We start from the raw sequence: 56,116 nt of genomic DNA, 5'->3' as shown, positions 1-56,116 counted from the left end.
ATCTACTGGTTCGACGGCGCCCCCGACCGGGTCCCCCAGCCCGAGCACCGCCGGCTGCGCGTCATGCCGCGCGTCACCGTCCGGCTCGGCGCCCTGACCCGGAGCGACGGCCGCTGGGCCCAGAAGGGCGTGGACGCGGCCATGCACGCCGAACTCACCGAGCTCGCCCGCAACCGGGCCTGCTCCGACATCGTGCTCGTCACCGGCGACGGCGATCTGCTGCCCGGCCTGATGTCCGCCAAGGAACACGGCGTCGCCGTCCACCTGTGGGCCGTCCAGGCCGCCGACGGCGACTACAACCAGTCCGAGGACCTCGTCGCCGAGGCCGACGAGCGGCGGGTGCTCGACCGCACCTGGATCACCCGGGCGGTCCGGGCCAAGGAGCTCACCGGCCCCTGCGCACCGCAGCCGGCGCCCCGGCCCGAGATCGCGGCCATCCTCTCCGCCCCGCTCCCCGAGAGCGCGGCGGCCGCAGCCGCCGCGGCCGCCCGCAACGGGGACTCCGGCACCGACACGGGCAACGGCTCCCGGCCCGCGGCGGCCGCCGCGCTCCCCGGGAGCGCGGGGCCCGAGCGCACGGGCGACACGCCCGGCAGCCGCGGGGTGCCCACGCCGAAGGACCTCGCGAGCCTGGGCCGCGGCCCCGCGGCCCAGGCCAACGGGCAGCCGCCCGCGGTGAGCACCGGGGCCTCGCCCAACGCGACCCTGCGCTGGTCCTCCGACAAGGGCTGGGTCGAGCGGAGCGGCCCGGGCAACGGCCTGGGGGAGACCCCCGAGACCGCCTCCCTGCCCACGCTCGCCCAGCTCACCAGCGCGGAACAGCGCTGGGCCGACCGCGAGGAGGACATCACCACCGTCGGCGGCGACCCCTTCGAGGTCGGCCAGGTCTTCGCCCGCCGCTGGACCGAGCGCATCACGGACTCCGTCCACCTGCAGCACCTGTCGACCGAATACCCGCGGATTCCGCACCGCATCGACGGCGAGCTGCTGCGGTACGCGGCGCGGTTCGGGCTGCTGGCACACAAGGACGACCAGATCGACGAACACGACCGGTATGCGATTCGCGCCGGGTTCTGGCGCGAGATCGACGCGCGAACGGCGGCGGAGCATGCACCGGCTGGGGATTAGAGGTGCCCCGGTCCCACCCCTTCACCGTTTCCTGGGGGGCAAGCCCCCCAAGCCCCCCGGTCTCGGGGGCTCAGCCCCCGGATCCCCGGACTTGGGCTTGCGCCCCGAAGGGGCGCGGGGAACTGCGCGATCAGCCACAGACGGCCCGCACCGTCCCCGCAGCCGGGGCGCAGCCCCCATGGCGAGCCGCGCCGCCCGGGCGCGTACCCTCATAGCTCGTGAGAACGGTCGAAAGGGCGGCAAGCCCCCCGGTGTGCACCGTGCGCGGCCTCGTCAAGACCTACCCCGCCGCGCGCGGCCGCCGCGGCGCCCCCGGCACCGAGGCCGTGCAGGCCAGCGCCGGCATCGACCTCGACATCCGGTGCGGCGAGATCTTCGGGCTGCTCGGCCCGAACGGCGCCGGCAAGACCACGCTCGTCCGCCAGCTCACCGGCCTGCTGCGGCCCGACGCGGGCAGCGTCGAGCTGCTCGGCCACGACCTCGTCCGGCACCCCGAGCGCGCCGCCCGGCTCGTCGGCTACCTCGGCCAGCACTCCACCGCGCTCGACGAGCTGACCGTCTCCCTCGCCGCCGAGACCACCGGCCGGCTGCGCGGGCTGGACCTGCGCACCGCCCGCGCCGAGCGCGACGCCGTCCTGGAGGAGCTCGGGCTCACCGCGATCGCCTCGCGGCCGCTGAAGAAGCTCTCCGGCGGCCAGCGCCGCCTCGCCTGCTTCGCCGCCGCGCTGGTCGGCGACCGGCCCGTGCTGATCCTCGACGAGCCCACCACCGGCATGGACCCCGTGGCCCGCCGCGCCGTCTGGGCCGCCGTCGACCGGCGGCGCGCCGAGCGCGGCGCCACCGTGCTGCTCGTCACCCACAACGTCATCGAGGCGGAGACCGTCCTGGACCGGGTCGCCGTCCTGGAGAGCGGCCGGATCATCGCCTGCGACACCCCGGCCGGGCTCAAGCAGCTCGTCGGCGACGAGGTCCGGGTCGACCTCGTCTGGCGCACCGAGCCCCCGCTGGACGTCCCCGAGGTCGCCGCCCTGCGCGGCGCGGCGACCGAGGCCGGGCGCCGCTGGTCGCTGCGGCTCGGGCCCGCCGAGGCACGTGCCGCCGTCGCCGCCGTCACCGGCGGCCCCGCCTTCGCCGCGCTCGACGACTTCACGCTCGCCACGCCCAGCCTGGAGGACGTCTATCTGGCGCTGGGCGGTCGTACGGAGGGTTTGGTAAAGGGATGAGCGCTGTGACCACCGGGGTGGCGCCGGGGCAGAGCCGCGAGCGCGGCGACGCCCGGGCCCGGGCCGGGGACGGCGAGGCCGCCCCGCTCGGCCCGCGGGCCCGGCTGCTGCCCGCGCTGGCCGCGGTCTACCGCGCCCAGCTGTCGCGTGCCCGCGTGGCGCGGATACCGCTGCTGTTCGTGGCGACCTTCCAGTCCGTCGGCATCATGATCCTGATGCGCGGCGTCGTGGACGGCGGGGACGCGGCGCGGGCCGTCGTGTCCGGCTCCAGCGTGCTCGTCGTGGCGTTCGTCGCGCTCAATCTCCTGGCCCAGTACTTCGGACAGCTGCGCGCCGGAGGCGGGCTCGACCACTACGCGACGCTGCCGGTGCCGCCCGCCGCGGTGGTGCTCGGCGCGGCCGGGGCGTACGCGTCCTTCACCGTGCCCGGCACGGCCGTCACGGCCGTCGTGGGCAGCGTGCTGTTCAAGCTGCCGCTGGGGCACCTGTGGGTGCTGGCCGCGGTGATCCCGCTCGCCGGGGCCGCGCTCTCCGGGCTCGGCGCGGCGCTGGGACTGCTCGCGCCGCGCCAGGAACTGGCCACGCTGGCCGGCCAGTTGGGCATGTCCGCGGCGCTGCTGCTGGGCGTGCTGCCGGCCTCGCACATGCCGATGCCGGTCGCCCTCGCGCGCGATCTGCTGCCCTCCACCTACGGGGTGGAGGCGCTGGCCCGCAGCTTCGACGCGCACCCCGACTGGCTGCTGGTCGCCGCCGACCTCGGGGTCTGCGCGGCCGTCGGCGTGGTGTCGCTGGCCGCGGCCACCTGGGCCTTCCGCCGGGCGGCCGTGCGGTGACGCGCCGCACGGGACGTCCTGGGGCCGAGGAGGCCGCACCGGCCTGGCACGATGACGGGGTGACCGCATCGCTTTCCCCGCACGACCCGCCCGCCGTTCCCGAGGAACCGCAGCCCGCCGCCCCCGCGCACGACCTGCGCACCGAGGCGCGGCAGTCCGCCGTCGTCCTGGCGGCCGTGACGGTGTCCGGGCTGCTGCTGGGGCTGCTGTGGCTGTGGCTGGCGCCGCGGGTGCCGCTGATCTCGGACGGCAAGGCGGTGTACCTGCGCAACTCGGAGGGTGAGCAGGCCGTCGGCGCAGACGGCGTCTTCGCCTTCCTGGGGCTGGGGTTCGGCGCGGTGAGCGCGGCGCTGGTCTTCTGGTTCCGCCGCAGCGGCGGCATCGCCGTCGTGGTGGGCCTGGCGGTGGGCTCGCTGCTGGCCTCGCTGATCGGCTGGCGGCTGGGCGTCTGGCTGGGGCCGACGTCGGACGTGGCCGCGCACGCGCGGGCCGTGGGCAAGGGGGTCGTCTTCGACGGGCCGCTGAAGCTGGGGGCCAAGGGCACGCTGTTGGCGTGGCCCTTGGCCGCGATGGCGGTTCACCTGGGGCTGACGGCCCTGTTCGGACCGCGCGACCCGGAGCCGGCGCCGCACTGGCCGACGGCGGAGGCCTAGCGCCCCGTAAGGGGCGCGGGGCTGTTCACATATGCGGCTCCGCCGCGTGGGCGCGACCAGGCGCCCCAAAGGGGCGCGGGGAACTGCGCGACCAGCCCCCACCGGCCCGCAGGCGACGCGCTACCCCAGAGGTCCGGGGCGAAGCCCCGAGTACTTCGACTGCGGGCGCGTCGTGGCTGATCGCGCAGTTCCCCGCGCCCCTTTGGGGCGCGGCCACTCCCTAGGCCGGCCTACGGCCGTGATTCGCCCGGCCCTTCTTCAGGCGCCACCTCCGCTTGCGGGTCCGCTTGGACATGGGCATCCCCTCCTCTACCCCTCGGTGGTAGCCGAGCGCAGCGGAACCGTCCAGGGCTCACGCACGCGCAATCGGTGCGACCACCGCGCCCGTGAGCGCCGCCAGGTCTCCCGGTGCGAGCTCCACCTCCAGGCCCCGGCGGCCGGCCGACACGCAGATCGTGGGGTGCGCGCCCGCCGACGCGTCCAGCGCCGTGCGCAGCCGCTTGCGCTGCCCGAGCGGGGAGATGCCGCCCCGTACGTACCCCGTGGTGCGCTCCGCGAGGGCCGGGTCGGCCATCGCGGCCCGCTTGCCGCCGAGCGCAGCGGCCAGGGCCTTGAGGTCCAGCGAGCCGGACACCGGCACGACCGCGACCGTCAGGCTGCCGTCGACGTCCGCCACCAGGGTCTTGAAGACCCTGCCCGGCTCGACGCCCATCGCCTGCGCGGCCTCCTCGCCGTAGGACGCCACGGCGGGGTCGTGCTCGTAGGCGTGCACGGAGAACGCCGTACCGGCCTTCTCCAGGGCCACGATGGCGGGCGTCGAGCCCGCACCCTGCTTCTTCGTCTTCGCCAACGCGTCCGTCCCCTCGGTCAGTTGGGGCTGGTCGGCCGTCTGGTGAGCTCCACGGCCGGCAGCGACGGGAGCTTACCGATCAAGGCCGTCTCGGCACGCAGCAGCCTCAGCTCCTCCGCCAGCCGCGACGCGGTGTCCGGCGTCTGGAGCAGCCGCTGCTTGGCGGGGGTGTCCAGCACCGCCGCGGCCGCGACCAGATAGGACAGCACCGACGGCTCCCCGGGCAGATCCGCCTGCCCGGCCAGCGAGCGCTCGCTCGCCCCGGCCAGCCGCTTCTGGTACGCGCGGAACGCCCGCACCACACCCGAGGCCAGGGCGCCCGCCTCGTCGCCCTGCTGCTCCGGGATCTCCTCCACCTCGCCCGTCAGATAGGGGCCGGTGGCGTCGACCGACAGCAGCCGGAAGCGGGTGGTGCCGCTGGCGAGGACCTCGTACGTGCCGTCCGGACGCTCGCGGATGGTGGCCGCCTCGGCCGTGCAGCCCACGGAGTAGAAGGACGCGAGGGGGTCGGGGCCGAATCCGGACGCCGGCCCCGGCTCCGGGCGGGCCTGCTCGGGCAGGCCCGGCGCGCTGGGCGCGACCTCGCGGCCGTCGCGGATGGCGACGACGCCGAAGCGGCGCGGCATCTCCTCCGGCAGCGCCGACAGCTCGCGCATCATGGCGCGGTACCGCTGCTCGAAGACGTTGAGCGGGAGCACGAGCCCCGGGAAGAGCACCGAGTTCAGCGGGAAGATGGGAAGGCGAGCGCTGGTCACAGCCGGTAAGCCTAATGGCCGGAGCCGACAGGGTGCCGGGAGTTCACTGGCGGCGCAGCAGCCGGGAGGCCCCGGCGGCGACCGTCGTCGCCAGTACCCAGCCCAGCAGGATCAGTGCGGCCGACAGCCACTGCGCGAGGCCCGTGGTCTTCCAGGCCAGGCCCTGCCCCAGGTCGACGACCGGCAGCAGCAGGTCCAGGGTGTAGAGCTCGGGGTTCCAGGAGGGGCCCTCGTTCTCCTTGACCGGTTCGAAGTGCTGGTGGGAGAAGTAGAGCGTCCCCAGCGCCCACAGCACCGCCATCCACACCGCCGCCCGGCCCGGGCGGTAGCCGTAGGCCACGGTCCAGTCCTGCAGATATCCCCAGGCCCGGCCGGCCGGGGGCAGCGTCTCGCGTCGGCGCCGCTGCTTGGCCAGCAGCACCTCGCGCGCGTCCTCGTCCTCCCCGCCGTCGCGCAGGGCGGCGGCCAGCCGCTCGTAGGGTTCCGGCGCGTACTCCGGGGTGGCCGCGGCCACCCACTCCAGGCGCAGCGGGAGCGGGAAGCGGCCCAGGGGTATGAGGTTCTCGTAGAAGAAGCCGGCCATCGTCAGCCCGCCGGGGCCCGGCCAGCTGTCGTAGCGGTCCACCAGGTTGGTGACCCGGGCCCCCGACAGCACCACCCGGCCGCGCTCCGGCCGGTCCCCGAGGAAGCGCAGCTCGGGCGTCTGGACGCGGCGCAGCGACAGCTCCTGGTCCGGCTGCATCACGAAGAGCGCCTGGCTCAGGTCCACCGCGTCGCCGAACCGCCCGTCGTCCAGCCGCGCCCCGCCGTGGCACTCGAAGCGCTGCACCCGCGTGCCCCGCTCGGGCGTGCCGGGGGTGATGCCGTACGGGGGAGTGCCGCCGGGGAAGGCGGATCCGCTGATGCCGACCGCCGTGAGGTAGAGGGTGCGCTCCACGGTGAGCTGCGGGGCGTTGAGCGCGCGCCGGCCGTAGGGATTGTGCAGGGCCGAGCCGCGCAGGCTCAGCGAGGCGCCGACGGTGGCGCCGCGCAGGCTCAGCTCGCCGTAGGAGCGCATCAGCTCGGCCTGCAGGTCCTGCCCGACGGTCAGGCCGTCCGCGGCGACGGACACCCCGTGCCGGTCCCGGCGCACCACGGCCTGGTTGAGCAGCAGGTCCGTGCCGATGTGGGCGTCGGTCAGCCGGATGCCGTGCCGCACCACCGAGCGCGGCAGGTGCAGATCGCCCTCGGTGCGCAGCCGGGCGGCCTCCAGCCGGGGAATGGCGCAGCCGACCAGGCGCAGGGTGGTGAAGTGGCACTCGGGCAGCAGCAGCTGCTGGTCGAAGCGGCAGTTGTGCAGCTCGACGTAGGGGACGACGGTCCCGCCGGAGAGGTCGAGCCGGCCGGTGATCCGCACCCCGTTGAGCTTGAGCGCGGCCACCCGGCCGGGCAGCGCGGGCGGGCCGTCCAGGAGCAGCAGCGCGACGACCGTCGCGCGCACGCTGCGCTCGGGGCCCCAGGCGTGCGGGCCGTCCGGATCGTTGCGCTCGTGCTCGGCGGCCCGCAGGTCGTGGGTGCTGCCCTGGCGGAACGCCTGCCACATCCCCTGCTCGGCAGGGGTGAGATCCAGCCCGTGCGGAAGCCCGCCGTCCGTCTGCTCGGTCACCGCGCCCCCTTCCGTCACCCGTACGGTCGTGCTACGGATCCCCATTCCCCCTGTGGCGGGCCGGACACCGTCCGTGCCGACCGTTCCAGAGGGTGGTACGGAGAAACGTGCGACGGGACGGGTCTGAGACAATTGGCCGTGTGATTTCCCGAATCGATCTGCGCGGTGCTGCCTTCCCTGAGGGCGGTATCGACCGCGACCTGCTGCCCCGAGCCGAACTCGACGTTGCAGCCGCCCTGGAGAAGGTGCGGCCCATCTGCGAGGACGTGCATCATCGCGGCACCGCGGCCTTGATCGACTACGCGGAGAAATTCGACGGCGTCACGATCGACCGCGTGCGGGTCCCCGCCGAGGCGATCACCCGTGCCCTGGAGGAGCTCGACCCGGCCGTCCGCGCGGCCCTGGAGGAGTCCATCCGGCGCGCCCGCATCGTCCACCGCGAGCAGCGCCGCACCGACCACACCACCCAGGTCGTGCCCGGCGGCACCGTCACCGAGCGCTGGGTGCCGGTGGAGCGCGTCGGGCTGTACGTGCCCGGCGGCCGGTCCGTCTACCCCTCGTCCGTCGTCATGAACGTCGTCCCGGCCCAGGAGGCCGGCGTCGGCTCGATGGCCGTCTCCTCCCCGCCCCAGGCCGACTTCGGCGGTCTGCCGCACCCGACGATCCTGGCCGCCTGCGCGCTGCTGGGCGTCGACGAGGTCTACGCGGCCGGCGGCGCCCAGGCGATCGCCATGTTCGCCTACGGCACCGACGAATGCCGCCCGGTCACCATGGTCACCGGCCCCGGCAATATCTGGGTCGCCGCCGCCAAGCGGCTGCTCAAGGGCCGCATCGGCATCGACGCCGAGGCCGGACCCACCGAGATCGCCGTCCTCGCCGACGCCACCGCCGACCCGGTGCACGTCGCCGCGGACCTGATCAGCCAGGCCGAGCACGACCCGCTGGCCGCCTCCGTGCTCGTCACCGACTCCGAGGAGCTGGCGGCCGCGGTCGAGCAGGAGCTCAAGGTCCAGGTCGCCGCCACCAAGCACATCGAGGACCGGATCGTCCCGGCCCTCACCGGCCGCCAGTCCGGCATCGTCCTCGTCGACGGCATCGACCAGGGCCTCGCGGTCGTCGACGCCTACGCCGCCGAGCACCTGGAGATCCAGACCGCGGACGCCTCCGCCGTCGCCGCCCGGGTGCGCAACGCGGGAGCGATCTTCGTCGGCGCGTACGCGCCCGTCTCGCTCGGCGACTACGCCGCCGGCTCCAACCACGTGCTGCCCACCGGCGGCTGCGCCTGCCACTCCTCCGGGCTGTCCGTGCAGTCCTTCCTGCGCGGCATCCACGTCGTGGACTACACCCGCGAGGCGCTCGCCGAGGTCGCCGGGCACGTGGTGACGCTGGCCGAGGCCGAGGACCTGCCGGCGCACGGTGCCGCGGTCAAGGCGAGGTTCGACTGGAAGGTGCCGCAGAGCAAGTGACCGGTATCGACGATCTCCCCATCCGGGACGAACTGCGCGGAAAGTCCCCGTACGGCGCCCCCCAGCTCGACGTGCCCGTACGCCTGAACACTAACGAGAACCCCTACCCGCTGCCCGAGCCGCTCGTCGCCCGCATCGCCGAGCGCGTCGCCGAGGCGGCCCGCCACCTCAACCGCTACCCCGACCGGGACGCGGTCGAGCTGCGCACCGAGCTGGCCGCCTACCTCACCCGCACCACCGGGCACGAGGTCGGCCTGCGCAACGTCTGGGCCGCCAACGGCTCCAACGAGGTCCTCCAGCAGCTGCTGCAGACCTTCGGCGGACCCGGCCGCACGGCCCTCGGCTTCGAGCCCTCGTACTCGATGCACGCGCTCATCTCGCGCGGCACCGGCACCGGCTGGATCCCCGGCCCCCGCCACGAGGACTTCACCATCGACACCGACGCGGCCGTCGCAGCGATCGCCGAGCACAAGCCCGACGTGGTCTTCATCTGCTCGCCCAACAACCCGACGGGCACGGCGGTCACCGAGGAGACCGTGCTGCGGCTGTACGAGGCCGCGCAGGCGGCCAAGCCGTCGGTCGTCGTCGTGGACGAGGCCTACGGCGAGTTCAGCCACCGCCCCTCGCTGCTCCCGCTCCTCGCGGGCCGCCCGCACCTGGTCGTCTCGCGCACCATGTCCAAGGCCTTCGGCGCGGCCGGGCTGCGCCTGGGCTACCTCGCGGCGCACCCCGCCGTGGTCGACGCCGTGCAGCTGGTCCGCCTGCCGTACCACCTCTCGTCGGTCACCCAGGCCACGGCCCTGGCCGCCCTGGAGTTCACCGACACGCTGCTCGGCTACGTCGAGCAGCTCAAGGCCGAGCGCGACCGCATCGTCACCGAGCTGCGCGCCATGGGCTGCGAAGTGACCGAATCCGACGCCAACTTCGTGCAGTTCGGCCGCTTCCCCGACAGCCACACCGCCTGGCAGGCCATCCTCGACCAGGGCGTGCTGGTACGGGACAACGGCGTACCGGGCTGGCTCCGCGTCACCGCGGGCACCCCGGCCGAGAACGACGCGTTCCTCGAAGCGGTGCGCACCATTCGCAAGGAGAACCAATGAACCCCCGCGTGGGCCGCGTTGAGCGCACCACCAAGGAGACGTCCGTGCTCGTCGAGATAGACCTCGACGGCACCGGCCAGGTCGACGTGTCCACCGGCGTCGGCTTCTACGACCACATGCTCGACCAGCTCGGCCGCCACGGCCTCTTCGACCTCACGGTCAAGACCGACGGCGACCTGCACATCGACACCCACCACACCATCGAGGACACCGCCCTCGCGCTCGGCGCCGCCTTCAAGCAGGCCCTCGGCGACAAGACCGGCATCTACCGCTTCGGCAACTGCACGGTCCCGCTGGACGAGTCCCTCGCCCAGGTCACCGTCGACCTCTCCGGCCGCCCCTACCTGGTGCACAGCGAGCCCGAGAACATGGCGCCGATGATCGGTGCCTACGACACGACGATGACCCGGCACATCCTGGAATCCTTCGTCGCGCAGGCCCAGATCGCCCTGCACGTCCACGTGCCCTACGGGCGCAACGCGCACCACATCGTCGAGTGCCAGTTCAAGGCCCTTGCCCGCGCCCTGCGTTACGCCTGCGAGCGCGACCGGCGCGCCGCCGGGATCATCCCGTCGACGAAGGGCGCCCTGTGAACTCCCTTTCCACGCTGTTCATCCTGCTGGGGCTCTTCCTCCTCGGCGGCGTCTACTCCTTCTGGAAGCAGAAGATGTCCAAGAGCATCATCACGCTCCTGGCCATCGGCTCGGCCATGTCGCTCGCCGCGGGCATCCTGCGCATCGAGGGGCTGTGGTCATGAGCGGAAACGCGAAGAAGAAGGTCGTCGTCTTCGACTACGGCTTCGGCAACGTCCGTTCCGCCGAGCGCGCCCTCGCCCACGTCGGTGCGGACGTCGAGATCACCGGTGACTACGACAAGGCCATGAACGCCGACGGGCTGCTCGTCCCCGGCGTCGGCGCCTTCGCCGCCTGCATGCAGGGGCTGCGCGCCGCGCGCGGCGACTGGATCGTCGAGCGCCGGCTGTCCGGCGGGCGGCCCGTCATGGGCATCTGCGTCGGCATGCAGATCCTCTTCGCGCGCGGCATCGAGCACGGCGTCGAGACCGACGGCCTCGACGAGTGGCCCGGCATCGTCGAGCCGCTCAAGGCACCCGTCGTCCCGCACATGGGCTGGAACACCGTCACCCCGCCCGAGGACACCCGGCTCTTCGCCGGCCTCGGCCCCGACACCCGCTACTACTTCGTGCACTCCTACGCCGTGCGCGAGTGGAACTTCGAAGTCGGCAGCGACGTCATCCGCCCGCCGCAGGTCACCTGGGCCACGCACGGCGAGCCCTTCGTGGCCGCCGTCGAGAACGGGCCGCTGTGCGCCACGCAGTTCCACCCCGAGAAGTCCGGCGACGCCGGAGCCCGGCTGCTGACCAACTGGATCGAGACGCTCTGATGCCCACGCTTGAACTCCTCCCCGCCGTCGACGTCCGCGACGGCCAGGCCGTCCGCCTCGTCCACGGCGAGTCCGGCACGGAGACCTCCTACGGCGACCCGCTGACCGCCGCACAGGCCTGGCAGCGCGCCGGCGCCGAGTGGCTGCACCTGGTCGACCTCGACGCCGCCTTCGGCACCGGTGACAACCGCGCCCAGGTCGCCGAGGTCGTCCGCGCCATGGACATCAAGGTCGAGCTCTCCGGCGGCATCCGCGACGACGCCTCCCTCGCCGCGGCCCTCGCCACCGGCTGCACCCGCGTCAACCTCGGCACCGCCGCCCTGGAGAGCCCCGAGTGGGTCGCCAAGGTCATCGCCGAGCACGGCGACCGCATCGCCGTCGGCCTCGACGTCCGCGGCACCACCCTGCGCGGCCGCGGCTGGACCCGCGACGGCGGCGACCTCTACGAGACCCTGGCCCGCCTGGACTCCGAGGGCTGCGCCCGCTACGTCGTCACCGACATCGCCAAGGACGGCACCCTCCAGGGCCCCAACCTGGAGCTGCTGAAGAACGTCTGCGCCGCCACCGACCGGCCGGTCGTCGCCTCCGGCGGCGTCTCCTCCCTTGACGATCTGCGTGCGCTTGCCACCCTGGTACCGGAGGGTGTGGAAGGCGCCATCGTCGGCAAGGCTCTCTACGCCAAGGCGTTCACCTTGGAAGAGGCACTGGAGGCGGTGTCGGCATGACCGAATCCCCCGCATCACGGCGTGTGCAGTCGGACAGCTCCTGGGAGGAGACGATCGGATTCGCACGGGCCGTGGAGGCGGGGGACCGGGTCCTCGTCTCCGGCACGCTGCCCATCACCGGCGGCGTGATCCAGGGCGAGGGCGATCCCTACGAGCAGACGCTCGCGGCCTTCGGCAAGGCGCTGCACGCCCTGAAGGAGCTCGGACTCGGCACCGAGTCCGTCGTCCGCACCCGTATGTACCTGGCCCACGTGCGCGACGTGGACGCGGTCGGCCGCGCCCACAAGGAGCTCTTCGACGACGTCCGGCCGGCCTCGACCATGGTCGTGGTCTCCGGCTTCGTCGACTCCCGCGCGCTGGTCGAAGTAGAAGTAGAAGCCTTCCGAGGAGCAACGAGCACATGACCCTGGCGGTCCGAGTCATCCCCTGCCTGGACGTGGACAACGGCCGGGTCGTCAAGGGCGTCAACTTCCAGAACCTGCGCGACGCCGGCGACCCCGTCGAGATGGCCAGGGTCTACGGCGCCGAGGGCGCCGACGAGCTGACCTTCCTCGACATCACGGCCTCCTCCGGCAACCGCGAGACCACCTACGACGTCGTGCGCCGCACGGCCGAGCAGGTGTTCATCCCGCTGACGGTCGGCGGCGGCGTGCGCACCCCCGAGGACGTCGACAAGCTGCTCCGCGCCGGGGCCGACAAGGTCGGCATCAACACCGCCGCCATCGAGCGCCCCGACGTGATCCGCGAGATCGCCGAGCGGTTCGGCAGCCAGGTGCTCGTGCTGTCCGTGGACGCCCGGCGCACCGCGTCCGGCAGCTTCGAGGTCACCACGCACGGCGGCCGCCGCGGCACCGGCATCGACGCGGTCGAGTGGGCGCACCGCGCCGCCGAACTGGGCGCCGGCGAGATCCTGCTGAACTCCATGGACGCGGACGGCACGAAGGACGGCTACGACACCGAGATGATCCGCGCGGTGCGGAAGCACGTCACCGTGCCGGTGATCGCGAGTGGTGGTGCGGGGCGCCTTGAGCACTTTGCTCCGGCGGTGGAGGCGGGGGCCGATGCGGTGCTGGCCGCTTCGGTGTTCCACTTCGGCGATCTGCGGATCGGTGACGTCAAGGGTTCGCTGCGGGAGGCGGGGCACCCGGTGCGGTGAGCTGCGGGCCGGTCGACGGGGCGCGGTGGCGCGGGCGTCTCAGATGCCCAGCTTCGCCGCCCCCAGCTTGGCGACGGCCATGTCGTCGCCCTCCAGCTCGACCTCGGCGGCCTTCTGCCGGCCGAAGGCGAACAGGATCAGCTCGGTCGGCTCACCGGTCACCGTGACCACCGGAGCCCCCTTCCGGGCCACCGCCGTCCGTCCGTCGGGGCGCCGCAGCACCAGGCCGACCGGCGAGCGGCGGCCCAGCACCCGGGCCATCGCCTCCAGGCGGGTCCACAGGGCGTCCGCGAAGACCGGGTCCACGGACCGCGGCGTCCAGTCCGGCTGCGCCCTGCGCACGTCCTCCGTGTGCACGTAGAACTCCACCGTGTTCGCCGCCTCGTCGATCTGCTTGAGGGCGAACGGCGAGACCTTCGGCGGCCCGCTTCTGACGAGCTGCACCAGCTCCTCGTACGGCTTCGCCGCGAACTCCGCCTGCACCCGCTCCAGCCGGGCCGCCAGCGGCTTGAACAGCACGCCGGCCGCGGCGTCGGCGCGGCGCTCGCGCACCACCACGTGTGCGGCGAGATCACGGGCGTTCCAGCCCTCGCAGAGCGTCGGGGCGTCGGGGCCCGAGGTCTCCAACAGGTCGGCGAGGAGCAGGCGTTCGCGCTGCGCGTGGGTCGACATGGCGCCAGCCTACGGCGGCCGCGGCAGAATGGGGGGCATGACAGGCAATTCCTCCGCTCTCGACCCGGCTGTCGCCGCCCGCCTCAAGCGCAGCGCAGACGGTCTGGTCCCCGCCGTCGCCCAGCAGTACGACACCGGTGAGGTGCTCATGCTCGGCTGGATGGACGACGAGGCCCTCCACCGCACCCTCACCACCGGCCGCTGCACCTACTGGAGCCGCAGCCGGCAGGAGTACTGGGTCAAGGGCGACACGTCCGGCCACGTCCAGCACGTGAAGTCCGTGGCCCTGGACTGCGACGGCGACACCCTCCTGGTCAAGGTCGACCAGGTCGGGCCCGCGTGCCACACGGGCACGAGGACATGCTTCGACGGGGACGTCCTCTTGCCGTGAACCGGCGCGCCCCGTAAGGGGCGCGGGGAACTGCGCGACCAGCCACAACGAACCCGCAGTCGAACCCCGACGCCAAACAGAGCCGCTAGGCTCCCAGGGCATGGCTGCCAAGCAAGAGGGCATCAGCCCCGACGCCGAGACCTTCCGGATGCTCGCGAAGGACCGTCGCGTCATCCCGGTCACCCGCCGTTTCCTCGCCGACGGGGACACCCCCGTCGGCCTCTACCGCAAGCTCGCCGCCGAGCGCCCCGGCACGTTCCTGCTGGAGTCCGCCGAGAACGGCCGCACCTGGGCCCGATACTCCTTCATCGGCGTCCGCAGCTCCGCCACCCTCACCGTCCGCGACGGGCAGACCCACTGGCTCGGCACCCCGCCCGTCGGCGTCCCCGTCGACGGCGATCCGCTGGACGCGCTGCGGGCCACCGTCGAGGCCCTGCACACCCCGCGCGACCTGATAGAGGGTGCGGGACTGCCGCCGTTCACCGGCGGCATGGTGGGCTACCTCGGCTACGACATCGTCCGCCGCCTGGAGAAGATCGGCGAGCACGGCCGGGACGAACTGGGCCTGCCCGAGCTGACCATGCTGCTCACCTCGGACCTCGCCGTCCTGGACCACTGGAGCGGCAGCGTCCTGCTGATCGCCAACGCGATCAACCACAACGACCTGTCGACGGGCATCGACGAGGCCTACGCCGACGCCGTCGCCCGGCTCGACGCCATGGCCGCCGACCTGCACCGGCCCGAGCCCACGCAGCCCGTCGCCCTGCCCTCCTCCGAGCTGCCCGAGTACACCGCGCGCTGGGGCGGCCCCGACTACATGGCGGCCGTCGACGACATCAAGGAGCGCATCCGCGCGGGCGAGGCCTTCCAGGTCGTTCCCTCGCAGCGGTTCGAGACCCCGTGCACGGCCTCGGCCCTGGACGTCTACCGGGTGCTGCGGGCCACCAACCCGAGCCCTTACATGTACCTGTTCCGCTTCGAGGGTTTCGACGTGGTCGGGTCCAGCCCAGAGGCGCTGGTCAAGGTCGAGGACGGGCACGCCATGGTGCACCCCATCGCGGGGACGCGCCCGCGCGGCGCCACCCCGCAGGCGGACGCCGCGCTCGCCGAGGAGCTGATGGCCGACCCCAAGGAGCGCGCCGAGCACCTGATGCTCGTCGACCTCGGGCGCAACGACCTCGGCCGGGTCTGCGAGCCCGGCAGCGTCGAGGTCGTCGACTTCATGTCGGTCGAGCGCTACAGCCACGTGATGCACATCGTCTCCACCGTCACCGGCCGCCTGGCCCCCGGCCGCACCGCCTTCGACGTGCTGACCGCCTGCTTCCCCGCGGGCACCCTCTCCGGCGCCCCCAAGCCGCGGGCCATGCAGATCATCGAGGAGCTGGAGCCCACCCACCGGGGGCTGTACGGCGGCTGCGTCGGCTACCTGGACTTCGCCGGGGACTCCGACACCGCCATCGCCATCCGCACGGCCCTGCTGCGCGACGGCACCGCCTACGTCCAGGCCGGCGCCGGCGTGGTCGCCGACTCCGACCCGGCGGCCGAGGACGCCGAGTGCCGCAACAAGGCCGCCGCGGTGCTGCGCGCCGTGCACACCGCCAACCGGCTTGCGCCGTGAGCCCGGTGAGCGTGCCGGGCACCCCGGTCGCGCGGGCCGGAAAACGCCGGGGGATAGTGGAACCGTGAGCGCAGCAGTACCCCACCCCCGCCCCCAGGCCGAGTCCGCCACCCCCCGCGCGCGGCGCGGCGGCCGGCGCAGTGTCGCCGTCGCCCTGCTGTCCGGTGCCGCCGGTGCGGCGCTCGTGCTGCTCGCGGGCGGCCGCACCTGGGCCGAGGGCGCAGCGGCCGTCGCCCGCGGCACCCTGCCCCAGCAGGCCACCGGCCAGGACATCAGCGGCCTGCCCACGGCGCTGGCCGTCGTCGGGCTGGCCGCCCTGGTGGCCGTCTTCGCGGTGCGCGGGGCCGGGCGGCTGCTCGTCGCCGCGCTGCTCGCGCTGAGCGGCGCGGGCGTCGTCGCGGGCGCCGTCACGGGCGCCTCGGACACCGGGGCGCTGGACCAGAAGGCCGCCAAGGTCAACGGCCTGACCGAGGCGACCGTCCAGGGTGTCACCCACACCGCCTGGCCGTGGGTCGCCCTCGCGGGCGGTGCCCTGCTGCTCCTGGCCGGGCTGGTCGCCCTGCGGTACGGCCGCGACTGGCCCGCCATGTCCGGCCGCTACGAGCGCGACGGCGCCCCCCGCCCGCGGCGCACCGCCGCGGTACCCGACCCCGACCGCCCCGAGGACCTGTGGAAGGCCCTCGACCGCGGCGAGGACCCCACCGGCGGAGCCGGCCGGTGAGGCCGCCCGTGACGCGGCCGGGACACGCCCACCCCGGAGCGGACCGGCACGGCGCGTACGGAACAATGTCCCGGAGTGATCTCTGCGCCCGCAGGCGCGATACAGCAACGAGGAGTCAGTCTCATGTCGGGTAGCAGCCACGGACACACCCCGGCCGCGTGGACCGGTGTCATCATCGCCTTCATCGGCTTCTGCGTCTCCGGCGCGTTCGTCGTGATGGCCAAGCCGGTGGGCTTCTGGGCCGGACTGGTCATCGTCCTGCTCGGCGGTGTCGTCGGCATGATCATGCGCGCCATGGGCATGGGGCAGCCGAAGACCCAGGCGCAGACGCAGGGCTGACCCCCGGCCCGCTCCCTCCCTCCCGCAAAGGCGCGGCCCAGGACCGTACGGACGGCGACACCGCCCGTACGCCCGTCCTGAGCTGCGCCTTCGTGCTGTGCGGGGGAGACTCGGCAGCGTGCGGGAACTCGACTCCCCGCTGCGCCGCCTCGCCGCCCCGCTCGGTGTCGCCGCGGGGCTTGCGGCGGCCGTGGCGTACGTGGGCGCCGTGGACCCGGGCCGGCCGGGCCGGTACCCGGCCTGCCCGCTGCTGCACTGGACGGGCCTGTACTGCCCGGGCTGCGGCGGCCTGCGCGGCCTGCACGCCCTTGCGCACGGCGACCTCGCCGGCGCACTCGGCGCCAATGCGCTCGCCGTGGCCGCGTACGCCGCCTTCGCCGGGTTCTGGGCCGTGTGGTGCGCCCGGGCGCTGCGCGACGGGGGCGGCATGCGGGTGGCGCTGCGCCCGTGGGCCTGGTGGGCGCTCGGCGGGCTCGTCCTGGCGTTCACCGTCGTCCGGAACCTGCCCTTCGGGGCGGTGCTGGTTCCGGGAGGCCTTTAGCCTGTCCGGCGGATCTTGGTGACGCGGCACCGTGGCGCCCCGTAAGGGGCGCGGGGAACTGCGCGACCAGCCACGATGCGCCCGCAGTTGAAGTCCCGGGGCTTCGCCCCGGACCCCGGGCAGTGCGTCGGCTGCAGGCCGTCGGTGGCTGGTCGCGCAGTTCCCCGCGCCCCTTACGGGGCGCACCGCGTCAACCGGATGCGAATCCTTCGCCCTCCGGCAAGTACCATCGCAGTGCCTGGTGAGGTGAGCTTGTGCCGCACCAGCCCAGACCAGCCGAGTCCGGAAGGGGGCCGCTCGCGTGAGTGTGCTCGACGAGATCATCGACGGAGTCCGTGCCGACCTCGCGGAGCGGCAGGCGAGCGTCAGCCTCGACGAGCTCAAGGAGCGCGCGGCCAAGGCGCCACAGGCCAAGGACGGCGCCGCCGCGCTGCGAGGCGAGAACGTCAGCGTGATCTGCGAGGTCAAGCGCTCCAGCCCGTCCAAGGGCGCGCTGGCCGCGATCGCCGACCCCGCGGGCCTGGCCGCCGACTACGAGGCGGGCGGCGCCGCCGTCATCAGCGTGCTGACCGAACAGCGCCGCTTCGGCGGTTCGCTGGCCGACCTGGAGGCCGTCCGCGCCCGGGTCGACATCCCGGTCCTGCGCAAGGACTTCATCGTCACCGCCTACCAGCTGTGGGAGGCCCGTGCCTACGGCGCCGACCTGGCCCTGCTGATCGTCGCCGCGCTGGAGCAGGAGGCCCTGGTCTCCCTGATCGAGCGGGCCGAGTCGATCGGCCTCACCCCGCTCGTCGAGGTGCACGACGAGGAGGAGGCCCGGCGCGCGGTCGACGCCGGCGCCCGGGTGATCGGCGTCAACGCCCGCAACCTGAAGACCCTTGAGGTGGACCGGGACAACTTCGCCCGGGTCGCCCCCGAGATCCCGGACGGCATCATCAAGATCGCCGAGTCCGGCGTGCGCGGCCCGCACGACCTGATCGCCTACGCGAACGAGGGCGCCGACGCGGTGCTCGTCGGCGAGTCCCTGGTGACGGGGCGCGACCCGAAGGGCGCGGTCGCCGACCTCGTCGCGGCGGGCGCCCACCCGGCCCTGCGGCACGGCAGGAGCTGACCGGCGATGCGGGCGTACGCGCGACTGGCCCGGGGGTGCCGCCCCCGGGGCTGCCGTGCGCCCGCGCGGCGCGTGCTGGGACGGCGCGTGCGGTACCACATCGGCTGTGAGCCGGGGCAGATCAACGGGATGCGATGGCGTCGTTCAGCTGCGCTGTAGCTGATCCTTGCCATCCATCCCAGTACCCCAGGAGACAGCTGTGTCCTCCGAGTTCTTCATTCCCGATCCCCAAGGTCAAGTGCCCGACGCACAGGGCTACTTCGGGGCGTTCGGCGGAAAGTTCATCCCCGAGGCCCTCGTCGCCGCCGTCGACGAGGTGGCCGCCGAGTACGAGAAGGCCAAGGCCGACCCGGCCTTCGCCGCCGAGCTCAACGACCTGATGGTCAACTACACCGGGCGTCCCAGCGCCCTCACCGAGGTGCCGCGCTTCGCCGAACACGCGGGCGGCGCCCGGGTGTTCCTCAAGCGCGAGGACCTCAACCACACCGGCTCCCACAAGATCAACAACGTCCTCGGCCAGGCCCTGCTCACCAAGCGCATGGGCAAGACCCGCGTCATCGCCGAGACGGGCGCCGGCCAGCACGGCGTCGCCACCGCCACCGCCTGCGCGCTCTTCGGCCTCGAGTGCACCATCTACATGGGCGAGGTCGACACGAAGCGCCAGGCGCTGAACGTCGCCCGGATGCGGATGCTCGGCGCCGAGGTCATCGCGGTCAAGTCCGGCAGCCGCACGCTGAAGGACGCCATCAACGAGGCCTTCCGCGACTGGGTCGCCAACGTCGACCGCACGCACTACCTGTTCGGCACGGTCGCCGGGCCGCACCCCTTCCCGGCCCTGGTGCGCGACTTCCACCGCGTCATCGGCGTCGAGGCGCGCCGCCAGATCCTGGAGCGCGCCGGCCGGCTGCCTGACGCCGCCCTCGCCTGCGTCGGCGGCGGCTCCAACGCCATCGGCCTCTTCCACGCGTTCCTCCCCGACGCCGGAGTCCGCCTCGTCGGCTGCGAGCCGGGCGGCCACGGCGTGCCGACCGGCGAGCACGCGGCCACCCTCACCGCGGGAACTCCCGGCATCCTGCACGGCTCGCGGTCGTACGTCCTGCAGGACGAGGACGGCCAGATCACCGAGCCGTACTCGATCTCGGCGGGCCTGGACTACCCCGGCATCGGCCCGGAGCACTCGTACCTGAAGGACATCGGCCGCGCCGAGTACCGCGCCGTCACCGACGACGAGGCCATGCAGGCGCTGCGCCTGCTGTCCCGCACCGAGGGCATCATCCCGGCCATCGAGAGCGCGCACGCCCTCGCGGGCGCGCTCGAGGTCGGCCGTGAACTGGGCCCGGAGGGCCTGCTCCTGGTCAACCTCTCCGGGCGCGGCGACAAGGACATGGACACGGCGGCCCGTTACTTCGGGCTGTACGACAACGAGGGCGCCGAGGGGGCGAAGTGATGACCGGAAACCTGGAGTTGCTGAGCGGCGTCATCGCCCGGGCGAAGGCGGAGAACCGCGCCGCCCTCGTCGGCTACCTGCCCGCCGGCTTCCCGACCGTCGACGACGGCGTGCGCGCCGTCACCGCGATGATCGAGGGCGGCTGCGACATCGTCGAGGTCGGACTGCCACACAGTGATCCGGTCCTGGACGGCCCGGTCATCCAGACCGCGGACGACATCGCCCTGCGGGGCGGGGTGCGGATCAAGGACGTCATCGACACCGTCCGCCGGGCGCACGCGGCAACCGGCGCACCCGTCCTGTGCATGACGTACTGGAACCCGGTCGACCGCTACGGCACCGAGCGGTTCGCCGCGGACCTCGCCGCCGCCGGGGGAGCGGGCTGCATCCTGCCCGACCTCCCGGTCGAGGAGTCCGAGGTGTGGCGCAAGGCCGCCGAACAGCACGGCCTGGCCACGGTGTTCGTGGTCGCGCCGAGCAGCCGCGACGAACGCCTTGCCAAGATCACCGCGGCGGGCAGCGGCTTCGTCTACGCCGCCTCGCTCATGGGCGTCACCGGCACCCGGGAGTCCGTCGGCCGCGAGGCCGAGGACCTGGTGCGGCGCACCCGCGCCGTCACCGACCTGCCGGTCTGCGTCGGCCTGGGCGTCTCCAACGCCCGGCAGGCGGCGGAGGTGGCCCGGTTCGCGGACGGCGTGATCGTCGGCTCGGCGTTCGTCAAGCGCCTGCTGGACGCACCGGACCTGGAGTCGGGCCTGGCCGCGGTACGCACCCTCGCGGGTGAACTGGCGGAGGGCGTGCGCAAGCGCGCGTAACTCGTTCGAAGGAACCGGCGGCCGGGGGAGTCCTGAGGGGCTCCCCCGGTTCGTTGTAACCGGACGTGAGCCAGAAGAACAGCGACGGAAACGGAAAGCGCAGCGCCCGCGAGCGCCTGCAGGAACAGCGCCGGATCGAAGAGTCCCGCGCCAAGCGCAAGCGGACCCTGATCGCCGCTGTCGTGGTGGTGGCGGTCCTCGGCGCGGGCGCCGGCATCGCGGCCCTGGTGGCCAACTCCGGCAAGAAGAAGCAGGGCACCGGCACCTCCGGCCCGCTCGTCGCCCCCCAGAGCGCCATGGGCAAGGACAACCTGGCCATCCCGGTCGGCGAGCAGGAGGCCAAGGCCACGCTCACCGTCTACGAGGACTTCCGCTGCCCCGCGTGCGGCCAGTTCGAGAACGGCTACCGCGAGACGGTCAACGACCTGGAGAAAAAGGGCCAGCTGAAGGCCGAGTACCACATCGTCACACTCATCGACAAAAACCTCGGCGGCACGGGCTCGTTGAACGCCGCCAACGCGGCGGCCTGCGCCCAGGACGTGGGCATGTTCAAGCCGTACCACGACACGCTGTACATGAACCAGCCGCAGGAGACGGACGACCAGTTCGCGAAGAAGCCACGGCTTCTCGAACTGGCGGGCAAGGTCAAGGGTTTGAACACGGCGGAGTTCAAGAGCTGCGTGGAGGACGGGACGCACAACAGCTGGGTGAAGAAGTCCCAGCAGTCGTTCGGCGCATCGGCGTACAAGGCGACGCCGACGGTTCTGCTCAACGGCAAGAGCATTTACGCGGACCCGGCGAATCCGCTGACCCCGGCGAAGCTGCGGGAGATGGTGGCGGGGGCGCAGAAGGGGTGAGGCCGGAGGCCTGGGCAGGTTGCTTTTGCGCTTTTGCGTGTTTTCCGTTCCCGACCCGCCGGTGTTCTACCCGCGGTAGAATCGGGTCATGAGCAAGCCGACGAGCATCAAGACCAGCGAGGCGGTGCGTGATCGTCTGCGGGTTCTCGCGGACGAGCGAGGCACGACGATCACGGAACTGCTGGAGGAACTCGCCTCGCGTGAGCTCACCGAGGCCGAGCGGGAGCAGCGCGCCGTCCAGGCGGCGCGTGAGCTCGGCATCGAGTACACCGAGCCTGTCCAGCAGGCGGGCCAGGACGCCTGGGAGAAGATCCGCGCCCACCAGGGCAGCGTGGCCGCGTGAGCCTGACAGCCGTACTCGACCACACAGCCCTGGCGGCTCTGTACCGCGCGGATCCGTTCTTCACCGGCTTGTACATCGAGGCGTCGCGAGGCACGGGCCGTGTTCTGATCCCCTCCCTGTCCGTCCTTGCTGCCGAGCGTGGGGTACCCGGGGCAGGGGCGCACGCAGCTTCGCTGCGCTTCGCGGAGAGCGTTCCGTTCACGACAGTGCACGCTGTGGAGGCGATGGCATGGCAGAAGACGGATTGGTCGGTCGCACACGCGGCGGCCATTGCGTGGCAAGCTGCCAAGACGGGCGAGCCTGTCACCGTACTGTCGCTCGCCCCTGAGTCGTACGCAGAGACCGGGATCGCTCCGCTGAACCCAGCGTGAGTGCGGGCGGCAGCGATGCCCCTGCTCAGCCGGCCGACACCGTCTTCAGCGCCAACGCCCGCAGCGGTGCGATCCGTGTCCGTGCCGCGCCGAAGTAGACCGCGTTGGTGCAGATGACCAGGTAGCGGCCCGCCTCCGGGTGGAGGTAGAGGCTGGTGCCGGTGAAGCCGTGGTGGTAGGCGACTTGGCCGTGGCCGGTGAGGGCCCACGACAGGCCGCGTTCCAGGCCCGGTTCGATCTCGGCCTGGGGGACCAGACTTGCGTGCAGCCACTCGCCCAGCGCGGACGACCGGTGGCCGTGGGACGTCAGGAGCCGCTCCGCGTAGCTCGCGAGGTCGGCGGGGGTGGAGAAGACGCCCGCGTGGCCCGCGATGCCGCCCAGCAGGGCGGCGTTGTCGTCGTGGGCGGCGCCCCAGATGCGGGGTGCGCCGGGCAGGCGCTGTTCAGTCGGGGCGACGTGTGCGCTGCGCGAGACGGGGCCGTAGACCGTGGACGCCATGCCCAGCCCGTGCCACATCTCGGCCGCGAGCTCGTCGAGACGTCTCGCGTGGATGTGGGCGAGGGCCAGGCCCAGGAGGATGTAGCCGCGGTTGATGTAGCGGTGGGTGCCGGGGGCGTCTTCGAGCGGCTCGCGGCAAAGGAGCTCGTGCAGTGGGGCGTTGGCGCCCCGGTAGTGGTCCAGGCGCGTGGAGGCGCGCAGGCCCGACGTGTGGGCGAGCAACTGCCGGATCGTCGACTCGCCGCCGGGTGCCTCGCCGCTCATCGCGGGGAGCGCGTCGCGGACGGGCGCGTCGAGGTCGAGCAGCCCGGCGTCGACGGCGCGGCCGACGAGGAGCCAGGTGGCGACGACCTTGGTGAGGGAGGCGAGGTCGTAGACCGTGTGCTCGTCCGGAGCGGCGTCCCCGCACTCGGGGGCGACTACGCCCGCGGTGACGATGTGCCGGTTCCCGTCGGCGGTACCGGCGATGATGACGCCGCCGGGGGTGGCCCCGGCGGTGACCACGTCGGCCAGGGCCTCGCGGAGGCGGGTGATGTCGTCGGGGGTGAACGGTGCGGGCATGGGGGCCTCCGGGGGCGGTGGTGCGGGGGTGCTGTCTGCCCTCAGGGTGGCGAGTCCGGTAGCCGGACGGCCGGAGCCGCGCCGGTGGCGCTGCGTGCGGCCTTGCCGTTTGACCGGTCCCGCATCCGACGCTGAGTAAGTGCGGGTCGTCCTCGCTCTCTCCCCCTTCCACAACTGACAGATGACGCTTCGGACGGGGTCGCCTACCGAGCGCGACCGATACGTCTAGAGTTGCCGCTCATCCGGCAAGTCCTTTGATCCGAGTAATACGAGAGAGCGTGCGGTGACATCCGAACGACCCCTGCCCGACGACATCTGGGAGCGCTTCGCCCAGGACGACGAGCGCTCCATCCGTGAATCCGCCCCCAAGGAGCCGTCCGCGCGGGCCCGTATGGTCACCGAGCGGCTCCGGCGGGAGGACGAGAAGCGGCAGAAGGAGTCGCGCGGCCACAAGTGGCGCAAGGCTGCGGCCCCGCAGCAGCCCGACGGCTGGCGTAGCGGGCCCGCGTGGCAGGAGATGAACGGGCGGGCCGCGCGGAAGAAGCGGATTCTCGGCGGCATAGGCGTCGTGGCCGCCGCCGCGGTCACGGTGTTCGTCGTCAACCCCGGCATGGTCGCCTCCTGGCTTCCCGGCGGCTCTCACAAAAAGGCTGCCGCGCCTCTGCCCGCAGAGACCGCGCGCCCCACCGGGGCTCCCGGCGCGGCCTCCGGTGCCCCGACCCTCAGCCGGCCCTTCGCCGGGTCGCCGGCCGAGCAGTACGCCGACGGCGCGGCCGGCATCGTCGTGCCCGAGGCCGCGTCCGTGGGCACGATGTCCAAGGAGCAGGTCGCCTCGGCCCTTGCCGCGACCAAGGACTTCCTCGTCGCCGCCAACCTCGACCCCGCGACCGTCCGCGGTGGACGCCCGGAGGCGGCGATCGCTCTCGTCGATCCGCAACAGGGCGATGTGCTCGACAAGATGAACACCGCCCTGAGCAAACCCGACCGGAATCACGACCCGCTCCAGTTCTTCAGTCGGTTCGACCCCAACGAAGTGAAAATGGTGGGGGATATCGTCAAGACCCGGGGTCGGATGACATTCAAGGAAGGCCCGGAAGGCTCGGTGGCCGTGCACGCCGATTACACCTTCGTCTACCCGACGACGAAGAAGGCCGAGGGTTCCCGGGAAGTGGAGCGCACCATCGTGCGCCGGGTCGTTGACACCGAGGTTGTCGACCCCGGCCGTTTTCAGGTGACGCCGGGCAAACTGACTCTCACCTCTTTTCAGGTGGACTTCGCCAATTCCAAGTGCGCTGTCTATGACGGGTTCCTGCATCCGGAATTCGGTTCGGAGGGCCGTCAGGAGCCCGATGCCACCGGTTCCCCTGTCGACCCGTACGACCGCAGTCGTGAGCTGGAAAGCGGCGGGGGCCGGTGCGGGACCGTCACGCGTACGTGAACCAGCCGGGGGCCAGTGGCCCCCGCCCGACTGCCCGAGCTTCAGCTCGCAGTTCAGCCGTAGGCTTCGATCACGCGTATTCGTCTGCTGAACCACCGTGCTGGTCCTGCGGCCAGGCGATCCGGCAGTCGAGACACGTGAGCCTCCACTGATCGTCACCCGTGTCGGGGTGCTTGGCCTTGGTCAGAATCACGCCGGTGCCCTGGCACTTGACGCATCGGACAGGAGTGTTCTGCGGTTGGTACGGGCGGTACGCGTCAGCGCTCATGCGCGCAGTGTGGCACTTGCGTCACCCACTCCAAGTTCCTTGCTGCTGCGGGGATTTGGGATTGCGCTCGACAATTCGACCGGTCATTCGAGACGACCCCGCCTGGTCGTGACCGGTGGCAGCCGGACGCCACAGAACGCCCTGAGGTGGACGGGCAGCGGTGGGAACCGCCGACCACTGGCCTCACTCCGCCGCCCCGGTCGGCCGCACGGCAGTGATCTCCGCTCGCCACTCGAAGCCACCGCCGGGCGGCAGTAGCCACACGCAGGACGGCGACTCCTCGTAGCGGTACGGCTCCCCGAAGCCACGCACGATGCCTTCGCGATCTGTGGTGCTGTCGAGCACACGAACGCCGAGTCGAAGCCATGATGGCAGTGTCTCCGAGTGCCTACTGCTCACAGTCTGCTCACGTCCTTCTTCCGTCGTTGTGCAGCTCCGAACGGTGCACCACCAGTGCACTGCCTGAGTGGGCGTTGTGGGCTACCGGGTACCGGACGTTCAGGCGGACGTTTTCCTGCCGCAGCAGAAGCCAGGTCACTACGGTGTGAGGCAACGTGATCGTGGAAGGGGGGATACATGGCGGGCAAAGCCATGAACCCGCTGGTGCGGTTGCGGCAGACTGCCGGGTATACCCAAACGACCTTCGTGGCCGCGTTCGCCGAAGAAGCCGTGCGCCTCGGCATCGGCGCATCGGTGAGCGTGCGGCAGCTACGACGCTGGGAACGCGAGGCGCCCCCGCCGCTCCCTCACCCGAGCCAGCAGGTCGTGCTGGAGGCATTCTTCGGCGTGCCGCTGGCCGAGATGGGGTTCGACGTACCCCGGCATCGCATGACTGTCTCTGCGCCCATTGGCGGCTCTCGGGGAGTGAAGCGACGGACTTTCGTCGCCGATGCCGGGGCGCTCGCCGCGGCATCGCTTGTTCCTGTTCGACCGGGTCCACGGATCGGTGCGTCGGACATCGCCCGACTGCGTGAGAGGCTCGACGGCCTGTACCGGACGGATCACACGGCGGGCAGCCTGCCGGCCATGACTCAGGCGAATCGCATCGTGGACGAGATCACCGGCGCCCTAGGGACCGCTTCGTACACCGGCCGCATCGGACGCGAACTGCAGGCGATGCTCGCGGAATTGCATGGCCATCGTGCTTGGTACGGCTACGACGGCGGACGCATTGACCAAGGACGCGCCGCGTGCATGGAGGCTCTCGCGGCGGCACAGCTCGTCGACAGCCCGTTGCTGCAAGTCTCCGTGCTGGAGACGCTCGTGCTCCTTGCGGTCAAGGCGGAACGGGCATGGGAGGCTGCGAGCGCGGTCGAGCACGCTCACCGGCTCGCCACGCGCGCAGGGGCCGGGAACACGGTGCACTTGGTGATCGCCCTGCGAGAAGCCAACGTGGCCACCCATTCGGGAGACCTGGCCGGAGCGCGCCGTGCCCTGAGCCGGGCCATCAGCCATCAGGGGCGTGCTGACACGGATGTCGAAGTGCCGAACTGGGCGGGCTTCGCAGGCCCGTTCGAGGTCGATTACGCCACGGCGGACATGTACGTGCGGGCTGGGCAGCCCAAACGTGCCCTGCCGTTTCTCCGCGCTGCTGTTCTCGGCATCGGCAGCGATTTCGCGCGTAACAGCGCCTCGTACCGCGTGAGACTTGCAGGCGTGCTCCTCGACGCCGGGGAAGTCGATGAGGCCTGTACGGAAATGGATGCGGTTCTCGCGGCGTGCGGCGGCATCTCCTCCCCGCGCTTGTCGGGCAGGATTCGGGAGTTCGGGCGAGCCGTTACGGGCGTGGACAGCACCGCGGCCCGTGAATGCGGCGAGCGCATCCGCCAGGCAGTTCGAGGGAGCACGACGTGACGCAGCAAGAGCCCATCAATGTAGAGCGCATGGACGGAACGGCTGCTGCGCAGGCCGAGGATGCGTTCAGACTGATCTATGCCGACGCGTTCGCCGAACCGCCCTACAACGAGACCGCGGATGATGTTGCGGCCACCTTCAAGCGCTTCCGCTCCCAGACCCGCAAGGCCACCTTCCGCGCCACCCTGGCCCGCACCGAGAGCGGAGAGCCGGTCGGCATGGCTTACGGCTATCCGCTCGGTCCCAACACGGGCTGGTGGGACCAGCTGACCGAGCCCGTGCCCGCCGACATGCGGCGCGAGGACGGGCACCGCACCTTCGGGCTCATGGAGCTTGCCGTACGTGCTCCGTGGCGTGGACAGGGGATTGCGCGCCGCCTGCACAACACACTGCTCGACGGTGTCGAAGCCGAGCGGGTGTTGCTCAACGTCCACCCGGACAGCGAAGCAGCATCGGGCGCCTACCGGGCATGGGGCTATTGCAAAGTGGGTGATGCACGCCCTTGGGAGGGCGCGGACCTTCACGATGTGATGCTGCTCGATCTGGGCCGACCGGGTGCGTAGGAATGGTCATTTCGCCGAGAACCACGGATTCCCGCCCAGCGCCCACACCGACACATGCCGCACCCCCAGCCGCCCCAGCAACGCCAGCCGCGCGTCCATGGCCGCCCCGTCCATGGCGTCGTACAGCACCCCACCACCGCTCCAGCGGATCTCGCCCGAGCCCGAGTCGCGGCGTTGCCGTACCACCTCCGCGTCGTCCGACCAGCCCGGCCGCTTGCGGAGTTCGGACACCGGGACGCTGTCCTGGATCTTCTTCGTGTCGCACGGATCCGGTGCGCTGAAGCCGTACGAGGGGAGGCCGATGACGAGCTTGTCCTTGTCCAGCACCTGCTTCTGCGCGTACGCCACCGCCTCGCGTACCCACCCCTCCGGGGCGATCGCCCAGCAGTGTTCGCCGGCCGGGGTGGCGAAGACGCGGCCGTAGGTCATGACGGTCAGCTGGTCCACGCCTGTCCCCATCACCCTTGCGAAGCTGAACGGCGAGTCGCCGTCGTGCAATTCCGCCGGGGCGTCCACCTGGAGCTTCAGGCCTGCGGCGTGCAGGCTGCGGGCCAGCTCCGACAGGAACGTCTCGTAGGCGGCCTCGTCCTCCTCCGACCAGTTCCAGAAGTCCTCGAAGTCCACGTCCACGCCCGTGAAGCCGATGCGGCGGGCAAGGTCCGTCATTTTCCCGATCGCCGTGGCGCGGCGATCCGCATTTCCCACCAGTGCCGCCACCGTGCCGCGGTCCATCGCCGAGACCGTCGTGTACTGCTGCGCCGAATGCGCCTTCACATCGGCCGCGTTCGTCTCGCTGAAGCCGTTGCAGGGGGCGTCCCCGTCGGTGGTGTGGAGGGTCAGGGTGCCTTCCGGATCCACCTTCCAGTACTCGGGTTTGAGGACTCCCTCGCGCAGGCGCCCGTCCCGGTACTCGGTCGGAGCCTCGCATGTCGGCTCCCCTTGCGAGCCGGGGTAGATCCATGCCTCCAGGGCCGGTCTCGCGGCTTCGCCGTTCCGGGAGGGGACCGGTGACGCGCAGGACGCGAGGCCTGCGGTGAGGGCGATCGCTGCGGCCGTGCGCAGGGCTTGCTGTCGATGGGCTGTGAACATGTGTCTAGAGTTACCGCGCCCACCTGACAAGATCCCCCACAGGGACCTCGCAGAGAAAGAACAGCACCGTGACAGTCGAACCACCCGAGCCCGAGAGACCTCCCGTCCCCAACGGCTGGCGCACCGGCCCCGCGTGGCGGGAGATGAGCGGGAAGGCAGCACGCGACCGCTGGCTCGTTCGCGGTTTCGGCACCGCTGCCGGCCTCGCCGCGGCGGCGGTGATCACCTTCAACCCCGGCAACGTCCTCTCCCACCTCCCCGGACAGGGGGACAAGGTGGAGAAGACGACGGCGGCCGCGCTCCACCGCCCCATACCCACCCTCGGCCACCCCTTCGTCGGCTCGCCGGCCAAGGAGTACGCCGACGGGGACGCCGGGATCGTCCTGCCCGAGGCCACGGCCGTGGGCGGCCTGCCGAAGGAGCAGGTCGCCTCCGCCCTCGCCACGACCAAGAAGTTCCTCGTCGCCGCCAACCTCGACCCCGCGGTCATACGTGGCGAACGACCTGAAGCAGCCATCGACCTGGTCGAACCGCATCAGAAGAACACGATCGCGAACATGGCCGCCTCCTTGACCTCGCCCGACCAGAAGCACGACCCGCTGCTGTTCTTCAGCCGCTTCGATCCGCACGAACTGCGCCTGGCGGGCGGGACCGTCAAGACCCATGGGCGGATGACGTTCGAGGCGGGGCGGAAGAAGGGGTCCGTCCTCGTTCACTGCGACTACCTCTTCGTCTACCCGGTCATGAAGACGTCCGAGAAGCCGAAGCCGTCCGCCGAAGTGGCGCGCACCGTCGTGCGGCGCGTGATCGACACCGAGGTCTTCGATCCCGATCACTACAGCGTGACTCCGGGCAAAGTGGACCTGCACTCCGTCCAGTTGAACGTCGGCAACTTCCGCTGCGGCGTCCACGACGGATTCCTGCACCCCCACTTCCGCTCCGAGCACCGGAAGGCGGCGGACCAGCCCTCCGGCGAGGCCGTCGATCCCTACGACCAGAACCGTCAACTGCCCGGTCAGCAGCAGTGCAACCGGACCACCCGCACCTGAGCGCTCCGCCGGCGGGGCGGTTCGTCGGCTGTGGGCCGACTGTAGTTGCTCGCGCAGTTCCCCGCGCCCCTTCGGGGGCGCGAGATCACACCGGACTTCACATCTGTGAATCCGCCAGCAGCTTCAGTGCCAGCGCCTTCAGCTCCGGATCCGCCTTCGTCGCGTCGCCCGCGTCGAACGGCGGGCGCGGTGCGTACTCCACCGCCAGCTGGGCCGCCCTCGCCGTCGTCTCACCGGCCAGCAGGGACGCCAGGTACAGGGCCATGTCCAGGCCCGCCGAGACCCCTGCCGCCGTGACGATCCTGCCCGAGCGGACGTACCGCTCGGGCACGTACGTCACGGGGAAGTGCGACTGAAGATAGTCCGCCGACGCCCAATACGTCGTCGCCCGGCGTCCGTTCAGCAGTCCCGCCGCCGCCAGGACCAGTGCCCCCGTGCACACCGAGGTCGTCCACCGGCTGTGCCGGTGGATCCGGCGGATCCAGTCCAGCAGCGGCCCGTTGCCCATCGCCGCCACCGTGCCGCGGTTGCCCGCGCCGGGGACGAGGAGCACGTCCAGGCGGTCGACCTCCGCGATCGCGCGGTCGGCCAGCATCGCCACCGCCCCCGTGTCCGTGCGGACCGGGCCCCGGCGCTCCGCGATCATCGTCACCTTTGCGCCCGGCAGGCGGGACAGCACTTCCGCCGGGCCGGTGGGATCCAGCAGGCTGTAGCCGTCGTACAGCAGGATGCCGATGTCCGGTTCCGGGCTCGGGCGGCTGCCCGGGGCCGCAGCGAGTGCTGCTCCCGCTGCCGTTCCGCGCAACAGCGTTCTGCGCGTCATCACATGCGAATGCGTCATGCCCCCGCACTCTTCCGCCCCGAACCCGCCCGTGCCCGCGGCATGTCCGGCATCCTGCGAATCTCGTCCCCGCCCGCGCCGTACCGCTCCAGGAACGCCTGCCGCAGCGTCTCCGCCGAACCGAATCCGCACCGGCGGGCGATCGCTGCCAGCGGCAGGCAGCTCGTCCGCACCAGGTGTGCCGCCGCCTCCGTGCGCGCCGTCCGCACGGCCCGCGTCGGTGTCGTGCCGAGGTGTTCGCGGAACAGGCGCGTCAGATGCCGCGTGCTCACCCCGGCCCGGGCCGCGAGCGCGCCGGGGGACAGGTCCTCGGTCAAGTGGCCTGCGACGTACCCGAGAAGGTCCCGCACCACGCGGTTCCCCGGCGGCGGTGCGGACAGGAACATGCTGATCTGGGCCTGGTCGGCCGGGCGGTGCAGGTACGAGACCAGCTCGCGGGCGACCGTGCGGGCCAGGGTGGGCCCGTGGTCGTCCTCGATCAGCGACAGGGTCAGGTCGAGCGCGCTGGTGACCCCGGCCGACGTGTAGACGTTGCCGTCGCGGATGTACAGCGGCCCCACGTCGACGGCCACCTCCGGGTGCCGGGCGGCGAGTTGCTCGCCGTACGCCCAGTGCGTGGTCACCCGCCGGTGGTCCAGCAGCCCGGCCGCGGCGAGTACGTACGTACCGGTGCAGACGGACGCGATGCGGCGGCTGCGTGCGGCCAGCCGCCGGACCTGGGCCAGCAGCCGCTCGTCCGTCGCCGCCTCGCGGAACCCGCTCCCGCCCACGACGATCAGCGTGTCCAGCGGCCCGGTCACCGTCTCCAGCCCGCGCGCCGCCCCCAGCACGATCCCGGCCGAGCTGCGTGCCGCCCGGCGGCCGAGGGTGCCCAGTTCGATGCCGTAGGGCGGGGTCGCGCCGTAGCGGTTGGCGATGTCCAACGCCCCGCTGGGGCAGGCGATGTCGAGGATCTGCGCGTCGTCGTAGGCCACGATGAGCACGCGCCGGAGGGTGGTCATGGTGGTCATGGGGCCGATCCCATCACGCCCCGCGGGAGCGCCGGGAACACGCATCCGACGCGCACCGGGACGCCCTCTGCGGGCGCCAGTTCGTACTGGTCCCGAGCCCCCTCATCAACCCGGGTGATGCTGTTGCCCAGCCACTGCCCCACCCGTACCTCAGACCATACGATCACCCGCCATGGCTCAACACCCCCTGCCGCGTCCCTGGTCGGACGTCGACGCCAGCAACGACCCCGCTCACCTCGTGGACACTCTGCGGCGGCGCGCGGGGTCCTCCTTCCACGCCGGCTACAAACAGCGCCTGCGGGCGCTGCTCCGCGCCCGGCCCGGGCAGCGGTTCCTCGACGTCGGCGCCGGGACCGGCGAGACCGTGCTCGCCCTGGCCGCCGAGAGCGGGGCGCAGGTCGTCGCCGCCGACCTGTCGCTGACCATGGCCGGTGCGATGCGGGCGGACGGGGTCCGCGGGCCCGTCGTGGCCGACGCCCATCATCTGCCCTTCCGGGAGGGGAGTTTCGACGGCGCCTGGGCCGATCTCGTGCTGCAGCACGTGGCCGACCCCGCCCGGGTCGTCGACGAGATGCTGCGGGTCGTGCGGCCCGGCGGGCGGGTCGTGCTGGCCGCCATCGACTACGGGACCCAGGTGCTGGACATCGGGACGCCGGACCTCGCCCGCCGGATCCTGCGGCTGCGCGTCGACCCGGGCGTGCGCGGCGGGGCGCTCGCGCACCACCACCCCGGCATGCTGGCCGAGCGCGGCCTGGCCGACGTCGCCGTGGAGGCGCACGCCCTCGTCGTCCGCGACCCCCGGAGCGTCGACCACGTCCTCGGCATCCGCGACTGGGCCCGCACGGCCGCCGATCAAGGGCACATCACTTGTGCCGAAGCCGCCGATTTCACCGCGCACTTCGATCATGCGGCCGCCACGGGGCGTTTCACCTATGCCGTGACGTTCTTTCTCACCTCCGCGACGGCGGGACTACCGTGAGTGCAGAGGGTGACGGGCGCCCTGGGACTCGGACGCCGCACAGGGTAGGTTCGTAGCTGTCATGGAACTCGCATACATTCCCAGCCCCTCGACCGGCGTGGTCCATCTGGGACCGATCCCGCTGCGCGGCTATGCCTTCTGCATCATCATCGGCGTCTTCGTCGCGGTCTGGCTCGGCAACCGGCGCTGGATCGCGCGCGGCGGGCGGGCCGGGACCGTGGCCGACATCGCCGTGTGGGCGGTGCCCTTCGGGCTCGTCGGCGGCCGGCTCTATCACGTGATCACCGACTACGAGCTGTACTTCAGCCCCGGTCGGAACTGGGTCGACGCCTTCAAGATCTGGGAGGGCGGCCTCGGCATCTGGGGCGCCGTCGCGCTCGGTGCGGTCGGCGCCTGGATCGGCTGCCGCCGCCGCGGCATCCCGCTGCCCGCCTACGCGGACGCCATCGCGCCGGGCATCGCCGTGGCCCAGGCCATCGGGCGCTGGGGCAACTGGTTCAACCAGGAGCTCTACGGCCGGCCGACGGACCTGCCGTGGGCGCTGAAGATCGACGCCAACCCCGCGATCGGGCGCGTGGCAGGCACGTACCACCCGACGTTCCTGTACGAGTCGCTGTGGTGCCTCGGCGTCGCCGCCCTCGTCATCTGGGCCGACCGCCGCTTCACGCTCGGCCACGGCCGGGCCTTCGCGGTCTACGTCGCCGCGTACACCGTCGGCCGGTTCTGGATCGAGTACCTGCGCGTGGACGACGCGCACCACGTGTTGGGCCTGCGGCTCAACGACTGGACGTCGATCCTGGTCTTCCTCGCCGCCATCGCGTACATCGTCGTCTCGCTGAAGCGGTCGCCCGGGCGCGAGCCCGTCGTGGAGCCCGCCGCCCTCGACGAGGGCAACGAGGGCAACGGGGCCTCCGGTGGCACCACGCCGGAGCCCGCCGACAAGAAGCTCTGACGCAAGTCCGCATGCGCCGTCCGTGGCCGGTCCGGTTCCCCCGGGCCGGCCACAGACGTTTTCGGGCGTAAACCCCCAGGTCAGGCAGGCCTTCCTTGCTAGCGGATCACCGCGCTCGTGCGTACCTTCGACTCATGAGAGGGGTGGGCGTACGGGCCTGTGCCCCGTGGAAGGGAGCCCCCGAAGATCATGGCCGTCCTCGACACCGCTGCAGCCACGCACATAGCGCACCGTGACAATCACACCCACCGTGACGTCAACGGCGGCTGGCTGCGGCCGGCCGTGTTCGGGGCGATGGACGGTCTCGTCTCCAACGTCTCGCTGATGAGCGGCGTCGCGGGCGGCAGCTCCTCGTCGAGCGCCATCGTGATCGCCGGGCTGGCGGGCCTCGCCGCCGGTGCGTTCTCCATGGCGGCCGGCGAGTACACCTCCGTCGCCTCGCAGCGCGAACTCGTCCTCGCCGAGCTGGACATCGAGCGCAGTGAGCTGCGCAAGCACCCCGTCGACGAGCTGGAGGAGCTCGCCGCGCTGTACGAGTCGCGGGGCGTCGAGCCGAAGCTGGCCCGCGAGGTCGCCCGGCAGCTCTCGCGCGACCCCGAGCAGGCGCTGGAGATCCACGCCCGCGAGGAGCTCGGCATCGACCCCTCCGACCTGCCCTCGCCGACGGTGGCCGCCGCCTCGTCGTTCGCTTCCTTCGCCCTCGGTGCGCTGCTGCCCCTGCTGCCGTACCTGCTGGGTGCCACGCAGCTGTGGCCGGCCGTCCTGCTGGCGCTGCTGGGGCTCTTCGGCTGCGGGGCCGTGGTGGCCCGGGTGACGGCGCGGTCCTGGTGGTTCAGCGGGCTGCGGCAGCTGGTGCTGGGCGGTGCCGCGGCCGGCGTGACGTATCTCCTGGGTCTTGCCTTCGGCACGGCCGTGGGGTAATGCTTATGCGGGCTTCCGCATAATCCCCGTGTTACCCCGCTGTTTCCCCGTGCGGTTTCAAGCCCTCCGCATCCGGGCACAATCCCGGAACGCAGCGCGGGCAGTGCCGCCCGCGTGCGTGCGTCCGGTGTCTCCGGGCCTGGTGATCCCACGGTTGCGGAGCACCGCTTCTCCCAGCTCCTGCGGTCCGCATGGTCCACATCGTGGACTGCACCTTCCGCTTTTCGAGAAGCGGGCCATCCTGTAATCTGCTCGAAATTTTCTCGCGGAGGGCCAGCGTCGTCCCTCGGCACATGCACACGTCATGACTGCCAAGACGACGACGGGAGCGCCGATGCGCCACGCATCCCACCCCGCCCAGCAGGGGATGTACGACCCGCGCAACGAGCACGACGCCTGTGGCGTGGGCTTTGTCGCGACTCTCACCGGCGAGGCGAGCCACGCCCTCGTGGAACAGGCGCTCACCGTCCTGCGCAACCTGGAGCACCGCGGCGCCACCGGCTCCGAGCCCGACTCCGGCGACGGCGCGGGCATCCTGATGCAGGTCCCCGACGCCTTCCTGCGGGAGTCCGTCCCCTTCACGCTCCCCGAGGCCGGCTTGTACGCCGTCGGCATCGCCTTCCTGCCGGCGGATGCCGACGCCGCGGACGCCGCCGTCTCGCGGATCGGGACGATCGCCGCCGAGGAGGGGCTCACCGTCCTCGGCTGGCGCGAGGTCCCCGTCGCGCCCGGCCTGCTGGGCAACAGCGCCCGCGCCACGATGCCGGACTTCCGGCAGCTGTTCGTGAGCGACGCCGGTGGCACCCGCAGCGGGATCGCCCTCGACCGCAGGGCCTTCGTGCTGCGCAAGCGCGCCGAGCGCGAGGCGGGCGTCTACTTCCCCTCGCTCTCCGCCCGCACCCTCGTCTACAAGGGCATGCTCACCACCGCGCAGCTGGAGCCGTTCTTCCCGGACCTCTCCGACCGCCGCTTCGCCACGGCCATCGCGCTCGTCCACTCGCGCTTCTCCACCAACACCTTCCCCTCCTGGCCGCTCGCCCACCCCTACCGCTTCGTCGCCCACAACGGTGAGATCAACACCGTGCAGGGCAACCGCAATTGGATGCGGGCGCGCGAATCCCAGCTGGGCTCCGAGCTGTTCGGCTCCGACGAGAAGGCGCTGGAGCGCACCTTCCCCGTCTGTACCCCCGATGCCTCCGACTCCGCCTCCTTCGACGAGGTCCTGGAGCTGCTGCACCTCGGCGGGCGTTCGCTGCCGCACAGCGTGCTGATGATGATCCCCGAGGCCTGGGAGAACCACGCCTCCATGGACCCGGCCCGGCGCGCCTTCTACCAGTACCACTCCACGCTGATGGAGCCCTGGGACGGCCCGGCCTGTGTCACCTTCACCGACGGCACCGTCGTCGGCGCCGTTCTCGACCGCAACGGCCTGCGCCCCGGCCGGTACTGGGTCACCGACGACGGCCTGGTCGTGCTCTCCTCCGAGGTCGGCGTCCTGGACCTCGACCCCGCCAAGGTCGTCCGCAAGGGGCGGCTGCAGCCCGGCCGGATGTTCCTCGTCGACACCGCCGAGCACCGCATCATCGAGGACGACGAGATCAAGGCCTCCCTCGCGGCCGAACAGCCCTACCGGGAGTGGCTGGAGGCCGGTCTGATCGACCTCGGCGAGCTGCCCGAGCGCGAGCACATCGTGCACACCCACGCCTCGGTCACCCGCCGCCAGCAGACCTTCGGCTACACCGAGGAGGAGCTGCGCGTCATCCTCGCGCCGATGGCCAAGTCCGGTGCGGAGCCGATCGGTTCGATGGGCACGGACTCGCCCATCGCCGCGCTCTCGGAGCGCCCGCGGCTGCTCTTCGACTACTTCACCCAGCTCTTCGCCCAGGTCACCAACCCGCCGCTGGACGCCATCCGCGAGGAGCTCGTCACCTCGCTGGTCTCCTCGCTGGGCCCGCAGGGCAACCTCCTGGAGCCGACCGCGGCCTCCTGCCGCAGCGTCACCCTGCCCTTCCCGGTGATCGACAACGACGAGCTGGCCAAGCTCATCCACATCAACGCCGACGGGGACCTGCCGGGGCTCAAGGCCGTCACCCTCTCCGGTCTGTACCGGGTGAGCGGCGGCGGCGAGGCGCTCGCCGCCCGGCTGGAGGAGATGTGCGCCGAGGCCGACGCCGCCATCGCGGCCGGCGCCCGGCTGATCGTCCTGTCCGACCGGCACTCCGACGCCGAGCACGCGCCGATCCCCTCGCTGCTGCTCACCTCCGCCATCCACCACCACCTCATCCGCACCAGGCAGCGCACCCACGTGGGCCTGCTGGTCGAGGCGGGCGACGTGCGCGAGGTGCACCACGTCGCGCTGCTCATCGGCTACGGGGCCGCGGCCGTCAACCCCTACCTGGCCATGGAGTCCGTCGAGGACCTGGTCCGTGCAGGGACGTTCCTGCCGGGCGCCGACCCCGAGACCGCCATCCGCAACCTGATCAAGGCCCTCGGCAAGGGCGTGCTCAAGGTGATGTCCAAGATGGGCATCTCCACCGTCGCCTCCTACCGCGGTGCCCAGGTCTTCGAGGCCGTCGGCCTCGACGAGGCCTTCGTCGACGCCTACTTCCACGGCACCACCACCAAGATCGGCGGCGCGGGCCTGGACGTCGTCGCGAAGGAGGTCGCCGCCCGGCACGCCAAGGCCTACCCGGCCACCGGCATACCGGCCAGCCACCGCCGGCTGGAGATCGGCGGCGAGTACCAGTGGCGCCGCGAGGGCGAGCCGCACCTCTTCGACCCGGACACCGTCTTCCGCCTCCAGCACTCCACCCGGTCCCGGCGCTACGACATCTTCAAGCAGTACACGCAGCGCGTGAACGAGCAGTCCGAGCGGCTGATGACCCTGCGCGGCCTGTTCTCCTTCGCGAGCGGCCGCACCCCCGTGCCGCTGGACGAGGTCGAGCCCGTGGCCTCCCTCGTCAAGCGCTTCTCCACCGGCGCGATGTCCTACGGGTCGATCTCCCAGGAGGCCCACGAGACCCTCGCCATCGCCATGAACCGGCTGGGCGCCAAGTCCAACACCGGTGAGGGCGGCGAGGACCCCGAGCGTCTCTACGACCCCGCGCGCCGCTCCAGCATCAAGCAGGTGGCCTCCGGGCGCTTCGGCGTCACCAGCGAATACCTGGTCAACGCCGACGACATCCAGATCAAGATGGCCCAGGGCGCCAAGCCCGGCGAGGGCGGCCAGCTGCCCGGCCACAAGGTCTACCCGTGGGTCGCGAAGACCCGGCACTCGACGCCCGGCGTCGGGCTGATCTCCCCGCCCCCGCACCACGACATCTACTCCATCGAGGACCTTGCCCAGCTCATCCACGACCTCAAGAACGCCAACCCCGCGGCCCGCATCCACGTGAAGCTGGTCTCCGAGGTCGGCGTCGGCACGGTCGCCGCGGGCGTCTCCAAGGCGCACGCGGACGTGGTCCTCGTCTCCGGCCACGACGGCGGCACCGGCGCCTCGCCGCTGACCTCCCTCAAGCACGCGGGCGGCCCCTGGGAGCTGGGCCTCGCCGAGACCCAGCAGACCCTGCTGCTCAACGGGCTGCGCGACCGCATCGTCGTGCAGACCGACGGCCAGCTCAAGACCGGCCGCGACGTGGTGATCGCCGCGCTGCTCGGCGCCGAGGAGTTCGGCTTCGCCACCGCCCCGCTGGTCGTCTCCGGCTGCGTGATGATGCGCGTCTGCCACCTGGACACCTGCCCCGTCGGCATCGCCACCCAGAACCCGGTGCTGCGCGAGCGGTTCAGCGGCAAGGCCGAATTCGTCGTCAACTTCTTCGAGTTCATCGCCGAGGAGGTCCGCGAGCTCCTCGCCGAGCTGGGCTTCCGCACCCTGGAGGAGGCCGTCGGCCACGCCGAACTCCTCGACGTCACCCGGGCCGTGGGCCACTGGAAGGCCCAGGGCCTGGACCTGCAGCCGCTGCTGCACGTGCCGGAGCTGCCCGAGGGCGCCGTCCGCCACTGCATCACCGACCAGGACCACGGCCTGGCCAAGGCGCTCGACAACCAGCTGATCAAGCTCGCCGCCGACGCCCTCAACGCCGTGGGCGCCGAGGAGGCCCGGCCCGTCCGGGCCCAGGTGCCCATCCGCAACATCAACCGCACCGTCGGCACCATGCTCGGCCACGAGGTCACCCGGAAGTACGGCGGTGCGGGCCTGCCCGACGACACCATCGACATCACCTTCACCGGCTCCGCGGGCCAGTCCTTCGGCGCCTTCCTGCCGAACGGCGTCACGCTGCGCCTGGAGGGCGACGCCAACGACTACGTCGGCAAGGGCCTCTCCGGCGGCCGCGTCGTCGTCCGCCCCGACCGCGGCGCCGAGCACCTCGCCGAGTACTCCACCATCGCCGGCAACACCCTCGCCTACGGCGCCACCGGCGGCGAGATGTTCCTGCGCGGCAGCGTCGGCGAGCGGTTCTGCGTCCGCAACTCCGGTGCCACCGTGGTCTCCGAGGGCGTCGGCGACCACGGCTGCGAGTACATGACCGGCGGCCGGGCCGTCGTCCTCGGGCCCACCGGCCGCAACTTCGCGGCCGGCATGTCCGGCGGCACGGCCTACGTCGTCGACCTCGACCCCGACAACGTCAACAAGGAGCTCGCCGCCGCCGTCGGGCCCCTCGACGACGCCGACCGGGCATGGCTGCACGATGTGGTGCGCCGCCATCAGGAGGAGACCGGCTCGACCGTCGCGGCCGCCCTCCTCGCCGACTGGGACACGGCCGCGACCCGCTTCGGCAAGGTCATGCCGGCCACCTACAAGGCAGTGCTCGCCGCCAAGGACGCCGCCGAGCGAGCAGGTCTCTCCGAGACCGAGACCCACGAGAAGATGATGGAGGCGGCGACCCATGGCTGACCCGAAGGGCTTTCTGACCACCGACCGCGCCGTCGCCCGCACCCGCCCCGTCGAGGAGCGCGTCCGGGACTGGAACGAGGTCCACGTCCCCGGCTCCCTGCTGCCCGTCATCAGCAAGCAGGCCGGCCGCTGCATGGACTGCGGCATCCCGTTCTGCCACAACGGCTGTCCGCTGGGGAACCTCATCCCCGAGTGGAACGACTACGCCTACCGCGAGGACTGGCGCGCCGCCGCCGAACGGCTGCACGCGACCAACAACTTCCCCGAGTTCACCGGCCGGCTGTGCCCCGCACCCTGCGAGTCCGCCTGCGTGCTCGGCATCAACCAGCCGCCCGTCACCATCAAGAACGTCGAAGTCACCATCATCGACAAGGCCTGGGAGGCCGGCGGCGTCACCCCGCAGCCGCCCGAGCGGCTCTCCGGCAAGACCGTCGCCGTCATCGGCTCCGGCCCGGCCGGCCTGGCCGCCGCCCAGCAGCTCACCCGGGCCGGCCACACGGTCGCCGTCTACGAGCGCGCCGACCGCATCGGCGGCCTGCTGCGCTACGGCATCCCCGAGTTCAAGATGGAGAAGCGCCACATCAACCGCCGCATCGAGCAGATGCGCGCGGAGGGTACCAAGTTCCGTACCGAGGTGGAGATCGGCCGCGACATCGGCGCGGCCGAACTGCGCCGCCGCTACGACGCCGTGGTGATCGCCGCGGGTGCCACCACCTCCCGCGACCTGCCGGTGCCCGGGCGCGAGCTCAAGGGCGTCCACTTCGCCATGGAGTACCTGCCCGTCTCCAACAAGGTGCAGGAGGGCGACTACGTCGCCCCGACGATCACCGCCGAGGGCAAGCACGTCGTCGTCATCGGCGGCGGCGACACCGGCGCCGACTGCGTCGGCACCGCCCACCGCCAGGGCGCGGCCTCCGTCACCCAGCTGGAGATCATGCCCCGGCCCGGCGACGAGCGGAACGCGAACCAGCCGTGGCCGACGTTCCCCATGCTCTACAAGGTGACCTCGGCCCACGAGGAGGGCGGCGAGCGGATCTACTCCGTCTCCACCACGCACTTCGAGGGCGACGAGGACGGCAACGTCCAGTGGCTGCACCTGATCGAGGTGGAGTTCAAGGACGGCAGGCTGGAGCAGAAGCCCGGCACCGAGCGGCGCATCCCGGCTCAACTGGTCACCCTCGCCATGGGGTTCACCGGGACCGACCGGAAGAACGGGCTCGTCGAGCAGTTCGGCCTGGAGCTGGACGCGCGCGGCAACATCGCCCGTGACGCCGACTTCGCCACCAACGTCCCCGGCGTCTTCGTCGCCGGCGACGCCGGGCGCGGCCAGTCGCTCATCGTGTGGGCCATCGCCGAGGGCCGCTCCGCCGCCCGCGGCGTGGACCGCCACCTCACCGGGAGCAGCACCCTGCCCGCTCCCATCAGGCCGACGGACCGGGCCCTGAACGTCTGACCCGGCCCGCCGCACGCGGCGCCTGCCCCGTCCCCGACCGGAGGGGCAGGCGCCGCGTTCACTCCTCCGGGTTCACTCCTCGCCGGGCGCGTGCGCCGACAGCGAGCCGAACACCACCCGGGCGTCCTCGGTGTAGACCCCGACGCTGCCGTGGAGGTACGGGCGCTCCTGGTCCCGGTAGGCGACCAGGCCCTTCTTGTCCACGCTCACCTCCACCAACGGCCCGCGCTGCGCGATCCGCACGTCCGAGGTGCGGCCGACGGGAAAGCTCCCGGGGCCCGTCGCCAGGAAGCGCTGCCCGCCCGGATAGGCGGGGTCGCGCTTGCCGAGTTCCCAGCCGTTGGGCTTGAGGGTGACGTAGTAGAAGTGCTCCGGGTCGGTGTACGCCCAGAGCAGCCACGGCACTTCCCACGGGTTGGGCTTCGGCGTGCGCAGCTGGGCGATCGTGCGCATCGTGGCCTCGTAGTCCACGTCGCCGTACTGCTGGGTCGAGACGATCAGGCCCGCGTGGGTCTCCCCGGGCTCCTTGGCCGGCCTGGGGGAGAGGACGAGCCCGTCGTGCCGTCCGATGTTCTCGCCGTGACCGTCGAAGACCGACCGCCACGGGCCGTGGACCGAGCCCTCGGCCCACGGCAGTTCCGGCGTGCCCCCGCCGCCGCCCCACAGTCCGTACGCCCCCAGGGCCAGGCCCACGACGGCGGCGACGGCGAGCAGGGCGCGGACGTACCGGCGGGGAACTCTCGTCATGCGGTCGAGTATGGCCCCGTCCCGTCCGCGTGCGGGGCGACCAGCGCGTCCGGCGCGGGAGTTGCGCCGGCGTCCGCACCGAAGTCCTCGGCCAGCTGGGCGATGATGCGTTCGGTGGCGTGCCCGTCGCCGAAGGGATTGCCGGCCGTCGCCATCCGCTCGTAGGCCGCCGCGTCGTCCAGCAGGTGGACGGCCGCGGTCAGGATGGCCTCCGGCTCGGTGCCCACCAGCCGTGCGGCACCCGCCTCGACCGCTTCTGGGCGTTCGGTGGTCGTGCGCAGCACCAGCGCGGGCTTGCCCAGGCTGGGCGCCTCCTCCTGGATCCCGCCCGAATCGGTGAGCACCAGGTCGCAGGCGGCCAGGGTCGCGGAGAAGTCGAGGTAGCCCAGCGGCTCCACGACGTGGATGTCCGGGTGCCCGCTCAGCTCGGGCAGCAGTGCGTCCCGCACGGCCGGGCTCTTGTGGAGCGGCAGCACGATCTCCACGTCGCCCCGGTCGGCGAGGCGCCGCAGCGCCTTGCCCATCTCCCGCATCTTGTGGCCCTGGTTCTCGCGGCGGTGCAGGGTGAGCAGCACGCGCCGCAGGCCGCTCTCGCTGCGGAAGACGCTGCGGCCGACGCCTTCTTCCAGCACCCACAGCAGGTTGTCGATGACGGTGTTGCCGGTGGTGAACACCTCACTGGCGGGCACGCCCTCGTCCGTCAAGTGCCGTGCGGCGCGCGGGGTGGGGGCGAAGTGCCAGCGGGCGATGCGGCCTATGAGGCGGCGGTTGAGCTCCTCGGGGAACGGGTTGTCGAGCACGCCGGTGCGCAGCCCGGCCTCGACGTGGGCGACGGGGATGTGCTCGTAGAAGGCGGCGAGGGCGCCGGTGAGGGCGCTGGTGGTGTCGCCCTGGACGACGACCACGTCGGGGCGTTCGGCGCGGACGACCTCGCCGAGCCCCTCCACCAGGCGGGCGGTCAGCTGGGAGAGTTCCTGCCGCTCGCGCATGACGTCGAGCTCCACGCAGGCCTCGACCTGCAGGAGTTCGAGCATCTGGTGCAGCATCTCGCGGTGCTGCCCGGTGGTGACGACGAGGGGTTCGAACAGCGGTGACGCGGCCATCGCGCGCGCGACGGGCGCGAGCTTGATGGCCTCGGGGCGGGTGCCCAGCACGAGCATGGCGCGTACGGGCGCGGTGACGATGTCCGTGGACATGATGCTCCCTGGAAAGGAGTTGCTGCGGGTGGAGGGAGTAGGCGGAGCCGCCGGTCAGGTGCGCGCGGTCTTGAGCCAGGTCTGCTTGCCCGTCAGCATCCGCCACAGGCCCCACCATCCGGCGGCGAACCAGATGTAGCCGTAGAGGACGAAGGCGTGCGAGAGCAGGACGGCGCGGCCCAGCCCGACTTCGCGTTCGCGGCGGGAGTACACCCAGCCGTAGCCGTAGGCGGCGGTGAAGGACAGCAGATAGGGGCCGATGATCCACATCGGGGACACCAGCAGGTGCCCGGCCTCGACGGAGCCGACGACGGCGCCGGCGGTGGCGACGACGAAGGACAGCGGCAGCAGCGAGGTGAGCAGGATGAGCACCGGGCTGGAGAGGTGGTAGAGCAGGTCCACCGCGGCCCGGCCGGGGATCTCGCGCAGGATCATCGGCACCAGGTTCGCCGACTGCAGGTGGCCCTGGAACCAGCGGGAGCGCTGCCGCACCAGGCGCTTGACGTCGAGCACGGCCTGCTGGGAGACCGCGGCGGTGGTGCAGTGCTGGTTGGTCCAGCCGCGGGCGATGAGCCGCACCCCGAGGTCGAGGTCCTCGGTGAGGGAGTCGCTCCAGGGGCCCCGGCTGTGTGCCGTGGAGAGGGTGTCGAGCGCGGCCAGCCGCATGAACTGGCCGTTGCCGCCCATCCCGACGCTGCCGATGTAGCGCCGGGCGCTCTGGAAGATGTCGCCGTAGATGACGAACTCCATGTCCTGGAGCCGGGCGAGGAGTCCCTTGTGGCGGTTGTACATCCGCACGCCGACCTGGGTGGCGCCGGTGCGCGGGTCGTCGAAGTAGGGGTCGACGGCCTGGATGACGTGCTGGTCCAGCCGGCCGTCGGCGTCCACGACGCAGACGATGACGTCACGCGGGTCGTAGCCGTCGAGGATGCCGGAGCTGCGGAGGTGGTGGATGCCGTTGTTGAGGGCGGCGCCCTTGCCCTTGCGGGCGTTGGGCAGTTGCCGTTGCAGCAGGTGGACCCGCTGGGGGTCGGCGGCGCGGGCTATGTCGGCCGTGCGGTCGTCGGAGGCGTCGTCGATGACGAGGGCCAGGAAGTTTCCGGCGGGCAGGGCGGTGATGCGGGCCAGGCTCTCCGCGAGGACCTTCTCCTCGTTCAGACAGGCGAGGAGGAAGACGTAGATCCGCTGGGTGCGCGGGGACCGCGCGTGCCGGATCCGGCGCCTGGAGAGCACGAACATACCGGTGTTGTACGTGCCGGCCATCACGATGAGGCCGATGCTCGCCCAGAGCATGAGTTCAGTGATCATCAATGGTCACCGGCATTCCGAGCCAGAAACCATATCTTTGCCGAAAGAATGACGATTGCAGTGGTGCAGTAGAGCAGAAACCCTACCCCGGCGACTTCCTGCAGGGCCCGGGCAAAGGGTATGCCCGGGAGCACCTCCGGGGCCGCCGTCAGTCCCGCCAAAGGCAGGACCGACCCCAGAGCTGGTTTTCCGTACATGGGTTCCCCCCCATTTTCCGCCCCGAGTGGGGCGATGGCTCGGAAGGTATCAGACAGAACTGAAGTTTCGATGTGAATGATGGGAGTTGTTGGATCGGAACATCAAGTTCTGGCTACCAACCGGTTGTTATGGCAGGTGAGGGCGGCGCTGTGACGAGTGGGATCCATGGTCTGCACCAATTCCGCGACGGCAATTGCCTATTCCGGACCGTACGTGCCCGTTGACACCGGTCCCGGCCGCCACAACAATCAGCCACCTGCCGGGACCGCTGTGCCCTCGGCGATCGGCCGTCGGGGGGCGGATCCGTTCCGGGTAAAGCCTGTTCAATCAGGGGGGAACGAAAAATGAAAAACCTGAGGCGGAGACCACGGGTATTCCTGGTCTCGCTCGTCGCCCTGGTGGCCGCCGCACTCTTCGGCGGCTTCGTGCTCACCGGCGGCGCCCAGGCGTCGATAGCAGGGCCGGGCGGGAAGAAGCCCGGACCCTCGCACGCGCTCAAAGGCGTCGGCCCCGCCGCCCTTTCCGCCGCCGGCACCAAGGACCTCAAGGCCTGGGCCGCCGACCAGCTGAAGACCGACGGGATCCGGCGCAACCACGCTCTCGTCGTCCGGGCCGCCGCCCCGGCGAAGACGGCCGCGAAGAAGGCGGCCACGGCCAAGCCGGCAACAGTGAAGACGGCGACCGTCAGGCCGCTGGCGGCGACCGCCGCCTCCGGCACCTCGGCGCTCGTCCTCTACGACACCACGGGCCCGTACGGCTCCCTCGGCGAGCTCTACGCCATGGCTCTCGCCAACCTCTCCGGCCACTTCGGCACCGTGACCTCCAAGCCCGTCTCCGCCTACACGGCCGGGATGGTCGAGCAGTACACCGCCACCGTCTATGTCGGCTCGACGTACTACGGCGGTTCCGTCCCGGACGCGATTCCCGCGGCCTTCTACCGGGACGCCATGGCGACCTCCAAGCCGGTGACCTGGATCGGCGACAACATCTGGAACATGGCGAACACCAACGGGATTCCAGCCTTCGAGCAGAAGTACGGCTGGGACCCCACCAACTCGTACTTCGAGGTCAACGGGTCCGTCGGCAACATCAACCAGGTCTCGTACAAGGGCCAGTCGCTCACCCGCACCATCCCGGCCGGCTTCGACGGCGGCATCCTGCACCCCGCGATCCTCAGCGGTGCGAACTACCCGCAGGTCACCCAGCTCGCACAGGCCACCGACGCCAACTCCGGCACCACCAGCCCCTGGGCGATCCGTTCGGGGAACCTCACCTACGTGACGGAGATCCCCTTCTCCTACGTCTCCGAGTCCGACCGCGTCATCGTCATGGAGGACCTCCTCTTCGACGCGCTCGCCCCGGCCACCACCGAGCGGCACCGGGCCTTCGTCCGGCTGGAGGACATCAGCCCCGCCTCGGACCCGACGCAGCTGCGCACCATGGCCGACTACCTGTACTCGCAGAAGATCCCCTACGGGATCAACGTCATCCCCGAGTACACCGACCCCAAGGGCGTCTACAACAACGGGACCCCGCAGACGATCACCCTGGCCCAGGCCCCGCAGGTGGTCGCCGCGCTGAAGTACATGCTCCAGCGCGGCGCGGTCCTGATGAACCACGGCTTCACCCACCAGTACAGCAACGTCAACAACCCCTACACCGGCGTCACGGCCGACGACTTCGAGTTCTTCCGCGCCCACATCGACGCGAACAACAACGTCGTCTACGACGGCCCGCCGGCCGAGGACTCCACGGTCTGGGCGCAGACCCGGGTCACCTCCGCGCTGGGGCTGTTCGCCGCGGCCGGGCTGCCCAAGCCGGCGCTGTGGACCACTCCGCACTACGCCGCCTCGGCCGCCGACTACCGGGTCTTCGGACAGAACTACACGGCACGGCTGGAGCGTTCGCTGTACTTCGCGGGGACGCTGAGCGGCGGCCAGGTGAACGCCTCCCAGTACATCGGCCAGTTCTTCCCGTACGCGGTGAAGGACGTCTACGGTACGACCGTGCTCCCCGAGAACATCGGCAACTACGAGCCGCTGCCCTACAACAACCACCCGGCCCGGCTGCCCGCCGACCTGATCGCCTCGGCCAAGGCCAACCTGGCGGTGCGTGACGGCGTGGCCAGCTTCTTCTACCACCCGTACTACGACGTGGCGCCGCTGCAGCAGACGATCGACGGCATCAAGGCCCTCGGTTACACCTTCGTCGGCCCCACGGACCTGGCCCAGTGAACGCGATGAAGAGGGCGGCCGCGGTGCTGTCGGCCCTGGCCGCCCTCTTCGTCGCAGGCTGCTCGTCCGACGGCGGCGGGTCGCCGTCCGGCCACGGCAGCAGCAGCCGCCCCGACGACAGGAAGGGGAACGGGATGCGCGGCATGACGCTCCCGGCGTGGAACACCGACGACTACAGCAGTCCGCAGGCCGGCCCGTACCTCAAGCAGATCGCCTCCACCGGCGCCCGCTGGGTGGTCTTCACCCCCACCTGGTACCAGGACAAGGTCACCGACTCGGAGATCCGCACCACCGAGGAGACCGCCGACGACAAGAGCCTGCGGCACATCATCGGCCTCGCCCACGCCGCCGGCCTCAAGACCATGATCAAGCCGCACATCGACCTGGTGAAGGGCGGCGACCGCGCCGAGATCAGACCGCGCGACCCGGACGCGTGGTTCGGCGCGTACCAGCGCTGCATCACCCACTACGCCGACCTGGCCACCGCCACCGGCGTCGAACAGTTCTCGGTCGGCACCGAGTTGGCGGGCACCTCGCAGGACGGCGACCACTGGAGCGAGGTCATCGCGGACGTCCGCAAGCACTACAAGGGCCCGCTCACCTATGCGGCCAACTACGACGAGTACCGGAAGATCCCCTTCTGGAGGGACCTCGACGTCATCGGCATCGACGCGTACTGGCCGCTGGGCGACAAGGCCACCACGGACACGGCGCGGCTGCGCCAGGCGTGGCAGCCGATCGCCGAGGACCTCGCGGCGTTCTCGGCGAAGCAGGGCCGCAAGATCCTCTTCACGGAGGCGGGTTACGTCAGCCAGAAGGGCACGACCACGGCCCCGTACTCGTGGACCGTCAGCAAGCGGGACGGCGATGCGGAACAGGCCGCCGGATACGAGGCGTTGCTGGCGACGTTCCACGGCAAGCCGTGGTGGGCCGGGGTGTGCTGGTGGATGTGGGACGACTGGCCGGACACGGGGGAGACGGCGAAGCGGCTCGCCTACACGCCGCACGGCAAGCCGGCGGAGAAGGTGCTGCGGAAGTGGTGGGGGAGGGGCTGAGCACCCCTACGTCTCGCACTCCAGCACGGAACCGCACAGCCCGCAGCGGGCCCGCACCCGGCCCGCGACCGGCACCCGTATGCGCTGATGGCACGTCGGGCACGGGAACGTGACCCGCACCGGGTCACGGCCCTCGAAGGCGTACCCCGCGTGCGCCGCCCCCGCGCGCCGGTCGCGCGCGTACCGGTGCCGCCCCCACCGCCCGGCGGCCGCCAGCGGCGGCTGCCGCGCGTCCTCCCGCGCCCGCGCGGCCCCGGCGGTGTACGCCTCGTACGCCTGCGGGCTGGTGAACCACGGCGCCGGGTCCTCCCCGAACGCCAGCGCCCGCTTGGCGAGCACGTAGCCGAACTCCTCCGGCGTGAGGTAGCCCAGCTTCTGCGTCGAGACCGACGACTCGCGGTACGCGTCCAGCAGCAGCCACCCGGCCCCGAGGTAGGCGGACGCCGTGTCCGTGAGGATCTCGTTGTCGCGGGTGCCCGCGAACTCCAGGCCGAGCCGGTGCAGATAGACGTGCATCACCTCGTGCGCGAGCGCCGCGCCGATGTCCCTGCGGTGGGTCTTGAAGCGGGGGTTGAGCTCGATGAAGTACTCGGGCCCGGCGGCGAGTTCGATGCTGCCCGCGTGCCGCATCTCCTTGAAGCTGACGATCATCCGCGCGTCGGGCAGCCGCAGGTGCCGCACCATCACGCCCGCGACGCGCTGGACGCCCAGATAGGGGTCCTCGTCGTCGGAGAAGGCCACCTCGAAGGGCAGCACGCTCGCGTCGAAGGTGCGCACGGTGTCGGGGGAGAGCCGTCTGTACAGCGCGGTGATGGCGGACCGCACGGTCTCCAGATGCGGGAACCCGTGCTGGATCTCGATGTCCGTGCCCACGCGTGACCACCCCCGTGCTTCGCGGCCGCCCCCACTGCTGCCCTTCCACCTTACGGGTCCGGACACCCGCCGACCGGGCGTGCGCCGTAACCGCCCGCGGAAGGAATCCCGTTGCCCGTCCACCCCCCGCGCCGCCCGGACGGCCCAGTCGCCGCACCCCCGCCCGGGTAACCCGTCCGCGCGACCTCGGGATGACCCGGACGAGCACGGATCATCCTTTCGGCCGAGCCGGGAATGGTCGGACAGTCGAGGTGTGCGGAGGGCGGAGGTCCGTAACGTAGGGGGGTGCAAGCCGTCCCTGACGCACCTGCAAGGAAAGGCACCCCCGTGTCCGTGAAGTCCCGCATCGCCGCCGCCGCGGTTCTCGGCGCGGCCGCCGCCGCCCTCGCCGGGCCGGCGGCCACGGCCTCCGCAGCGGACAAGGACACCCGCCACGGGCACCCGGCCACCGTCCACCAGGTGCAGCTCCCCGACGGCAGCCGGGCCCGGCTGCGCACCGGCGGCGACGGCACGAGCGTGACCGTCACCTCCGACGGCCGCCCGGCCCGCACCCTCGACACCACCCGGCCCTCGGCCGACCTCGAACGGCTCCACCTGCGGATCCTCGGCGGCGACACCGCGCGCCCCACGCTGCGCGCCCAGCTCGACGGCGCCCGCGAGGCGAACTACTACGACTTCGCCTCCGGCTCCCTGCGCCACACCCCGGACCGCCCGGCCGGCACCGGACACCACGCGCACCAGGCGCCCGCAGCGCACCGCCACAGCCGCCACCACGAGCTGTCCGCCAACCCCGTCAAGCGCGTCGTCGACGCGGGCGAGGTCATCAAGGGCCGGCAGCACGACCTCGGCAGGCCCGCCCTCGCGGGCGGCGCCGCGCTCCTCGCCCTCGGCGGCGGGGCCTACGGCATCCGGCGCCTCGTGGTGCGCCGCAACGCCGCCCGGGCCCGGCAGGCGCAGGCCGACGCCGGGCAGCAGGGCGCATGACGGCCGCCTGACCCCCGCCGCCCGGCCGCGGCGCGCTGCGGTTGCGGCGCGGGGGCACCCCCGATGACATGACAGGACACGGTCCGGCACGGCGAGGGCCGTCGACGACCCAGGACGCAGGGACGAGGACAGCATGGCGATCACGGTGGTCATCGCGGACGACCAGGAGATGGTCCGCACCGGCTTCCGGATGATCCTGGAGAGCCAGCCCGACATCGAGGTCGTGGCCGACGTCGTGGACGGCGAGGCGGCCCTGGAGGCCGTCGAACGGCACCGGCCCGACGTGCTGCTCCTCGACATCCGGATGCCCAAGCTCGACGGCCTGGAGGTCACCCGCCGACTCTCCGCCCTCTCCGCCGCCGACCCCGACCGCGCCCAGCGCCCCCGGATCGTCATCGTCACCACCTTCGACCTGGACGAATACGTGCACACCGCACTGCGCAACGGCGCCTCCGGCTTCCTGCTCAAGGACGCCAGCCCCGCGATGCTCGTCGAGGCCGTCCACGCCGCCGCCGTCGGCGACTCCCTCATCTCGCCCGCGATCACCGTCCGGCTGCTGCGCGACATGGCCCCCGCCGGCTCGCCGAGCACCGCCCGGCAGCCCTCCGAGCCGCTCACCGACCGCGAGGCCGACGTCGTGCGCTGCCTGGCGCGCGGGGCGACGAACGCGGAGATCGCGGCCGAACTGTTCGTCTCCCTGTCCACGGTCAAGACCCACCTGGCCAACGTGCAGCTGAAGCTCGACGCCCGGAACCGGGTGGAGATCGCCGCCTGGGCCTGGGAGAGCGGACTGGCCCCGGGCGGAGCGTGAGCAGATGGGCCGGGTGGGCGGCCCGGCACCCCCGGCGGGCCGCCCTGGCCAAGGCCGCCTTCGGCCTCTTCCTGCTCGGCATCGTCGCCTTCGAGGGCGCCGTCCTGGCCCGGCAGCCCAGCCCGCCGCACGCCATGGTGCTGGCCGCGGGCGTGACCGTCTGCCTGTGCGCTGTGCCCTACAGCTGGATCCCGCTGGAGGTGCGGGCCACCGTCGCCGTCGCCGTCTCGCTCACCACCTCCGCGGTCCTCATGATCGGTACCCACCCGGGTGTCGTCTGGGGCGCGGGCGAGGACATCGCTCTGCTCGTCCTGCTGACCGGCGTCGTCCAGCGCTGCACCACGCGCGTCGCCGGGGTCCTCGGGCCGCTGCTCGCCCTCGCGGCCGTCGCCGCGCCCATGCGCGACCTCCATCCCGCCCGGTTCACGGTGGTGTTCGGCACCCTGGCCGCGGTCGTCGGCGCCTACTCGCTGCTGCTGCGCGGCCAGGCCACGCAGCGGCTGCGCGACATGGCGGCCGTGCGGACCGCCGAGCGCCTGGAGCTCGCGCGGGAGTTGCACGACCTCGTCGCGCACCACGTCACCGGCATCGCCGTGCAGGCCCAGGCCGCCCGCTTCACCTCCCTCGACGGCGCCGCCGCCGCCCGGGCGTTCGAGCGCATCGAGACCTCCGCGAGCGAGGCGCTCAGCGCGATGCGCCGCCTGGTGGGCGTGCTGCGCGAGGGCGAGGCCGAGACCGTGCCCGTCGCGGGCCTGCCCGAGGTCCGCGAACTGGCCGATGCGTTCGCCCGCACCGGCCCGCCCGTCGCCCTCTACATCGAGCAGGGCATGGAGACCTGGCTCCCCGGGGAGGTCGCGGCGGGCGTGCACCGCATCGTCCGCGAGGCCCTGACCAACATCCGCAAGCACGCCGCCGACGCCACTGCCGTGCGCATCGGGGTGCGGGGGGTCGCCGAAGGCGTGGAACTGCGCATCGCCGACGACGGCAAGCACGCGGCGCCGCTCTCCGAGCAGGCGCTGGGCGGGGGGTTCGGGCTGATCGGGCTGGCCGAGCGGGCCAAGGCGATGGGCGGCCGGCTGGCCGCGGGGCCGGCTCCTGAGGGGGGGTGGCAGGTGACGGCCGTCTTTCCCGTGGCCCGCGGCTCCGAAGGGGCGCGGGCCGACTGAATCTGCGGCTCCGCCGCGTGGGCGCGACCAGCCACGGACGACCCGCAGTCGACGAACCACCCCTGAACAACTGGAGGTTCACCTCTGGCGCAATCCGCCGACGGCGCAAACCCACGCCGGAACGGCCGACTTCGGCCTAGCGTCAGGCCATGGACATCACCCCCGTCACCGACCGCATCTGGATGCTCCGCTTCCCCGTCGGCCAGGCCTACGCCCTGCGCCTGGCCGACGCCGGCTGGGCCCTGGTCGACGCCGGGCTGCCCGGGTACGCCGACGAGATCCTCGACGCCCTCGGCGGTCTGGGGGCGGCCCCCGAGGACCTGCGCGACATCGTGCTGACCCACGCCCACTTCGACCACACCGGCTCCGCCGCCGAGCTCGCCGCCGCCACCGGCGCCCGCGTCCTGGCCGGTGCCGCGGACGCGCCCGTCGTCCGCGGCGACGCGCCCGGGCCCGAACCCGTCCTGGGGGACTGGGAGATACCGGTGTTCGAGGCCGTCCACGCGACCCTGCCGCTGCCGCACGCGGCCCCGCCCTGCCCCGTCGACGTGGAACTCGCCGACGGCGACACCCTCGACTGGGGCGAGGAGGTCCGCGTCGTCCACGTCCCGGGCCACACGCCGGGCAGCATCGCCCTGCATCTGCCGTCCTCCGGCGTGCTGTTCACCGGCGACACCATCGCCAACGTCCAGCAGCTGATGCCCGGCGTCTTCAACCTCGACCAGGAGCAGACGCTCGCCTCCTTCCGGCGGCAGGCCGAACTCGACGTGGAGACGGCCTGCTTCGGGCACGGGGACCCGATCGTCGGGGGAGCGGGGGCGGCGCTGCGGGCGGTCGTCCCGACCGCCGCCTGAACCCGGCCCGACACGGGTTCGGCCCTGATGGCTTCACGGTGCACCGATTCGGGCAAGAACTCTGCACAGGGATCCGTCCAGGAGCCCGTCCCGTTGGCCACCGTCATCGGCCGGTGACCAGGGGGACGCGGTCCCGCCGCGCCCCCTCCGCCTCCCCCGCTCCGCCGCCCTCTGGCGGGGGAGGGAACTCGTGTACGAAGATCTGCGCGTGCATCACACATGGATGCGGTACTTCACCCCCGGACCGGTCCATCACCGGCTCGGCCTGGTCTGCCTCGGCGTCGGCCTGCAGCACGGCGCCCTGCCCTCCGTCGGCCCCCGCACCCTCGGCCACCACGTGGCCGTCGTCATCGGTGCCGGGACCGGCTGGTGCCGCACGCCCGACGGCCGTACCCACCCCGTCACCGCCCCCGCCCTCCTCTGGCTCGTCCCCGGCGTGCCGCACCACTACGGCGCCGCTCCCGGCAGCGGATGGGACGAGGCCTTCGTCGGCTTCACCGGCCCCGCCGTCGCCGCCTACACCGAACTCGGCTGCATCGAGCCCGACCGCCCCGTCGTGCCCCTCACCGACGCCGCCGGTCCGCGCGCCGCCGTCGCCCGCATCGCCCGCGCCGCCCGCCGCGGCAACCCCCTGCTGGAGATCGAGACCTCCGCGGGCGTCCACGAGCTCCTGGTGGCCCTGCGCCGTGCCCGTGCCGGCCCGGACGGCGAGGGGGACCCCGTGCTGCAGGCCCTGGCGCGTGACGCGTTCCTGCCGCTGTCCGTCACCCAGCACGCCGCCCGGCACGGCATGACCCCCGCCGAACTGCGCTCCGCCGTCCGCCGCGGCGCCGGGTGCGGACCCAAGGACTACCTCCTGGGCATCCGCCTGGGCCGGGCCAAGGAACTGCTGGCCGCCACCGAACTGTCCGTCGCCGCCGTCGCCCGGCGCGTCGGCTACGACGACCCCGCCTACTTCAGCCGTCTCTTCACGCGCCGTGTCGGCACCGCTCCCGTCCGCTTCCGTGCCCGGCAGAGTGCGGCCGGACCACCGTGTTCCGCCTAGGCTGGGGTCGCATGAACGACAGTGCCGCCAACGCCCCCGCCCTGGACGCGTCCGTCCGCGCCGAGCTGAACCGTCTGCGCGACAGCATCGACAACATCGACGCAGCAGTGATCCACATGCTCGCCGAGCGCTTCAAATGCACCCAGCAGGTCGGCCACCTCAAGGCCGCCCACAAGATGCCGCCCGCCGACCCCGGCCGCGAGGCCCGTCAGATCGCGCGCCTGCGGGAGCTCGCGGAGAACGCCAAGCTGGATCCCGCTTTCGCGGAGAAGTTTCTCAACTTCATCATTGCCGAGGTGATCCGGCACCACGAGACCATCGCGCGGGCGTAGGCCTTGCAGGGGCCTGCGCCCCGTCAGGGGCGCGGGGAACTGCGCGAGCAACCCCCACCGGCCCGCAGCCGACGCACCACCCTGGCACGGCACGTCATCTGCGGGCGCGTCGTGGCCGATCGCGCAGTTCCCCGCGCCCCTGACGGGGCGCAAGTCCCTGGCCATGCGGCAAGCTGAGGCACATGCCCGTATTGACGCGCGCCGAAGCGCAGGACCGAGCCGCCCTCCTCGACGTCCACCACTACCGCATCGAACTGGACCTCACCCCCGGTGAGACCCTCGGCTCCACCACCGTCATCCGCTTCACCGCCCGCACCGCCGGCACCACCTTCGTCGAACTCAAGCCCGCCACCCTGCACCGCGCCGCCCTCGACGGACAGGCCCTCGACCCCGCCGCCCTCGACGACAACCGCCTTCCGCTCACCCTCACCGAGGGCGAGCACGAACTCCGCGTCGAGGCGGACATGCGCTACTCCCGCACCGGCGAGGGCATGCACCGCTTCACCGACCCGGCCGACGGCGAGACCTACGTCTACACCCAGCTGTTCATGGAGGACGTCCAGCGCGTCTTCGCCGCCTTCGACCAGCCCGACCTCAAGGCCGTCTTCGCCCTCGCCGTGACGGCCCCGCCGCACTGGACCGTCCTCGGCAACGGCGTCGCCCGCCCGGCCGGCGACGGCCGCTGGGAACTCGCCCCCACCCCGCCCGTCAGCACCTACCTCGTCGCCGTCGCCGCGGGCCCCTGGCACTCCGTCCGCACCGAGCACGCCGGACTGCCCTTCGGCATCCACTGCCGCCGCTCCCTCGCCGCCCACCTGGACGCCGACGCCGAGGAGATCCTCGGCATCACCCGCCGCTGCTACGACCGCTACCACGAGAAGTTCACCGAGCCGTACCCCTTCGACTCCTACGACCAGGCCTTCGTCCCCGAGTTCAACGCCGGGGCCATGGAGAACCCCGGACTGGTCACCTTCCGCGACGAGTTCGTCTTCCGCTCCGCCGTCACCGACACCGAGCGCCAGACCCGCGCGGTGGTCATCGCCCACGAGATGGCCCACATGTGGTTCGGCGACCTCGTCACCCTGAAGTGGTGGGACGACATCTGGCTCAACGAGTCCTTCGCCGAGTACATGGGCTACCAGACCCTCGTCGAGACCGGCGACTTCCCCGACACCTGGACCGACTTCGGCATCTCCCGCAAGGGCTGGGGCTACGACGCCGACCAGCGCCCCTCCACCCACCCCGTCGCCCCCGACCCCGACGCCGTCCCCGACACCGCCTCCGCGCTGACCAACTTCGACGGCATCTCCTACGCCAAGGGCGCCAGCGCCCTGCGCCAACTCGCCGCCTGGCTCGGCGAGAAGGAGTTCCTCGCCGGCATCAACGACCACTTCACCCGGCACCGGTTCGGCAACGCCACCCTCGCCGACTTCCTCGACTCCCTCGCCCGCGCCACCGACCGCGACGTCCACGGCTGGGCCCGCTCCTGGCTGCGCACCACCGGCGTCGACACCCTCACTCCCGACGTCACCGAGGAGGACGGCCACTGGCGCCTCGCCGTCCGCCACGACGGCAGCCGCCCGCACCGCATCACCGTCGGCCTCTACGACCACGACCCCGCCGAACCCGGGCGGCTCGTGCCCCGCACACCGGTCGAGGCCGACCTGCCCGGCACCCCTGGCCCCCCTGGCTTCGTATTCCCCGGCCGCCGCCCCGACCTGCTCCTGCTCAACGACGGCGACCTCACCTACGCCAAGGTCCGGCTCGACCCCGGCTCCTGGGACACCGCCCTGGACGCCCTGTCCGGACTGCCCGGCGCCCTCGGCCGCGCCGTCGTCTGGAACGCCGCCCGCGACATGGTCCGCGACGGCGAACTCGCCCCCGCCGCCTACCTCCGCGCCGCCCGCGCCCACTTGCCCCGCGAACACGACAACGCGATCGTCCAGGGCGTGCTCGCCTTTGCCCGCACGCAGATCGCGGACCTCTACCTCCCGGCGGACGAACGCCCCGAGGCGCTGGCCGGGTTGCGGGCCCTCAGCCGCGACCTGCTGGAGCGTTCCCCTGCCCCCGGGGTGCGGCTGACCGCCGTCCGTACGCTGATCGCCAGTGCGCTGCGCCCCGACGTCCTGCGCGAGTGGCTCGCCGCGGACACCGTGCCCGGCGGCCCCGTCCTCGACCCCGAACTGCGCTGGCGCATCCTCACCCGCCTCGCCGTCCTCGGCGCCCTCACCCCGGCCGGGATCGACGCCGAACTCGCCCGCGACCCCAGCGCCACCGGCCACGAGGGCGCTGCGCGCTGCCGTGCGGCCCTGCCGGACCAGGCCGCCAAGGAGGCGGCCTGGCAGGCCATGTTCGCCACGGACGACCTCTCCAACTACCTGTTCGCGGCCACCGCGCAGGGCTTCTGGCAGCCCGAACAGCTCGACCTCGTCCGTCCGTTCAGGGACCGCTACTACCCTGCGGTGGTCGCTCTGGCCGCCCGCCGGGGCCCGGCCATCGCCGAGGCGGCGGGCCGCAGTGCGTTCCCGCTGACGCTGGTCGAGGCGGAGACGCTGCGGCTGGGCGAGGAATGCCTGCGCGGCGCCGACCCCATTCCGTCGCTGCGCCGCAAGCTGGTCGACCAACTGGACGACCTGGGCCGGGCGTTGCGGATCCGCCGGGCCGGCTAGGCGGGGTTCTCGGCGTTCCGACCCCTCCATTCCCGGATATATCCGTTACTGGAGCGGTACCGCCTGGGTGCCCGGCACCAGCCGGCCCGCGCCCTCCGAGGGGGAGCCGATG

The 56,116-nt window shown here is 72.1% G+C and carries 56 protein-coding genes and 1 pseudogene (1 of these 57 cut by a window edge); 43 read left to right on the top strand and 14 right to left on the bottom strand.

The features are described from left to right. From ACWD4B_RS05760 to ACWD4B_RS05745, 4 genes are all read left to right on the top strand, one after another. On the top strand, positions 1-1,128 hold the 3' portion of the coding sequence (locus tag ACWD4B_RS05760) for an NYN domain-containing protein (RefSeq protein ID WP_414169523.1). The gene continues 165 nt to the left of window position 1, outside the view; the window shows 1,128 of its 1,293 coding nt (coding positions 166-1,293); its start codon lies beyond the left edge, outside the window; its stop codon occupies positions 1,126-1,128. 251 nt (positions 1,129-1,379) lie between these two features. Beyond that, on the top strand, positions 1,380-2,351 hold the full coding sequence (locus ACWD4B_RS05755; RefSeq protein WP_451419615.1) for an ABC transporter ATP-binding protein: 972 nt from the start codon (positions 1,380-1,382) through the stop codon (positions 2,349-2,351). Next, positions 2,348-3,184, top strand: a complete 837-nt coding sequence (locus ACWD4B_RS05750; protein WP_451419577.1) for an ABC transporter permease — start codon at positions 2,348-2,350, stop codon at positions 3,182-3,184. Before ACWD4B_RS05755 ends, ACWD4B_RS05750 begins: the two co-directional genes overlap by 4 nt. Positions 3,185-3,243: 59 nt before the next feature. Then, on the top strand, positions 3,244-3,837 hold the full coding sequence (locus ACWD4B_RS05745) for a hypothetical protein (protein WP_451419576.1): 594 nt from the start codon (positions 3,244-3,246) through the stop codon (positions 3,835-3,837). Positions 3,838-4,189: 352 nt separating this feature from the next. On the opposite strand, the gene ybaK is transcribed toward ACWD4B_RS05745, so the two are convergent. The 3 genes from ybaK to ACWD4B_RS05730 are packed head-to-tail and all read right to left on the bottom strand — an operon-like array spanning position 4,190 to position 7,087. Further along, entirely contained in the window at positions 4,190-4,687 is a 498-nt protein-coding gene (ybaK, locus tag ACWD4B_RS05740; protein ID WP_336412537.1) for a Cys-tRNA(Pro) deacylase, read from the bottom strand. Positions 4,688-4,704: 17 nt separating this feature from the next. Beyond that, positions 4,705-5,442: an LON peptidase substrate-binding domain-containing protein gene (locus tag ACWD4B_RS05735; RefSeq protein ID WP_336412536.1), complete on the bottom strand. Its 738-nt coding sequence runs from the start codon at positions 5,440-5,442 to the stop codon at positions 4,705-4,707. 43 nt (positions 5,443-5,485) lie between these two features. Beyond that, on the bottom strand, positions 5,486-7,087 hold the full coding sequence (locus ACWD4B_RS05730; RefSeq protein ID WP_451419575.1) for an oxidoreductase: 1,602 nt from the start codon (positions 7,085-7,087) through the stop codon (positions 5,486-5,488). A gap of 140 nt (positions 7,088-7,227) precedes the next feature. Between ACWD4B_RS05730 and hisD the strand changes: the two genes are divergently transcribed. From hisD to hisF, 8 genes are read left to right on the top strand one after another with little or no spacing between them, the layout of a single operon-like run. Next, positions 7,228-8,553, top strand: a complete 1,326-nt coding sequence (gene hisD, locus ACWD4B_RS05725; RefSeq protein ID WP_451419574.1) for a histidinol dehydrogenase — start codon at positions 7,228-7,230, stop codon at positions 8,551-8,553. Next, positions 8,550-9,653 carry a histidinol-phosphate transaminase gene (locus tag ACWD4B_RS05720; protein ID WP_451419573.1) on the top strand — a complete coding sequence of 368 codons (1,104 nt, stop codon included), beginning with the start codon at positions 8,550-8,552 and terminating at the stop codon, positions 9,651-9,653. The genes hisD and ACWD4B_RS05720 overlap by 4 nt, the downstream gene beginning before the upstream one ends. Next, positions 9,650-10,246, top strand: coding sequence for an imidazoleglycerol-phosphate dehydratase HisB (gene hisB / locus ACWD4B_RS05715; protein ID WP_336412532.1), 597 nt, complete (start codon positions 9,650-9,652; stop codon positions 10,244-10,246). Before ACWD4B_RS05720 ends, hisB begins: the two co-directional genes overlap by 4 nt. Beyond that, entirely contained in the window at positions 10,243-10,410 is a 168-nt protein-coding gene (locus ACWD4B_RS05710; RefSeq protein WP_336412531.1) for a hypothetical protein, read from the top strand. Before hisB ends, ACWD4B_RS05710 begins: the two co-directional genes overlap by 4 nt. After that, positions 10,407-11,054 carry an imidazole glycerol phosphate synthase subunit HisH gene (hisH, locus tag ACWD4B_RS05705; RefSeq protein WP_451419572.1) on the top strand — a complete coding sequence of 216 codons (648 nt, stop codon included), beginning with the start codon at positions 10,407-10,409 and terminating at the stop codon, positions 11,052-11,054. Before ACWD4B_RS05710 ends, hisH begins: the two co-directional genes overlap by 4 nt. Beyond that, positions 11,054-11,779, top strand: coding sequence for a bifunctional 1-(5-phosphoribosyl)-5-((5-phosphoribosylamino)methylideneamino)imidazole-4-carboxamide isomerase/phosphoribosylanthranilate isomerase PriA (gene priA / locus ACWD4B_RS05700; protein ID WP_451419571.1), 726 nt, complete (start codon positions 11,054-11,056; stop codon positions 11,777-11,779). Before hisH ends, priA begins: the two co-directional genes overlap by 1 nt. Then, on the top strand, positions 11,776-12,183 hold the full coding sequence (locus ACWD4B_RS05695) for a RidA family protein (protein WP_451419570.1): 408 nt from the start codon (positions 11,776-11,778) through the stop codon (positions 12,181-12,183). Before priA ends, ACWD4B_RS05695 begins: the two co-directional genes overlap by 4 nt. Continuing rightward, positions 12,180-12,935, top strand: a complete 756-nt coding sequence (gene hisF / locus ACWD4B_RS05690; protein ID WP_336412527.1) for an imidazole glycerol phosphate synthase subunit HisF — start codon at positions 12,180-12,182, stop codon at positions 12,933-12,935. Before ACWD4B_RS05695 ends, hisF begins: the two co-directional genes overlap by 4 nt. Before the next feature lie 39 nt (positions 12,936-12,974). Here hisF and ACWD4B_RS05685 read toward each other — a convergent pair whose 3' ends face one another. Next, complete coding sequence (locus ACWD4B_RS05685) at positions 12,975-13,607, bottom strand: TIGR03085 family metal-binding protein (protein ID WP_451419569.1); 633 nt, start codon at positions 13,605-13,607, stop codon at positions 12,975-12,977. A 37-nt stretch (positions 13,608-13,644) separates the two neighbouring features. On the opposite strand from ACWD4B_RS05685, the gene hisI reads away from it, so the two are divergent. The 12 genes from hisI (at position 13,645) to ACWD4B_RS05625 (ending at position 22,161) form a co-directional block, all read left to right on the top strand. Beyond that, the gene (gene hisI, locus ACWD4B_RS05680) at positions 13,645-13,998 is read left to right on the top strand and encodes a phosphoribosyl-AMP cyclohydrolase (protein ID WP_451419568.1); all 354 of its coding nucleotides are present in this window, start codon (positions 13,645-13,647) and stop codon (positions 13,996-13,998) included. Between the two features lie 100 nt (positions 13,999-14,098). After that, positions 14,099-15,616 carry an anthranilate synthase component I gene (locus ACWD4B_RS05675; protein WP_451419567.1) on the top strand — a complete coding sequence of 506 codons (1,518 nt, stop codon included), beginning with the start codon at positions 14,099-14,101 and terminating at the stop codon, positions 15,614-15,616. A gap of 64 nt (positions 15,617-15,680) precedes the next feature. After that, entirely contained in the window at positions 15,681-16,337 is a 657-nt protein-coding gene (locus tag ACWD4B_RS05670) for a TIGR02234 family membrane protein (RefSeq protein ID WP_451419566.1), read from the top strand. 123 nt (positions 16,338-16,460) lie between these two features. Then, positions 16,461-16,676, top strand: a complete 216-nt coding sequence (locus tag ACWD4B_RS05665) for an HGxxPAAW family protein (RefSeq protein ID WP_451419565.1) — start codon at positions 16,461-16,463, stop codon at positions 16,674-16,676. A gap of 118 nt (positions 16,677-16,794) precedes the next feature. After that, the gene (locus tag ACWD4B_RS05660) at positions 16,795-17,217 is read left to right on the top strand and encodes a DUF2752 domain-containing protein (protein ID WP_451419564.1); all 423 of its coding nucleotides are present in this window, start codon (positions 16,795-16,797) and stop codon (positions 17,215-17,217) included. Positions 17,218-17,518: 301 nt separating this feature from the next. After that, positions 17,519-18,328, top strand: coding sequence for an indole-3-glycerol phosphate synthase TrpC (gene trpC, locus ACWD4B_RS05655; protein ID WP_390777564.1), 810 nt, complete (start codon positions 17,519-17,521; stop codon positions 18,326-18,328). Positions 18,329-18,334: 6 nt separating this feature from the next. Beyond that, the gene (gene trpM / locus ACWD4B_RS05650; protein ID WP_451419563.1) at positions 18,335-18,487 is read left to right on the top strand and encodes a tryptophan biosynthesis modulator TrpM; all 153 of its coding nucleotides are present in this window, start codon (positions 18,335-18,337) and stop codon (positions 18,485-18,487) included. Positions 18,488-18,527: 40 nt separating this feature from the next. Next, positions 18,528-19,775: a tryptophan synthase subunit beta gene (trpB, locus tag ACWD4B_RS05645; protein ID WP_451419562.1), complete on the top strand. Its 1,248-nt coding sequence runs from the start codon at positions 18,528-18,530 to the stop codon at positions 19,773-19,775. Then, positions 19,775-20,590, top strand: a complete 816-nt coding sequence (trpA, locus tag ACWD4B_RS05640) for a tryptophan synthase subunit alpha (RefSeq protein WP_451419561.1) — start codon at positions 19,775-19,777, stop codon at positions 20,588-20,590. Before trpB ends, trpA begins: the two co-directional genes overlap by 1 nt. A gap of 65 nt (positions 20,591-20,655) precedes the next feature. Further along, positions 20,656-21,447, top strand: a complete 792-nt coding sequence (locus ACWD4B_RS05635) for a DsbA family protein (protein ID WP_451419560.1) — start codon at positions 20,656-20,658, stop codon at positions 21,445-21,447. A gap of 88 nt (positions 21,448-21,535) precedes the next feature. After that, positions 21,536-21,790, top strand: a complete 255-nt coding sequence (locus tag ACWD4B_RS05630; RefSeq protein ID WP_451419559.1) for a hypothetical protein — start codon at positions 21,536-21,538, stop codon at positions 21,788-21,790. Then, positions 21,787-22,161, top strand: a complete 375-nt coding sequence (locus ACWD4B_RS05625) for a PIN domain-containing protein (protein ID WP_451419558.1) — start codon at positions 21,787-21,789, stop codon at positions 22,159-22,161. Before ACWD4B_RS05630 ends, ACWD4B_RS05625 begins: the two co-directional genes overlap by 4 nt. Positions 22,162-22,186: 25 nt before the next feature. Here ACWD4B_RS05625 and ACWD4B_RS05620 read toward each other — a convergent pair whose 3' ends face one another. Then, positions 22,187-23,221: a serine hydrolase domain-containing protein gene (locus ACWD4B_RS05620; protein WP_451419557.1), complete on the bottom strand. Its 1,035-nt coding sequence runs from the start codon at positions 23,219-23,221 to the stop codon at positions 22,187-22,189. Between the two features lie 391 nt (positions 23,222-23,612). Here ACWD4B_RS05620 and ACWD4B_RS05615 point away from each other — a divergent pair, with 391 nt between their 5' ends. Beyond that, a complete protein-coding gene (locus ACWD4B_RS05615) occupies positions 23,613-24,659 on the top strand; it encodes a hypothetical protein (protein WP_451419556.1) in 1,047 nt (348 codons plus the stop codon). 70 nt (positions 24,660-24,729) lie between these two features. Here ACWD4B_RS05615 and ACWD4B_RS05610 read toward each other — a convergent pair whose 3' ends face one another. Together ACWD4B_RS05610 and ACWD4B_RS05605 are read right to left on the bottom strand one after the other, a co-directional pair. Further along, positions 24,730-24,927: a hypothetical protein gene (locus ACWD4B_RS05610; protein ID WP_336412514.1), complete on the bottom strand. Its 198-nt coding sequence runs from the start codon at positions 24,925-24,927 to the stop codon at positions 24,730-24,732. A gap of 183 nt (positions 24,928-25,110) precedes the next feature. After that, entirely contained in the window at positions 25,111-25,239 is a 129-nt protein-coding gene (locus ACWD4B_RS05605; protein WP_451419555.1) for a hypothetical protein, read from the bottom strand. 264 nt (positions 25,240-25,503) lie between these two features. On the opposite strand from ACWD4B_RS05605, the gene ACWD4B_RS05600 reads away from it, so the two are divergent. Beyond that, entirely contained in the window at positions 25,504-26,781 is a 1,278-nt protein-coding gene (locus ACWD4B_RS05600; protein ID WP_451419554.1) for a hypothetical protein, read from the top strand. Between the two features lie 29 nt (positions 26,782-26,810). After that, a complete protein-coding gene (locus ACWD4B_RS05595; RefSeq protein ID WP_451419614.1) occupies positions 26,811-27,344 on the top strand; it encodes a GNAT family N-acetyltransferase in 534 nt (177 codons plus the stop codon). 6 nt (positions 27,345-27,350) lie between these two features. Here the strand turns inward: ACWD4B_RS05595 and ACWD4B_RS05590 are convergent, their stop codons facing one another. Next, on the bottom strand, positions 27,351-28,433 hold the full coding sequence (locus ACWD4B_RS05590; protein ID WP_451419553.1) for a glycosyl hydrolase family 18 protein: 1,083 nt from the start codon (positions 28,431-28,433) through the stop codon (positions 27,351-27,353). Positions 28,434-28,501: 68 nt separating this feature from the next. Here ACWD4B_RS05590 and ACWD4B_RS05585 point away from each other — a divergent pair, with 68 nt between their 5' ends. Continuing rightward, on the top strand, positions 28,502-29,482 hold the full coding sequence (locus ACWD4B_RS05585; RefSeq protein ID WP_451419552.1) for a hypothetical protein: 981 nt from the start codon (positions 28,502-28,504) through the stop codon (positions 29,480-29,482). Positions 29,483-29,579: 97 nt separating this feature from the next. Here the strand turns inward: ACWD4B_RS05585 and ACWD4B_RS05580 are convergent, their stop codons facing one another. Continuing rightward, a complete protein-coding gene (locus ACWD4B_RS05580) occupies positions 29,580-30,323 on the bottom strand; it encodes a DJ-1/PfpI family protein (RefSeq protein WP_451419551.1) in 744 nt (247 codons plus the stop codon). Further along, on the bottom strand, positions 30,320-31,306 hold the full coding sequence (locus ACWD4B_RS05575; RefSeq protein WP_451419613.1) for a GlxA family transcriptional regulator: 987 nt from the start codon (positions 31,304-31,306) through the stop codon (positions 30,320-30,322). Before ACWD4B_RS05575 ends, ACWD4B_RS05580 begins: the two co-directional genes overlap by 4 nt. Before the next feature lie 199 nt (positions 31,307-31,505). Between ACWD4B_RS05575 and ACWD4B_RS05570 the strand changes: the two genes are divergently transcribed. From ACWD4B_RS05570 to ACWD4B_RS05550, 5 genes are all read left to right on the top strand, one after another. Continuing rightward, the gene (locus ACWD4B_RS05570) at positions 31,506-32,312 is read left to right on the top strand and encodes a methyltransferase domain-containing protein (protein ID WP_451419550.1); all 807 of its coding nucleotides are present in this window, start codon (positions 31,506-31,508) and stop codon (positions 32,310-32,312) included. Positions 32,313-32,373: 61 nt separating this feature from the next. Continuing rightward, the gene (gene lgt / locus ACWD4B_RS05565; protein WP_451419549.1) at positions 32,374-33,264 is read left to right on the top strand and encodes a prolipoprotein diacylglyceryl transferase; all 891 of its coding nucleotides are present in this window, start codon (positions 32,374-32,376) and stop codon (positions 33,262-33,264) included. A 189-nt stretch (positions 33,265-33,453) separates the two neighbouring features. Continuing rightward, a complete protein-coding gene (locus ACWD4B_RS05560; RefSeq protein ID WP_451419548.1) occupies positions 33,454-34,185 on the top strand; it encodes a VIT1/CCC1 transporter family protein in 732 nt (243 codons plus the stop codon). 334 nt (positions 34,186-34,519) lie between these two features. Next, positions 34,520-39,079, top strand: coding sequence for a glutamate synthase large subunit (gltB, locus tag ACWD4B_RS05555; RefSeq protein ID WP_451419612.1), 4,560 nt, complete (start codon positions 34,520-34,522; stop codon positions 39,077-39,079). Next, positions 39,072-40,532: a glutamate synthase subunit beta gene (locus ACWD4B_RS05550; RefSeq protein WP_451419547.1), complete on the top strand. Its 1,461-nt coding sequence runs from the start codon at positions 39,072-39,074 to the stop codon at positions 40,530-40,532. Before gltB ends, ACWD4B_RS05550 begins: the two co-directional genes overlap by 8 nt. A 72-nt stretch (positions 40,533-40,604) precedes the next feature. On the opposite strand, the gene ACWD4B_RS05545 is transcribed toward ACWD4B_RS05550, so the two are convergent. Genes ACWD4B_RS05545 through ACWD4B_RS05535 form a run of 3 tightly spaced genes read right to left on the bottom strand, consistent with a single transcriptional unit; the run spans position 40,605 to position 43,783 of the window. Beyond that, positions 40,605-41,279, bottom strand: a complete 675-nt coding sequence (locus tag ACWD4B_RS05545; protein WP_451419546.1) for a calcium-binding protein — start codon at positions 41,277-41,279, stop codon at positions 40,605-40,607. Further along, positions 41,276-42,475, bottom strand: coding sequence for a non-hydrolyzing UDP-N-acetylglucosamine 2-epimerase (wecB, locus tag ACWD4B_RS05540; RefSeq protein ID WP_451419545.1), 1,200 nt, complete (start codon positions 42,473-42,475; stop codon positions 41,276-41,278). Before wecB ends, ACWD4B_RS05545 begins: the two co-directional genes overlap by 4 nt. Positions 42,476-42,529: 54 nt before the next feature. Beyond that, positions 42,530-43,783: a glycosyltransferase gene (locus tag ACWD4B_RS05535; RefSeq protein WP_451419544.1), complete on the bottom strand. Its 1,254-nt coding sequence runs from the start codon at positions 43,781-43,783 to the stop codon at positions 42,530-42,532. A gap of 542 nt (positions 43,784-44,325) precedes the next feature. On the opposite strand from ACWD4B_RS05535, the gene ACWD4B_RS05530 reads away from it, so the two are divergent. Then, positions 44,326-46,215, top strand: coding sequence for a DUF2334 domain-containing protein (locus ACWD4B_RS05530; RefSeq protein ID WP_451419543.1), 1,890 nt, complete (start codon positions 44,326-44,328; stop codon positions 46,213-46,215). A 5-nt stretch (positions 46,216-46,220) separates the two neighbouring features. Continuing rightward, complete coding sequence (locus ACWD4B_RS05525) at positions 46,221-47,270, top strand: glycoside hydrolase family 113 (RefSeq protein WP_451419611.1); 1,050 nt, start codon at positions 46,221-46,223, stop codon at positions 47,268-47,270. 6 nt (positions 47,271-47,276) lie between these two features. Here the strand turns inward: ACWD4B_RS05525 and ACWD4B_RS05520 are convergent, their stop codons facing one another. Next, on the bottom strand, positions 47,277-48,143 hold the full coding sequence (locus ACWD4B_RS05520; protein ID WP_336412498.1) for a hypothetical protein: 867 nt from the start codon (positions 48,141-48,143) through the stop codon (positions 47,277-47,279). Between the two features lie 327 nt (positions 48,144-48,470). Between ACWD4B_RS05520 and ACWD4B_RS05515 the strand changes: the two genes are divergently transcribed. From ACWD4B_RS05515 to ACWD4B_RS05480, 8 genes and pseudogenes are all read left to right on the top strand, one after another. Then, positions 48,471-49,127, top strand: coding sequence for a hypothetical protein (locus ACWD4B_RS05515; protein ID WP_451419542.1), 657 nt, complete (start codon positions 48,471-48,473; stop codon positions 49,125-49,127). A 133-nt stretch (positions 49,128-49,260) separates the two neighbouring features. Continuing rightward, a complete protein-coding gene (locus ACWD4B_RS05510; RefSeq protein ID WP_451419541.1) occupies positions 49,261-49,938 on the top strand; it encodes a response regulator in 678 nt (225 codons plus the stop codon). Beyond that, on the top strand, positions 49,935-51,104 hold the full coding sequence (locus ACWD4B_RS05505; protein ID WP_451419540.1) for a sensor histidine kinase: 1,170 nt from the start codon (positions 49,935-49,937) through the stop codon (positions 51,102-51,104). The genes ACWD4B_RS05510 and ACWD4B_RS05505 overlap by 4 nt, the downstream gene beginning before the upstream one ends. 149 nt (positions 51,105-51,253) lie before the next feature. Further along, positions 51,254-51,958 (top strand): MBL fold metallo-hydrolase, encoded by a 705-nt coding sequence (locus ACWD4B_RS05500; protein ID WP_451419539.1) that lies wholly within the window; start codon positions 51,254-51,256, stop codon positions 51,956-51,958. Positions 51,959-52,166: 208 nt separating this feature from the next. After that, positions 52,167-53,003 carry a helix-turn-helix domain-containing protein gene (locus ACWD4B_RS05495; RefSeq protein ID WP_451419538.1) on the top strand — a complete coding sequence of 279 codons (837 nt, stop codon included), beginning with the start codon at positions 52,167-52,169 and terminating at the stop codon, positions 53,001-53,003. Between the two features lie 11 nt (positions 53,004-53,014). Next, positions 53,015-53,335, top strand: a complete 321-nt coding sequence (locus ACWD4B_RS05490; RefSeq protein ID WP_336412492.1) for a chorismate mutase — start codon at positions 53,015-53,017, stop codon at positions 53,333-53,335. Positions 53,336-53,517: 182 nt separating this feature from the next. Then, a complete protein-coding gene (gene pepN, locus ACWD4B_RS05485) occupies positions 53,518-56,004 on the top strand; it encodes an aminopeptidase N (protein ID WP_451419537.1) in 2,487 nt (828 codons plus the stop codon). A gap of 19 nt (positions 56,005-56,023) precedes the next feature. Next, a pseudogene (locus ACWD4B_RS05480) lies at positions 56,024-56,116 on the top strand (DUF2510 domain-containing protein); the annotation flags it as partial.

The sequence above is a fragment of the Streptomyces sp. NPDC002536 genome (assembly GCF_053594995.1).
This window is presented reverse-complemented; position numbering and strand designations above follow the sequence as displayed.

Excerpts from the sequence above, each read along its gene's own strand:
- ACWD4B_RS05750 (WP_451419577.1), top strand. The coding sequence starts at position 2,348 with ATGAGCGCTGTGACCACCGGGGTGGCGCCGGGGCAGAGCCGCGAGCGC.
- hisB (WP_336412532.1), top strand. The coding sequence starts at position 9,650 with ATGAACCCCCGCGTGGGCCGCGTTGAGCGCACCACCAAGGAGACGTCC.
- hisH (WP_451419572.1), top strand. The coding sequence starts at position 10,407 with ATGAGCGGAAACGCGAAGAAGAAGGTCGTCGTCTTCGACTACGGCTTC.
- priA (WP_451419571.1), top strand. The coding sequence starts at position 11,054 with ATGCCCACGCTTGAACTCCTCCCCGCCGTCGACGTCCGCGACGGCCAG.
- ACWD4B_RS05695 (WP_451419570.1), top strand. The coding sequence starts at position 11,776 with ATGACCGAATCCCCCGCATCACGGCGTGTGCAGTCGGACAGCTCCTGG.
- hisF (WP_336412527.1), top strand. The coding sequence starts at position 12,180 with ATGACCCTGGCGGTCCGAGTCATCCCCTGCCTGGACGTGGACAACGGC.
- ACWD4B_RS05685 (WP_451419569.1), bottom strand. The coding sequence starts at position 13,607 with ATGTCGACCCACGCGCAGCGCGAACGCCTGCTCCTCGCCGACCTGTTG.
- hisI (WP_451419568.1), top strand. The coding sequence starts at position 13,645 with ATGACAGGCAATTCCTCCGCTCTCGACCCGGCTGTCGCCGCCCGCCTC.
- ACWD4B_RS05675 (WP_451419567.1), top strand. The coding sequence starts at position 14,099 with ATGGCTGCCAAGCAAGAGGGCATCAGCCCCGACGCCGAGACCTTCCGG.
- ACWD4B_RS05665 (WP_451419565.1), top strand. The coding sequence starts at position 16,461 with ATGTCGGGTAGCAGCCACGGACACACCCCGGCCGCGTGGACCGGTGTC.
- trpM (WP_451419563.1), top strand. The coding sequence starts at position 18,335 with ATGCGGGCGTACGCGCGACTGGCCCGGGGGTGCCGCCCCCGGGGCTGC.
- trpA (WP_451419561.1), top strand. The coding sequence starts at position 19,775 with ATGACCGGAAACCTGGAGTTGCTGAGCGGCGTCATCGCCCGGGCGAAG.
- ACWD4B_RS05630 (WP_451419559.1), top strand. The coding sequence starts at position 21,536 with ATGAGCAAGCCGACGAGCATCAAGACCAGCGAGGCGGTGCGTGATCGT.
- ACWD4B_RS05620 (WP_451419557.1), bottom strand. The coding sequence starts at position 23,221 with ATGCCCGCACCGTTCACCCCCGACGACATCACCCGCCTCCGCGAGGCC.
- ACWD4B_RS05615 (WP_451419556.1), top strand. The coding sequence starts at position 23,613 with ATGGTCACCGAGCGGCTCCGGCGGGAGGACGAGAAGCGGCAGAAGGAG.
- ACWD4B_RS05610 (WP_336412514.1), bottom strand. The coding sequence starts at position 24,927 with ATGAGCGCTGACGCGTACCGCCCGTACCAACCGCAGAACACTCCTGTC.
- ACWD4B_RS05600 (WP_451419554.1), top strand. The coding sequence starts at position 25,504 with ATGGCGGGCAAAGCCATGAACCCGCTGGTGCGGTTGCGGCAGACTGCC.
- ACWD4B_RS05595 (WP_451419614.1), top strand. The coding sequence starts at position 26,811 with ATGGACGGAACGGCTGCTGCGCAGGCCGAGGATGCGTTCAGACTGATC.
- ACWD4B_RS05590 (WP_451419553.1), bottom strand. The coding sequence starts at position 28,433 with ATGTTCACAGCCCATCGACAGCAAGCCCTGCGCACGGCCGCAGCGATC.
- ACWD4B_RS05580 (WP_451419551.1), bottom strand. The coding sequence starts at position 30,323 with ATGACGCATTCGCATGTGATGACGCGCAGAACGCTGTTGCGCGGAACG.
- ACWD4B_RS05570 (WP_451419550.1), top strand. The coding sequence starts at position 31,506 with ATGGCTCAACACCCCCTGCCGCGTCCCTGGTCGGACGTCGACGCCAGC.
- lgt (WP_451419549.1), top strand. The coding sequence starts at position 32,374 with ATGGAACTCGCATACATTCCCAGCCCCTCGACCGGCGTGGTCCATCTG.
- ACWD4B_RS05560 (WP_451419548.1), top strand. The coding sequence starts at position 33,454 with ATGGCCGTCCTCGACACCGCTGCAGCCACGCACATAGCGCACCGTGAC.
- gltB (WP_451419612.1), top strand. The coding sequence starts at position 34,520 with ATGCGCCACGCATCCCACCCCGCCCAGCAGGGGATGTACGACCCGCGC.
- ACWD4B_RS05550 (WP_451419547.1), top strand. The coding sequence starts at position 39,072 with ATGGCTGACCCGAAGGGCTTTCTGACCACCGACCGCGCCGTCGCCCGC.
- ACWD4B_RS05545 (WP_451419546.1), bottom strand. The coding sequence starts at position 41,279 with ATGACGAGAGTTCCCCGCCGGTACGTCCGCGCCCTGCTCGCCGTCGCC.
- wecB (WP_451419545.1), bottom strand. The coding sequence starts at position 42,475 with ATGTCCACGGACATCGTCACCGCGCCCGTACGCGCCATGCTCGTGCTG.
- ACWD4B_RS05535 (WP_451419544.1), bottom strand. The coding sequence starts at position 43,783 with ATGATCACTGAACTCATGCTCTGGGCGAGCATCGGCCTCATCGTGATG.
- ACWD4B_RS05530 (WP_451419543.1), top strand. The coding sequence starts at position 44,326 with ATGAAAAACCTGAGGCGGAGACCACGGGTATTCCTGGTCTCGCTCGTC.
- ACWD4B_RS05525 (WP_451419611.1), top strand. The coding sequence starts at position 46,221 with ATGAAGAGGGCGGCCGCGGTGCTGTCGGCCCTGGCCGCCCTCTTCGTC.
- ACWD4B_RS05510 (WP_451419541.1), top strand. The coding sequence starts at position 49,261 with ATGGCGATCACGGTGGTCATCGCGGACGACCAGGAGATGGTCCGCACC.
- ACWD4B_RS05500 (WP_451419539.1), top strand. The coding sequence starts at position 51,254 with ATGGACATCACCCCCGTCACCGACCGCATCTGGATGCTCCGCTTCCCC.
- ACWD4B_RS05490 (WP_336412492.1), top strand. The coding sequence starts at position 53,015 with ATGAACGACAGTGCCGCCAACGCCCCCGCCCTGGACGCGTCCGTCCGC.
- pepN (WP_451419537.1), top strand. The coding sequence starts at position 53,518 with ATGCCCGTATTGACGCGCGCCGAAGCGCAGGACCGAGCCGCCCTCCTC.